The organism is Burkholderia sp. BCC0044 (assembly GCF_902832955.1).
In the GTDB taxonomy this organism is placed as follows: Bacteria; Pseudomonadota; Gammaproteobacteria; order Burkholderiales; family Burkholderiaceae; genus Burkholderia.
This window is the reverse complement of sequence record NZ_CADFDO010000003.1, coordinates 1245676-1287212: the sequence shown is the minus strand read 5'-3', so window position 1 is coordinate 1287212 and position 41537 is coordinate 1245676. Positions and strand designations below refer to the sequence as shown.

Genomic DNA, 41537 nt, shown 5'->3' with positions numbered 1-41537 from the left:
GATCAGCTCGCTGCCATCAAGCGCCCACACTTATCGGCTGTTAATTTTTAAAGAGCGTTTCTGCGAGGACCCGGAGGTTTCTCAGCAGCGCTGCGTTTTCAGCAGCAGAGAAGCGAGATTATGAACCGTGTTTCGCAGTTCGTCAACAACTTTCTGAACCACTTCGTTGCGACTGCGGGGCTCAACTTCTTGTACCGCCAAGGCTCGCTACCACCGAACCCCAACAGCACCGCTTCCCTTCCTTCCGCGCCGCGTTTCCGTTAGCGCGAAAGAGGCGTGATTCTAAGCAGCTCACGCAGTGAGCGCAAGGGGTTTCGCAAAAAATAAAGGCGCCGCACGCGGCCGCGTGCGACGCCTTATATAGAAGCGGCCGAACCGTCGTCAGGAAGCCGCGCGCACCTGACGCGCGACGATCTCCATATAGTGATCGAGATCCGGCGTCACCTTGCCCTCCTCCTTCGCCGTGTCGTCCCAGCGGCGCAGGCGCAGCGCGTCCTCCGCGAACGGGCGCTGCAGGAACGCTGCCGTTTCCTCTTCACTGAAAATGCCGCCCTGCAACGCCAGACTGCGCACCGAGTCCGGCGACAGACTCTCGAAGTAGCCGGCGTCCGTGCGGCACAGGCAACGCTTCGCGTCGACGTGCAGCCGGATCGGCTCCAGCACCGCATCGGCAAACAGCGGCCGCAGGAACGGCAACACGTAATACTGATGCAGATCGTCGATCCCGCGCGCGCTCGGCGTTTCGCCCTGACGATTCAGCAAGTGGCCGAGGTCGTGCAGGAACGCCGCCGCGACCAGCGCTTCGTCCGCCCCGGACTCCTCCGCCAGCAACCCGCTCTGCAATGCATGCTCGAGCTGCGTGACCGGTTCGCCGCTATAGGCCACATGGCCGTGCTCGCGATACAGCCCGTGGATCTCTTCCACCGTCAGCGCCATCCGCTCACTCCCAAGGCAGCGAAAACGTCTTCAGGTTCGTGAAGCTCTTCATCGCCTCCTGGACGCCTTCCTTGTAACCGAGCCCGGAATCCTTGATCCCGCCGAACGGCGACAGTTCGATCCGGTATCCGGGCACCTCCCACACGTTCACCGTGCCGACGTTCAGCTCGTTCACGAACCGCACGACGGCCGCCGTGCTGTCCGTACAGACGCCCGACGACAACCCGAATGCCGTGCCGTTGCTGATCCGGATCGCGTCGTCGATCGTGTCGAACGCGATGACGGGCGACACGGGCCCGAAGGTCTCCTCGCGCACGATCGTCATCGACGGATCGACGTTGTCGAGCACGGTCGGCGCATACAGCGCGCCGCGCCGCACGTTGCCGGTCAGCAGGCGCGCACCCTGCGCGACCGCCTCGTTCACGCGCGCCTCGAACAGCCGCGCCGCCGCTTCGTCGATCACCGTGCCCATTTCGTTTGCAGGATCGAACGGATCGCCGTATTTCCATGCGCGCGTCTTCTCGACGAGCAATTCGGTGAACGCGGGCGCGATCGAGCGCTGCACCAGCATCCGCTTGACGGCCGTGCAGCGCTGGCCCGAATTCCGGTACGAGCCGAGCACCGCCAGCGACGCCGCACGGTCGAGGTCGGCATCGGCGAGGACGATCAGCGGATCGTTGCCACCCAGCTCCAGCACGATGCGTCGATAACCGGCCCGCGCGGCGATCGCCTTGCCGATCGCGACGCCGCCCGTGAACGTGATCAGCGACGTATGCGGATGCGTGACGAGTTCGTCCGCGATTTCGCGCGGATCGCCGGTCAGCACCTGCAGCATCGGTTCCGGCAGGCCGGCTTCGTACAGCAGATCGGCCAGATAGAACGCCGACAGCGGCACCTTCTCCGACGGCTTCACGATCACGCGGTTGTTGGTCGCGATCGCCGGCGCGATCTTGTGCGCGACCTGGTTCATCGGATGATTGAACGGCGTGATCGCGACGATCACGCCGTCGAGCGGCTGGCGCTGCGAGAACACGCGCCGCGCCTTGCCGTGAGGCGTCAGGTCGCACGAGAAACTCTGCGCGTCGTCGCGCAGCGCCTCGACCGCCGCGAACTTCAGCACGTCGGCGACGCGGCCGATCTCGTAGCGCGAATCCTGTTTCGACAGCCCCGACTCGAGCGTGATCAGGTCGGACGCCTCCTCGGTGCGCTCGCGCAGCAATGCAGCCGCACGTTCGAGGATCTGCGAGCGCGCGTAGCGCGTGAGCGTCGGCCGGTAGGCCATCGCGTAATCGAACGCCGCGCGCACGTCGTCGACGCTGGCGAGCGGCGCGGTGCCGACACGGGTGCCCGTGTACGGATCCGTGACGTCGAGCGTGCGCTCGCGCATCGCGCGCGTGCCGCACCAGCGCAATGCTTCGGCACGAAACGACGGATGATCCTGCCGCGGATGAGCCATCATGTCGCGATCCGGTTCAACACGAAATCGAACACGTCGAAGTTGCGCGGGCGACGGGTGGGATCGTCGCGCTCGATACGGCGATTGAACAGCAGCGGCACTTCCTGCTCGGACACGCCGCCATGCGAACGCAACGGCACCGTGAGACCCGACAGGTCGTGTTCGCGCTCGCGCGTGCCGAGCGTCATGTCGCGGCGGCCGATCACGACGAGATCGCCGATCCGGTCGGCCGGCAGTTCGAAACGCGCGGCGGCTTCCGCGTTGTCGAGCACGAGCTCGACGCCGTCGAGTCCGCCGACGCGCCACATCGCCTCGGCCCGGTCGACGCCCGGCGCCAGGTAGATCGTCGCGAACGAACCGAGCGCACCGTGGTGCACGACGTACGGATCGGTGATCGGCAGAATCACGCGCGCAGCCTGCGTGCCGTACCAGCCGTCGAACGCATCCTGCAGATAGATCACGTTCGGCCGGCCCGTCGCCGGATCGTGCTTCGCGTTCATCCCGTGGTCGGCCGTGACGCCGATCGCCCAGCCAAGCGTGTCGAGCTGCGCGAGGTAACCGTCCATCATCGCGTAGAACGCGTTCGCGCCGGCACTGCCCGGCTCGCACTTGTGCTGCACGTAATCGGTGGTCGACAGGTACATCAGGTCGACCTGCCGCGTCTGCGCGAGCCGTACGCCGGCCGCGAACACGAATTCGGACAGCGCCGCGCTGTACACGTCCGGCGACGGCAGGCCGACCCAGTCGAGCACGTCGACGATCCCGTTTTCCGCGAGATTGGCCTGCGCGGCCTTCTCGGCCGAAAAGCAGATGCCCTTCAACTGCCAGCCGAGCAGCCGGCGCAGCTTGTCCTTCGCAGTCACGACGGCCACCCGCGCGCCGGCGTGGGCCGCCGCCGCGAGCAGCGTGCCGGCGCGCAGGTAGGCCGGGTCGTTCATCATGACTTCGGCGCCGCGCCCGCCGTCGGCAGCCGGATCCCAGAAATAGTTGCCGCAGATGCCGTGCACCGACGGCGGCACGCCGCAGACGATCGACAGGTTGTTCGGGTTGGTGAAGGTCGGCACGACGCAATCGGCGCGCCATGCGGTGCCTTGCTCGATCATCCGGCCGATGAACGGCGCGACGCCGGCTGCCACCGCGCGTTCGAGATAGTCGTATTCGCAGCCGTCGACACAGACGACGACGGTCGGCTCGACCGGCAGCCGGTAGGGCCGGCCGTTGACGTCGATCGAGCGTCCCGCGAGATTCGTCGAGCCCTTGCCGGCGGCCCATTGCTCGCCGGGGCGCCGCAATGCGAACGCGGCGTTCATGATGCCGCCCGCTTGCCGCGCGGCACGCGCGCGGCGATCAGCAGCAGCGCCGCGAGCGACGCGCCGAGCATCAGCAGCGACAGCGCCGATGCCGGCAGGTAATAGCCGCGCTCCACCTGACCGATCACGACGATCGGCACGGTCGCGAAGCCGGGCGGATACACCGTCAGTGTCGCGCCGAGTTCGCCGAGCGACAGCGCGAAGCCGAGCGCGAGGCTCGCGCGCAGCGCCGGCACGAGCTGCGGCAGCAGCACGCGGCGCAGCACCATCGCGGGCGGCGCACCGAGGCTCGCGGCGGCCTCGCGCAGCACGGTCAATTCCGGGCGCAGCGCGGCGGCCGCGCAGCGATAGCAGAACGGCAGAATCAACGCGAGCTGCACGAGCACGACGATCGCCGCGGAGCTCGACAGGTCGAGCGGCTTCTGGTGATACGCGATCAGCACCGCGAGCCCGAGCACGACGCTCGGCACGCCGTTCGGCACCATCACGAGCGCGTCGACGACCGCGCCGAGGCCGCGCCGGTCGCGCCCTTCGAGCGCGAGCGCCAGCCACAGCCCGAGGATCGTGCCGAGCGCCGATACGCCGAAGCCGATTTCGAGGCTCGTCAACAGCGCATCGTATTCCGGCGAGCCTAGCCGCTCGAACCAGCGCAGGCTGTAGCCGGCCGGCAGAATCGTGCCCGACCATTGCGTCGACACGCTCGACAGCGCGACGACCACCACCGGCAGCACGAACAGCCAGAAGCACGCGAACGCGGCCAGCGCGAGCGCGGCGCGCGACGCATGCTTGAGCAGCGCGTCGGTCCAGCCGATCTGGTGACGCGGCACGGCCTGCCCGATACGGAATTCAGCGGACATCGTTCCCTCCCGTCGCACGCCGGTTCACCCGGCGATAAACCGCATACAGCGCCAGCGACAGCGACAACATCACGACCGCGCCGGCCGACGCGGTCGGCAGGTCGAGATCGACGGTCGCGCTGCTGTAGATCGCGACCGGCAGCGTGACGAGCCGCGCGCTGCCGAGCACGAGCAGGATGCCGAACTCGTTCAGCGTCAGCAGGAAGCACAGCACGGTGCCGGCGGCGATGCCCGGCCACGCGATCGGCAGCACGACGCGGCGCGCGAGCATCCAGCCGGGCGCGCCGAGGCTGCGCGCGGCTTCGATCAGCCGCAGGTCGAGCGTCGCGAACGACGCGAGCGTCGGCCGCACGACGAACGGCGTGTAGAACACGGTCTGCGCGAGGATCACGCCGCCGATGCCGAACAGGAAATCGAGCGGCGGATGCTCGAGATGGAACAGATGCTGAAGCGCGATGCTGATCGACCCCTGCGAGCCGTACAGGAAGATCAGCGTGAACGCGACGAGGAACGACGGAAACGCGACGTACAGCTCGAGGAAGCGCGTGACGAGCGACGCCCCCGGGAACGGCCTGAAGAACAGCAGCGCGGCCAGCAGCACGCCAAGCACCGACGCCGTGCCGGCGCTCGCGAACAGCACGCCGAGCGTCGTCAGCAGCACGTTGCGCGTGTCGGGATTGCCGAAGAAGGTCCGGTATGCGGCGAAACTGAGCCCGTGATCGCCCGACACGCTCAGCAGCACGAGCCGCACCAGCGGATAGACGACGAGCGGGCCCAGCACGACGATCGCGAGCGCGGCCAGGTGCAGGTCGCCCATGCGCTTGCGGCGCCGCGCAGCGGCGGCATGCGCGGCGGCCGACGCGAGCACGTGCGGCGGCAGGCCGGCTTCAGGGCTCGATAAGGACGACATCGTCTGCCTCGTAATGCAGGGACACGCGCGCGCCGCGCTCGGGAGCCGCGCCGCGGCCGCGTTGCATCGTGACGCGCACGGGCTCGTCGGGCGCCGCGTCGATCACGACCGCGATCGACAGGTCCGCGCCCTGCCATTCGACGGACGACACGGTGCCGTGCAGGCCGCCGGCCGCGGGCGGCATCACGGTCAGGCGCTCGGGGCGCACGCACGCCACCTTGCCGCGTATCTCGTGACGCGGATCGCCGAGCGGGAAGATCACGTGCGGCGGCAGCAGGTTCGCCGGGCCGAGATAGCGCGCGACGTAGCCGTCCTGCGGCGCGTCGTACAGCTGCTGCGGCGTGCCGAGCTGCGCGATGCGGCCGTCGCGCATCAGCAGCGCGCGGTCGGACAGCACGAGCGCGTCGTCGCGATCGTGCGTCACGCAGACGACGGTCAGGTTCGGCAGGCGCTCGTGCAGCGCCTTCAGTTCGCTGCGCACCGATGCGCGCAGGTTGGCGTCGAGCGCCGACAGCGGCTCGTCGAGCAGCAGCACGTCGGGCTCGATCACCAGCGCGCGCGCCAGCGCGACGCGCTGCTGCATCCCGCCCGACAGTTGCGCGGGCAGATGATGGCCGGCATCGCCGAGCTGCACGAGCTTCAGCGCATCGGCGACGCGGCGCGTCACTTCCGACGACGCCATGCCGCGGGCGCGCAGCCCGAATGCGACGTTCTCGAACACCGACAGGTGCGGGAACAGCGCGTAATTCTGGAACAGCAGACCGAGGTTGCGCTTGTGCGGCGGCGCATGGGTCAGGTCGCGTCCGGCGACGGTCAGCGTGCCGGTCAGGCCGTCGGCCTTCACGAACCCGGCGATGAAGCGCAGCAGCGTGGTCTTGCCGCAACCGCTCTTGCCGAGCACGGTCAGAAATTCGCCGGCGCCGATCGACAGCGACAGATCTTCCAGCACCGTGCGTGCGCCGTAGCGCACGCTCAGATGCTCGATCTGCACGCCGCCCGGCGCGCCGGACCGCAGCGTCGCGTGCGGCTCGGCGGCGCCGAATGCGCCGGGATGGGTCAGGGCGGTGTCCACCGGGTTCATCCTCTTGCTCGCTGATACAGGCGGCGTGCGCCGATCACTTCGGCTTGACGACGTCGAGCTGCTTGCCCGAGCTGCCGATCACGTCCTTCTTCCAGCGCTCGATCCATTCCGGCTTCTTCGCCATCACCTGGGTCCAGTCGACCGGAATCAGCTTCACGCCCGCGATCGCCTTCTTCACCGCTTCGCCGTTCTTGCCGGCCAGCGGCACGTCGGTGCGGCCCGGGATGCCGTACATGTCCGGCACCTTCGACTGCACTTCCGTCGACATCAGGTAGTCGATCAGCTTCCTGCCGGCGTCCTGGTTCGGGCCGCTCTTGATCAGGCCGATGCCGTACGGCAGCTGGAACGTGGTCGGCTGGTCGCCGGCCTTCGCGGCCAGGAAGATCGGCTTGACGGACAGCGCGCCGTGTTCGGCGTCGTCGAGATCCATCTGCAGGTCGCCGTTCGCGACGCTGATCTCGTTGCGCGACAGCAGCACGTTCAGGTAGCCCGTGCCCTTCGTGTGGAACTTCACGCTCTGCGACAGCTTCGCGAGGTAGTCGAACGCCTTGTCCTCGCCCATCAGCGACGTCGTCAGGATCAGCACGGCCATCCCGTCGCCGGCCGTGGCCGGGTTCGAGTACGCGACCTTGCCGGCGTAGGTCGGCGCGAGCAGGTCGGCGAACGTCTTCGGCTGATTCTTCACGACGTCCGGGTTGATCGCGAACGAGAAGTAGTTGTTGACGAAGGTCGCCCACGTGCCGTCCTCGGCCTTCGCGATGGCCGGCACGTTCTTGTAGTTCACGCTCTGGTACGGCTGCAGCAGGCCCATCTGGCCGGCTTGCTGGATGAACGGCGGCAACGTGACGATCACGTCGGCCTTCGGGGAATTCTTCTCGATGTTCGCGCGGTTCACCACCTCGCCGCTGCCCGCCGTCACGATGTTGACCTTCACGCCTTCCTTCTTCTCGAAAGCCGGCAGCACATCGCGATAGAGGTTCTCGAGGCCGTCCGCCGTGTACAGCACGACCGCGTTCGCCGCGTGCGCCGGCATCGCGGCGCCTTGCAGCAGACCGGCGGCGCAGGCGGCCAGCGCGAGCTTGCGGAACGCGCCGGCGGCGGCGCGCGAGGGTTTCTGCAGTGTCATCTCACTTCTCCGTAGGCGGAACACCAAACGGCCGGGGCACGATCCGGCTCTCCTGTTGTCTCCGGGCAGACCGCTGGACGGCCCGCCTCGCTACCGCGGTCAGACTGGGTGTCGCGCGGCAACCGAAGGATCACAGCGTTCGATGACAAAGCCGTGACGAATGCCACAATTTCCAAAAAATGACACATTTTGCCACTATCATGCAAGTCATTCAGAAATGCCGTTCGGCGTTTCGTTCGCCCTTCGCTGGAGGAAAAACCCATGCCCGACCCGATCCTGCTCACACCCGGCCCGCTCACCACGTCCGCCACAACACGCCACGCAATGCAACATGACTGGGGGTCGTGGGACGCCGCTTTCAATCAACTGACGGCCAGCGTCTGCGCGGATCTCGTCGCCATCGCGGGTGGCGGCGACGCGTACGTGTGCGTGCCGATGCAGGGCAGCGGCACGTTCTCGGTCGAAGCGGCGCTCGGCACGCTGGTGCCGCGCGACGGCGTCGTGCTGGTGCCCGACAACGGCGCGTATTGCGCGCGCATCCTGAAGATCCTCGGCCGGCTCGGCATCGACGCGATCGCATTGCCGTTCGGCGAGGATGCGGCCGTCGACGCGGCGGCCGTCGAAGCCGCGTTCGTGCGCGAGCCGCGCATCACGCACGTCGCGCTCGTGCACCTGGAAACGAGCGCCGGAATCCTGAATCCGCTCGACGCGATCGCGGCCGCATGCCGGCGGCACGGCAAGCGGCTGATCGTCGATGCGATGAGTTCGTTCGGCGCGCTGCCGATCGCGCTGGCGGACAGCGGCATCGACGCGCTGATCTCGGCCAGCGGCAAATGCCTGGAAGGCGTGCCGGGAATGGGATTCGCGATCGTGCGGCGCGACGCGCTCGACGCAAGCGAAGGCAACTCGCCGTCACTCGCACTCGATCTCCACGATCAGTACGCGTATCTCCGCAAGACGGGGCAATGGCGCTTCACGCCGCCGACGCACGTGATCGCCGCGCTGCGTGCCGCGCTCGACCAGTACCTCGCCGAAGGCGGCCAGCCGGCGCGTGGCGCGCGCTATGCGGACAACTGCCGCACGCTGGTCGAATCGATGCGCGCGCTCGGCTTCGTGCCGTTCCTCGATGCGAGCGTGCAGGCGCCGGTGATCGTCACGTTTCACGCGCCCGACCATCCGGCCTACGATTTCCGCCGCTTCTACGACGCAGTGCGCGACGCGGGCTTCATCCTGTATCCGGGCAAGCTCACGCGGCTCGAGACGTTCCGCGTCGGCTGCATCGGCGCAATCGATGCGGGCGATATCCGGCGTGCGGTCGCCGCGATCGCGGCCGCGGTCGAATCGCTCGGCATCGCGATGCAGCACGCATGAAGTGGCGTGCATGCCGGCCCGCCCGCCGGCACGCGCAAACAAAAAAGCCCGGCGGCCGATTGGCCGCCGGGCGAACGCACCGACTGTGCGGGGAACAGGTGCTTACAGCTCGATCCGCTTGATGTCGCCGACGACGAAGATGTACGACAGCGCACCGACCAGCGCGATCACGCCGATGAACACGAGCGCGCCGACGAACGAGCCGGTCGACGCGACGATGAAGCCGACGACGAGCGGCGTGATGATGCCCGCGAGGTTCGCCGCGAAGTTGAAGATGCCGCCCGTCACGCCGAGCAAGCCGTCCGGTGCGATATCCGACACGAGCGTCCAGCCGAGTGCGGCCATGCCCTGCGCGAAGAACGCGACCGACATGATCGCGATCACCGCTTCGTTGCTTTGCACGTAGTTCGCGAGAATGATCGTCGACGCGAGCAGCAGGCCCGCGATGATCGGCAGCTTGCGTGCGAGGTTCGCGGACTTGCCGCGGCGCAGCAGCCAGTCGGAGAAGATGCCGCCGAACATCACGCCGACCGACGCGGCGATGAACGGCATCACCGCGAAGAAGCCGATCTTCAGCCAGCCCATGTGGCGCTCGGTTGCCAGATAGGTCGGGAACCAGGTCAGGAAGAACACGAGCGTCGAGTTGCCGGCGAACTGGCCGAGGCAGATGCCCGCGAGCTGGCGCTTCTTCACCAGCTTGCCGACCATCGACCAGCTGAACTTGGCCTGCTTGTCGCCCTTGTCGCCCTTGTCGCCGGCCTTGCGCGCACCGTGCACGAGGCCGCCGCCCGCTTCGATGTACGCGAGTTCCTCCGAGTTCGCGCCCGGATGGTTGCGCGGCTCGTGGTAGAACTTCCACCAGACGAGGCCGAACGCGATGCCGACCGCGCCGACGACCCAGAACAGCGAGCGCCAGCCGAATGCGCCCATCAGCGCGAACAGCACGGGGCTGAAGAACGCGAGGCCGATGTATTCGCCGACGGTATAGGTGCCCGTCGCCATCGCGCGTTCGTTCTGCGGGAACCACGTCGCGACGACGCGGCTGTTGGTCGGGAAGCATGGCGCTTCCGTCACGCCGAGGCCCAGCCGGCACGCGAGCAACGTCGCGATGCCCGGCACGAAGCCTTGCAGGAACGTGCACAGCGACCACAGCGTCATCGACCAGTAATAGGTGACCTTGCTGCCGAAGCGGTCGAGGAACAGGCCGCCGGGCACCTGCATCGCCACGTACGTCCACGAAAACGCGGAGAACATGATGCCCATCACGGCCGCGTTGATGCCGAGCTCCTTGGTGAGCTGCGGTGCAGCCACACCCAGCACGGTGCGGTCGAGATAGTTGATCATCGTGCCGATCGCGAGCAGCGCGAGGATCTTGTAGCGCGCCGATGTGCGCCGGACCGTGCCGGCCGCCTGCGCCGGCGCGGCGCTCGTGTGGGTGGTGTGCTGCATGGTCGTCTCCTGGTCTCTTTCTGTGTCTGTAAGGGGGTCAGCGCGCGACGAGCGACTGAAAATGACCGAACATTCGCTCGGCGTCGGGCGTGCGCCCGGTGAAGAGCTCGAACGCGTCGACGGCCTGGTACACGGCCATCCCGCCGCCCGGCAGCGTCGCGCAGCCGGCCGCGCGCGCGGCGTGGATCAGTTCGGTTTCGAGCGGAAAATACACGATGTCGGCCACCCACATGCCCGCATGCAGCAGCTCGGCCGGCAGCGGCAGGCCCGGATGCTTGGCCATGCCGGTCGGCGTGCAGTGGATCAGGCCGGTCGCGGCGCGCATCGCGGCCGCGAGATCGCTGCCCGGCGTGACGCGGGCGGCGGGAAAGCGCTGCTGCAATTCGCCCGCCAGCGCGGTGGCGCGCGTGCCGTCGACGTCGAAAATCGTCAGTTCGGCCGCGCCCATCTGCAGCGCCGCATGCGCGACGGCCGCGCCCGCGCCGCCCGCGCCGAGCAGGACGACGCGTTCGAGCGACGCGCCGGGCAGCCCGCGGCTGAACGATTTCGCGAAGCCCGACCAGTCGGTGTTGTGGCCGATCCGCTTGCCGTTCTTGAACAGCACGGTGTTCACCGCGCCGAGCGCACGCGCGTCGTCCGACAGCGCATCGAGGTGCTCGATTACGCGCTGCTTGCACGGATGCGTGATGTTCAACCCGTTGTAGCCCATCTGCTGCGCGGCCTCGAGCAGTTGCGGCAGCGCGTCGACGGTCACGCCGAGCACGTCGAGATCGATGCGCCGGTATACGTAGCCGAAGCCCTGGCGGAACCCCTCTTCCTCATGCATCGCGGGCGACAGCGAACCGCCGATGCCCTGGCCGATCAGGCCGATCAGAAACGACGGGCGGCTCATCGTGCCGCTCCCTGCGCGAACAGCGTCGCCAGGCGTTGCAGCGCGAACACGTAGCCTTCGGTGCCGCAGCCGCAGATCACGGCTTCGGCGATCGCCGATATATACGAATGGTGGCGGAACGCCTCGCGGCGATGGACGTTCGAGATATGCACTTCGATCACCGGCTTCGCGATCGCGGAAAGCGCGTCGGCCAGCGCCACCGACGTATGCGTATAGGCGGCCGGGTTGATCACGATGCCGTGCGTGTCGTGACGCGCGGCATGCAGCCAGTCGATCAACTGGTGCTCGGCGTTCGACTGGCGGAACTCGATTTCCAGCCCGAGCCCTTCCGCCGCCGTACGGCAGCGCTGCTCGAGATCGGCGAGCGTTTCCGCGCCGTAGATATGGGGCTCGCGGGTGCCCAACAGATTCAGGTTCGGGCCGTTCAGCACCAGTACCTTGTGCTTGCTCATCGTGTTTCTGCTCCTGAAACAGGGGCGGACCACGATCGGCGCCGCCCCGAAGACATCGGAATTTGGCGCTAGTGTGCGCCCGTGCAAGCGGGCTGTCTTTCCGGGTTTTCGCTAATTTGTACCATCTAGTTAGTTTGTACAATACGGATGACTAGCCCAGTAAATTCGGGATATGGCGCCCGCGGCGAACTCAACGACTGGTTCATTCAGGGTCGATTCGACCGGCGTCATGCCCCGCTCATCCGCAGGAATCGCCCCATGCAGCGCTCGATCGCCACCGTGTCCCTGTCCGGCACGCTCGCCGAGAAGCTCGCCGCCGTCCAGGCCGCGGGCTTCGACGGCGTCGAAATCTTCGAAAACGACCTCGTCTACTTCGACGGATCGCCGGCCGACGTCCGGCGCATGGCCGCCGATCTCGGCCTCGACATCGTGCTGTTCCAGCCGTTTCGCGACTTCGAGGGCGTGAGCGCGGCCCAGCTCGCGCGCAATCTCGACCGCATCAAGCGCAAGTTCGACGTGATGCATGCGCTCGGCACCGACCGCATCCTCGTCTGCAGCAGTGTGGCGGCCGACACGATCGCCGACGACGGGTTGCTCGTCGACCAGCTCGGCGTGCTCGCCGAAGCCGCGCGGCAGGCCGGCGTGGTGGCCGCGTACGAAGCGCTCGCGTGGGGCCGCGTCGTGAAGCGGTACGGCCACGCGTGGAAGCTCGTCAATGCGGTGAACAGCCCGCACCTCGGCCTCGCGCTCGACAGCTTCCACACGCTGTCGCTCGACGATTCGCCGGACGGGATCGCCGACATCCCCGGCGACCGGATCGCCTTCGTGCAGATCGCCGACGCGCCGAAGCTCGTGATGGACGTGCTCGAATGGAGCCGCCACTACCGCTCGTTCCCGGGCCAGGGCGACTTCGACCTGGCGCGCTTCACCGCGCGCGTGATCGAGTCGGGCTATACGGGGCCGCTGTCGCTCGAGATCTTCAACGACGGCTTCCGCGCGGCGCCGACCGCGCTCACGGCCGCCGACGGTCATCGCTCGCTGCTCTATCTGGAAGACCTGACGCGCGCGCGGCTCGCGCAGGCGGGCCGCGCGCCGGCCGCCAGCCAGCCGCTGTTCGCACCGCCCGCACCGCCCGCGCACGTCGGGTTCCAGTTCATCGAATTCGCGGTCGACGCGCAGGCGGCGGCGACCGTCGGCGAATGGCTCGGCCGGATGCGCTTCCGGCTCGCCGGCCGGCATCGCTCGAAGGACGTGACGCTGTTCCAGCACGGCGCCGCATCGATCGTGCTGAACGCCGAGCGCGACTCGTTCGCCGATGCGTTCTTCCAGCAGCACGGGCTGTCGCTGTGCGCGTCCGCGTTCCGCGTCGACGACGCCAAAGTGGCGTTCGAACGCGCGGCCGGCTTCGGCTATGCGCCGTTCTCCGGCCGGGTCGGGCCGAACGAGCGCGTGCTGCCGAGCGTGAAGGCGCCGGACGGCAGCCTCGAATATTTCGTCGACGAAGCGCCGGATGCGCCCACGCTGTATGAATCGGACTTCGTGCTGACCGACATCGACGGCCCGAGCGAAGTCGGCCCGCTGACGGGCATCGATCACGTGTGCCTCGCGCTGCCGGCCGACGCGCTCGACACGTGGATCCTGTTCTTCAAGACGGCGTTCGGCTTCGAGGCCGAGCGCAGCTGGCTGGTGCCCGACCCGTACGGGCTGATGCGCAGCCGCGCGGTGCGCAGCGCCGACGGCTCGGTGCGGATCGCGCTGAACGCATCGGTCGACCGTCACACGGCCGTCGCCGAATCGCTCGACCGCTACCACGGCACCGGGCTGAACCACGTCGCGTTCCGCACCGACGACATCGTGAAGACGGTTGCCGCGTTCGCGGCCGACGGCGTGCCGTTCCTGCGCATTCCGGCCAACTACTACGACGATCTCGCCGCGCGCTATGCGCTGCCGGACGAACTGATCGACACGCTGAGCGCGCATCACCTGCTCTACGATCGCGACGAGCAAGGCGGCGAATTCCTGCATGCGTATACGGAACTGGTCGACAACCGCTTCTCGCTCGAGATCGTCGAGCGGCGCGGCGGGTACGACGGCTACGGCGCGGCGAATGCGGCCGTGCGGCTCGCCGCGCAGGCGCAGCGCAGGAAATAAGGAAAGAGGGCGACTCGGAGTTTGGGGCCGGACCGCGCTCGCGATTCGGCGATCGATTGGAGCGGCCCCCTCTCGCCCCCGCGATCGTGGCGAATCAGGCAGCCAAGTACCGGCCCGTGCGGCCGGCCGCGGTCGTGCCGGAAGCCGCGCGTCGTCTGACGTTACATGCCGTAACCCATACCGCAGTGCAGCATTGCGTCGCCCGCCCCCGTTTTAAGAATCGCTTAAGTCTTCGACGGCACCATCCGCAACCAGTACCCGATGGTTATCTCGAAAAGGAGGAAAGCGATGAGCGCCGTAGAAGCACCCGCGGGCCGCCCGGCCGCGCCCCCTGCAAAGAAGACGATGCTGCGCCGCCTGCTCAGTCATCATGAAATCGCGACGTTGCTCGTGCTGCTGCATGCGCCGATCGGCGCGAACGCCAAACCCGAATTGCCCGCGCTGCAGGAAGCCGGCCTCGTCGAAATGGTCAAGCTCGACCCCGACACGGCGCCGAGCTTCCGGCTGACCGAAGACGGCACCGCCGTGCTGAAAGGGCTCGGCTACCGCTGAGCCGCCGTTTCACCGCTTTCCGCTTCCCCGCCCGTTTCCCGCCTTACCCCGATCCCTGCGACGCGCCGGCCACGCCGGCGAGTCGCGTCACCCTGCCCGCTCCTGCAGCATCAACCGGTATTCCGTCGGCGTCACGCCGACCGTCGCCTTGAACTGGCGCGTAAACGCGCTGTGATCGGTGTAGCCGCATAGCGCGGCGACGTCGGTCACCTTGTCGTGCGTGACGAGCAGCGCGGTGGCCGCGTCGAGCCGCGTCTTCAGCAGCACCTGGCGCGGCGTCAGGTGGAACACCTTGTGGAAGTAGCGTTCGAGCTGCGCGACCGACATCCCGGCCATCTGCGCGAGCTGCTTCAGGTTCAGCGGCTGCACGTAGTGATCCTGGATGTGCTGGACCACGTCGGCGAGCCGGCTGTACGCCGGGTGCGATCCTTCGTGCGCCTTCAGGTCGCGCGAGATGCCCGCGAGGCCGACCACCCGGCCCGCGGCGTCGCGCAGCGGTTCCTTGCAGGTCAGGCACCAGCCCGGCTGGCGGCCCGGATACAGGTGCAGCTCGAGCTGGTCCATCAGTTGCTGGCCGGCGTTGATCGTCGCCATGTCCTGCTCGAAATAGCTGCGGCCGAAGCGGCGCGGAAACACCTCGTCGGCCGTCTTGCCGAGCAGGTCGCGCTTGTCCTTGTAGCCGCAGCGCATCGCCAGCGTGCGATTGACGATCGCGTAGCGGCCGCTCTCATCCTTCACGAAGAACGCGACGTCCGGCAGCGCATCCAGCACCGGTTCGAGCAGACGGAAATGCGCGAGCATCGCGCCGAAATCGGCGTTGTCGGGCTGGTAGCACAACGTGTCGGACAGGCTCATGGGCGGTACGGCAAGCAAGGTCGTCATCCCGGCAACCGCGAAGCGAGTGGCAGATGGCGTCGATTATAGGAGCGCCCCTTCGATCGCGTCGCGCCGAACGCGGGGCGGGCAAGACGGCGGCCGGTTCCGTCGCGCGCCCGGCCGGTTCCATCGGTCGATGGAACAGGTTGCGCACGCAACCACTACGGCACGTGCGCGGCCGGCGACCGTTCCGCTTCCGCCGCAGCCGGCGCAGCGCATCGACACGCCGGCACCCCGCACCCGAATCTCGTCATCCTAAAAATGCCGGCGTCCCGCGTCTTGGCGGGTTTGCGCATTCGTCATGACGATTTCGGCATATATCAGGGTAATCGACGATATGCCGATATCGTCGCCGGCCGCGCATCGAACGCGCAAGACGCACGCATTTTCGCTATCTAGACTTCGCTTCACGGTCACGAGACGACATCCCGCCGCTGCCGCAATCGGCATGCACGGCTCGCCGCATCCGCCGTCGCGCACGCCGATTCCGGCACAGCGCGCGCAGCACGCGGCGAGCACGCATGGCCTGCGCATCGGCCTGCCGACCGATACGTCTCGCCCGGTTTACCGGCGCCGGCCCGCATGCCGGCGGCGGCCCAACCACGCCATCAAGGGGAAGTGAAAGTGAAGCTGAAGGTATCGCACGTCGCGCTGGCCGCTGCCTGCGCACTGTCGGGCGCGCACGCCGTCGCCGCCGACGTCGTCAAGATCGGTTTCGCCGCACCGCTGACCGGCCCGCAGTCGAATTACGGCACGGACATGCAGAAGGGCGTGCAGCTCGCGATCGCCGATTTCAACGCGACGCATCCGACGATCGGCGGCAAGCCCGTCACGTTCCAGCTCGACGCGCAGGACGACCAGGCCGACCCGCGCACCGGCACGACCGTCGCGCAGCGGCTGATCGACGACAACGTCCGCGGCGTCATCGGCCACTTCAACTCGGGCACCAGCATTCCCGCGTCCGACCTGTACGATCGCGCCGGGCTGCCGCAGATCTCGATGGCGACGTCGCCGCAATACACGGCGCGCGGCTACAAGACGACCTACCGGCTGCTGACGAGCGACGCGCAGGCCGGCCGCATCGTCGGCACGTACGCGGTGAAGACGCTGCGCTTCAAGCGCATCGCGATCATCGACGACCGCACGGCCTACGGCCAGGGCATCGCCGACGAATTCGCGAAGGCCGTGGAAGCGGCGGGCGGCACGATCGTCAAGCGCGACTTCACGAACGACAAGGCGCTCGATTTCTCCGCGATCCTGACCAACCTGAAGGGTGTGAATCCGGACGCGGTCTTCTACGGCGGCGGCGACGCGCAATCGTCGCCGATGATCCGCAAGATGCGTCAGCTCGGGATGAAGTCGGCGTTCGTGACAGGTGAGATGTCGCGCTCGCCGACGTTCCTGAAGGTCGGCGGCGACGCGGCCGAAGGCGCGATCGTCTACATGGGCGGGCTGCCGAAGGAAAAGATGCCGGGCTTCTCCGGCTACGCGGCCCGCTACAAGGCGCGCTTCAACGAAGACGTGATCACGTACTCGCCGTATTCGTACGACGGCACGATCGCGCTGCTCACCGCGATGAAGGACGCGAACTCGACCGATCCGAAGGTGTACACGCCGTATCTCGGCAAGGTGTCGATCAAGGGCGTGTCGGCCCCCAGCATCGCGTACGACGCGAAGGGCGACCTGAAGGATGCGCCGGTGACGATCTACAAGGTCGAGCGCGGCGCGTTCAAGCCGGTCGATACGATCGCCGGCAACTGATAACCGATACGCGCCCCTGCCCGGCGCGGCGCGCCAGCGGCTCACCGGCCGCCCGCGCCGCGCGCGCTTCGGCTGCATGGTCCGAAGCCGTCCTCGGCGCGCCCCGCGCGACGCATTTCGCGCTCCTGTAGAATCCCCCCACCCGCTTTGACGCTTCGTCTCCGCCGTGCCCCATCCCGGTGCGGCGGCGCGTGTTGCGTGCCTCACCCCGGCACGCGGCGCGCTTCGACGACGCAAGCCGCGCCTTGTCAGTCCATGCCGAAAAGCGGGCCCTGGAGACGCAGCACCGACAACTACATTCGAAAACCGATCGTCCTGACCATGCAAGCTTCCGAATTGAGCGGCGTGCCTCGCGCCGCCGAACGCGCGCTCACGCGCAGCGACTACAAGACCCTTGGCCTTGCCGCACTCGGCGGCGCCCTCGAGTTCTACGACTTCATCATCTTCGTGTTCTTCGCGCCGGCGATAGGACAACTCTTCTTCCCGCACGACATCCCCGACTGGCTGCGCCAGTTGCAGACGTTTGGCATCTTCGCGGCCGGTTATCTCGCGCGCCCGCTCGGCGGCGTGATCATGGCGCACTTCGGCGACCTGTTCGGCCGCAAGCGGATGTTCACGCTGAGCGTGCTGATGATGTCGGTGCCGACGCTGCTGATGGGCCTGCTGCCGACCTACGACACGATCGGCATCCTCGCGCCGGTGTTGCTGCTGCTGTTCCGCGTGCTGCAGGGCGCGGCGGTCGGCGGCGAAGTGCCGGGCGCATGGGTATTCGTGTCCGAACACGTGCCGTCGCGCCATATCGGCTACGCATGCGGCACGCTGACCGCGGGCCTCACGGCCGGCATCCTGCTCGGCTCGCTCGTCGCGGCCGGCATCAACAGCCGTTACTCGACGGCCGAAGTCGGCGCGTTCGCGTGGCGCATTCCGTTCCTGCTCGGCGGCGTGTTCGGGCTGTTCTCCGTGTACCTGCGCCGCTGGCTGCATGAAACGCCGGTGTTCGCCGAGATGAAGGCGAAGAAGGCGCTCGCGGCCGAGATTCCGCTGAAGGCGGTGCTGCGCGATCACGGCCGCGCGGTGATCGTGTCGATGCTGCTCACGTGGATGCTGTCGGCGGCGATCGTCGTCGTGATCCTGATGACGCCCGCGCTGCTGCAGAAGCAGTTCCACCTGACGCCCGCGACCACGCTGTTCGCGAACAGCGTCGCGACGCTGTGCCTGACGGCCGGCTGCATCACCGCAGGTTCGCTCGCGGGCTGGATCGGCGCGAAGCGCGTGCTCGGCATCGGCGGCATCGGGCTGGCCGCGTGCTACTACCTGCTGTTCGTGCAGGTCGCGGCCGATGCGTCGACGCTGCCGCTCTACTACGGGATCGCCGGCTTCATGGTCGGCACGATCGGCGCGGTGCCGTTCGTGATGGTCAAGAGCTTCCCGGCCGTCGTGCGCTTCTCGGGCATCTCGTTCTCGTACAACGTCGCGTATGCGATCTTCGGCGGCCTCACGCCGGTGATCGTGTCGCTGATGATGAAGTCGAACCCGCTCGCGCCGGTCGTGTACGTCGCGGCGATCTGCGTGCTCGGCGCGATCGCCGTGCAGTTCTCGAAGGATGCGAAGGACGTGAAGGGCACGCACTAAGGGGCGGCGCCCGCTTCATGAACGAAGGGCCGAATCCCGCAACGTGCGGGATTCGGCCCTTTTGTCTTGCGTCGGCGTAGCGGCGCGAATTTGCTTAGCTCAACGCAGCACGCCGTACGACGAACTCGGCCGGCGCAGCGCGTCGATGCTCGCGCCGCCGGCGCCCGTGACGAACAGCAGCAGGAAACCGCCGGCGATCGCGACGTTCTTCCAGAAGTGAATCACCATGTCGTGCTGGACCGCGGCGTTCGTCGCGTCCCAGAAGTTGTGCCCGACCATCGCGGTCGCGATCGTGTAGACCGCCATCAGCAACGCGAGCGGCCGGACCTTGTAGCCGACGATCAGCAGCAGACCGCCGAGCCCCTCGATCGCGACGACGATCGGCGCGACCACCTGTTGATAGGGCACGTTCATCCCGTGCAAATACGCGACGAAATCGCTGTAGCCGAGCAGCTTCATGATGCCGCCCCACAAGAACAACGCCGCCAGCGCCAGGCGTGCGAAAAAAATGACGCCGGAATCGACGGTACGCGTCATGCCTCTCTCCTCGTATGCAATTCGGCCGCCCGCCGCGGGCGCGCCCGGGCGGTTCGGCGCCGCGCGGCCCGGGAGGGCGCGCGGCAAATGGGCCAGCATAGAGGGTCTTTCCGCGGTGTCCAAGGGCTTGTAGCAAATCTTTACAACGCGGCGATCGCGCCGGTAGCCCGGCTCGATGAAAAACGCGTTTAGCCCGCGTCGCTCAACAGCACGCCTTTCTTGAAGATGAAGCAGCCGTAGCCGCGCGTTTCGCCGGTGACGATCACCGCATACGCCTGCTGCGCACGCTCGTAGAACGCGAAACGTTCGACGCCGGTCAGCGGCACCGCACGCCCTTCCGCGCGGTCGATCTCGGCTTGCACTTCGCGCTGCACGGGCGGCACCGCGGCCGCGTCGCCGACGACTTCCATCCGCCACGCGGGCGTGTCGACGTACGTGTCGAGCGGCAGCACGGACAGCACCGCGCGCACGACACGCGCCGAATCGGCGCCGTCGACGCGCAGTGCGCGGCCGACCACCGTGTGCTCCGCGACGGATTCCGCCGGGAAATTCGCATCGCAGATCGCGATTTCGTCACCGTGGCCCATCGCGCGCAGCGTGTGCAGGATGTCGGCGTGCAGCAGCGGGTCGAGATTCTTCAGCATGTCGGTTGTCTCCGGGATCAGGAACGAATCGCATAACGTTACCCGATCCCGGCGGCCATGGTGCATGCATCGTTCGCGTCACGCCGCCGCGGCCGGCATTTCATCGATGAAACCCGTGACCGACGCGAGGCGACCCGACGCGTCGACGGTGCCGAAGTCCGAGCCCTTCACGATCGCCGCGCCGTCGGGCGACACGAGCGCCCACGAAAATCGCAGGTGCTGGCCGAACGCGTCGACGTCGGTCGTGCGGCGAAAGCGGAAGGCGGGGAAACGCTGCTGCACGGCGGCGATCATCGTGTCGATGCCCGCGTGGCCGTCGCCGGCCATCAGCGGATCGCGATAGGCTGCGTCGCTTGCGTACGTCGCGTCGATCAGCGCGCGGCGGCGCGCGGCATCGGGTTCGTTCCAGGCGTCGAAGTAGCGGTCGATCAGGTCGGCGTGAACGGACGATGCGGTTTGAGCGGTGTTCATGGCGAGGCTCCTTGTGTCGGTGGACGATGTCGCGGACGTTTCGGGTCCGCGTGCCGCCATCGTCGCCGGGCTCGCGCGGGCGGTCGATTACGTACGAGGTAAGGAAATCGCGCCCGCGCCGGCCGCCGTGCTCAGCCGTCCGCGTAGTCGACCGCCAGGCTCCACGCCGGATCGCCGTGCTTCGCCCAGTACGCGTCGAACAGCCGGCGCGTCACCGGCCCCGGCCGGCCGTCGCCGATCGTCGCGTCGTTCAGCCGCGTGACCGGCATGATGCCGCCGGCCGTCGACGTGATGAACACTTCGTCCGCGTCGCGCAACTGTGCATCGTCGATGCGCGCAGCCTGGGCGTCGATGCCCATCGCCGTCGCCAGCTCGAACACGGTCTGCCGCGTGATGCCGTGCAGCACGCCGCGCTCGGGCGTCCGCAGCCGGCCGTCGCGCACGACGAACACGTTGAACCCGGGACCTTCGGCGATGCTGCCATCCGTGCACTTCAGCAGGACCGACTCCGCGCCCGCGTCATAGCCCTTCAGCAGCCCGGCGACGAGGTCCAGCCAGTGATAGTTCTTGATCTGCGGATCAACCGATTCGGGCGGAATGCGCCGCACGTCGTCGATCACGTGGAGGTGCAGCCCTTCGCGCAACTGCCGCTCGTTCGCGACCGATCCGTACGGCACCGCGAACGCGATGAACTGGTTCACCGCATCGCGCGGGTCGCGGCTGAAGGTCGGCGACACGCCGCGCGTGCACAGCATCTCGACGTAGGCGTGGCGCAGCCCCGAGCGGCGCACGCATTCGACGAGGATGTCGCGCAGCGCATCGTCGGTCAACGGCACGTTCAGCCGCAACCGCGCAAGCGAGCGCCTGAATCGCTCGATATGCTTGTCGAGGCGGAAGAAGCGGCCGTTCCAAACATGCACGGTGTCGTACGTGACGTCGGAGTGCAGAAAGCCCCAGTCGAGCACCGATACGCGCGCGTCGGCGATCGGAATGAAGCGGCCGTTCATGTAGGCGGCGCCCTGCGGAAACGCGGGCGCTTCGACGGACGGAATGCCATGATGGGCCATGCGTGTCTCCCGCGGCACGTTCGGCGTGTAGTCGACCTGCGCCGCGAACGACGCACGGTCGGCGTCGAACACGCTGCGATGCACGACCGCGTTCGGCCCCACCGCGCGATCGAACGACAGCTTGCCGTCGAGGTGATCGATCTCGTGCTGCATCAGCTCCGACACGTCGGGCGACAACGCGTCGCGCTGATGCGGCTCGCCGTCGAGCGTCGTGTAGCGCACGCTCACCGACGCATGGCGCTCGACGCGCACGAACAGGTCCGGAAAGCACATGCAGTCATCCCACAGCGTCATCCGCGCGTCGCTGCGCCACACGATCTCGGGATTCACGATCACGTCGGGCCAGCCGTCCAGCGCGAGTGCGATCATCCGCTGCCCGATGCCGATCTGCGGCGCGGCGACCGCGCGTCCGAAGCCGTGTTCGTCGCGAAACGCGCGCAGCGCGGCGCCCAGTGCGCTTGCCGCTTCGCGTACCGCGGGCGTGCCCACGTCGTCGACCGGCCGAGCGACGTCGCGCAGCGACGCCGTGCCCACGGGAAGAATCCGCGTATTCATTTGACCACCTCCGACAAAGTCACCTTGTTGCCTCCTTTGAACGTCGAAATCGTTGCCGCCGGATTGCGCAATTCGCCGCGTGCGTCGAATGCGATCCGACCGGTCACGCCCTGGAAGTCGACGCGATGCAGCGCATCGACAATCTTCGCGGGATCGGTGGACTGCGCGAGCATCACCGCGTGGTAGACGGCCATCATCGCGTCGTACGCATACGGCGCGTAGAGCTGCACGGGCGCGCCGTATTTCTGCGTGAAGCGTGCAGCGAACGCCGGACCGCCTGGCATCTTCGCCAGGCTCCTGCCGCCGTCCGCGCACACGAGATTGCCGTCGAGCGCGTCGCCGGCCAGCTTCAGGATTTCGTGCGTGCACAGGCCGTCACCGCCCAGCAGCGGCGCGGCAATCCGCAACTTCCTCATCTGCTTGAGCATCGGGCCGCCCTGCGTGTCCATGCCGCCGAAGAAGATCGCATCGGGCGCCTTGCCCTTGAGCAACGTCAGCGGTGCGCCAAAGTCGAAGGCCTTGTCCGTCGTGTATTCGCGTGCGACGACGGTCGCGCCCGACGCCCCGAGCCCGCCGACGAACACGTCTGCGATGCCCTGCCCGTATGCCGTGCGATCGTCGACGACGCCGATACGGCGCGCGTGCAGCTGCTCGACCGCATAGCGGGCGACGGCCTGACCGAGGAAGTCGTCATTCGCGAGCAACCGAAACGTGGTGCGATAGCCCAGGCGCGTGAACTCGGGATTGGTCGCCGACGGTGTCAGCTCCGCGATGTTGGCCGTCGCGTAGAGCCTCGCGACGGCGATCGACGTCCCCGAATTCTGGTGACCGATCACGGCGCTGACATGCGTATCGACGAAGCGCTGAGCGACCGTCGTCGCGACCTTCGGGTCGGCCTGGTCGTCCTGTGCGTCGAGCGCGAACGTGACCGGATGCCCGGCGACGCTCGGATGGCCGGCATTGATTTCGTCGATCGCGAGCCGGATGCCGCGCGCGCTGTCCTCGCCGAAATGCGCCTGCGCGCCGGTGAGCGCGCCGGCGAAACCTACGACGACCGTGTCCGCGCCGAACGCGGAAACGGCCAGCACGAGCGGCGCAAGCGCCAGCAGCAGATGTCGGGAACGCATGATGATTTCCTCGCAGCTTCGTGGTTGACGGATGCTACGATTATCGGCAGCCGTCGCGAAATCCGATAAACATCACGCCGCCCGATTCGTGAATTTGTTTCGTTTTTTCCTCCACAAGGAAATCCGATGAATTCCCTCGCCGCACCGCTCGACGACTTCGATCTGCGGATCCTCGCCCGTCTCCAGCACGACAACCAGGTCACCAACCAGGCGCTCGCCGCCGAGATCGGCCTGAGCCCGCCCGCCTGCCTGCGCCGCGTCAAGCGGCTGCGCGACGAGCGCTATATCCAGCAGGATGTCGCCGTCGTCGATCCGAACAAGGTCGGCCTCCCGTTGACGATGCTCGTGCTCGTGCAGGTCGAGCGCGAACGGGTCGACCTGCTCGACGAATTCAAGCGGTTCCTGAAATCGCTGCCGGAAGTCATGCAGTGCTACGTGGTGACAGGCCGCGCCGATTTCGTGCTGATGATCGCGATGCGCGACATCGATCACTACGAGGAATTTTCCACGCGCGTATTCCGCCAGCACCACAACATCCGCCACTTCGAAACGATGGTCGTGATGTCGCGCGTGAAGGTGGGGCTGTCGCTGCCGATCGGCATCGAGTGACGGTCGCCTGTTGCCGGCACGCGCTCCGCAACGAAAACGGGCGCCCGAAGGCGCCCGCATCGTCTTGCCGTCACCACCTTGCGCGTCAGGTCACCGGCGCCGGGTTGAATAGCGTCAGCGCATTCGCGAGCTTCCATTGCTCGGCCCACGTGCGGCGCTTGCCGCTCGCGACGTCGAGCATCAGCCGGAACAGTTCCCAGCCCGTGTCCTCGATCGTCGCCGCGCCGGTCGCGATCTGCCCCGCGTCGAGATCCATCAGGTCGTGCCAGCGGCGCGCGAGATCGCTGCGCGTCGCGACCTTGATCACCGGCACCTGCGCGAGGCCGTACGGCGTGCCGCGGCCGGTCGTGAAAATATGCAGATTCATCCCCGCCGCGAGCTGCAGCGTGCCGCAGATGAAATCGCTCGCGGGCGTCGCCGCGTACAGCAGCCCCTTCTGCCGCGCGCGATCGCCGGGGCGCACGACGCCGGCGATCGGCGCGCTGCCCGACTTCACGATCGACCCCATCGCCTTCTCGACGATGTTCGACAGCCCGCCCTTCTTGTTGCCGGGCGTCGTGTTCGCGCTGCGGTCGACGCGGCCGCGCTGCAGATAGCGGTCGTACCAATCCATCTCGCGGATGATCTCGCGGGCCACCGCTTCGTTCGCCGCACGCGACGTGAGCTGCGCGACGCCGTCGCGCACTTCGGTCACTTCGGAGAACATGATCGTCGCGCCCGCCCGCACGAGCAGGTCGGCCGCGAAGCCGACGGCCGGGTTCGCGGTGAGCCCCGAGAACGCGTCGCTGCCGCCGCACTGCACGCCGACGACGAGATCCGACGCCGGGCAGGTTTCGCGGCGGCGGCGGTTCAACCGCTCGAGATGCGATTCGGCCATCTTCATGATCGAGTCGATCATCGAATGGAAGCCGACGTGCGCGGCGTCCTGCAGGCACACGACGCCGCCGTTGTCGGCCGCGCCGTCGGCGGTCACCGGAATCGCGCCCGGCGGCAGCAGGCGCTCGGGCTGCAGCTTCTCGCAGCCGAGGCTCACGGTCATCACCTCGCCGCCGAAGTTCGGGTTCAGGCTGATGTTGCGCAGCGTGCGGATCGGGATGTCGGCGTCGGGCGCATCGATCGCGACGCCGCAGCCGTACGTATGTTCGAGCCCGACGACGTCGTCGACGTTCGGGTAGCGCGGCAGCAGTTCGTCCTTGATCCGCTTCACCGCGTGCTCGACGACGCCCGACACGCACTGCACGGTCGTCGTGATCGCGAGGATGTTGCGCGTGCCGACCGAGCCGTCCGCATTGCGGAAGCCCTCGAACGTATAGCCTTCGAGCGGCTCGAGCGGCGGCGCGGCGCGCGTGGCGAGCGGCAGGTCGTCGAGGCCCGGCGGCTCGGGCATGCGCATCGTGCGCTCGTTGACCCAGCTGCCGCGCCGCAGGTCGGTCAGCGCATAGCCGATCACCACGTTGTAGCGAATGACCGGGTCGCCGGCCGCGAGGTCGACCAGCGCGACCTTGTGACCTTGCGGCACGCCTTCGCACAGCGTGAGCCCGTCGGCGAAGGTCGCGCCTTCGGGCAAACCGCCGTCGTTGACGACGATCGCCACGTTGTCGTCCGGATGCACGCGGATGTAGAGAGGGGAAGCAGTCATCGGAATTCCTGGAAGCCTATCTGCGATATCGTTAGTCATCATACGACATTCAACCTCAGTTGATGATGCTGCGTAAACCCTTATCCGGAAAGACCCTAACCTTGACCCGCCAGCAAACCGCTTGCGCCGCTCTTTCTTGCGTTGTACGATGACATACAACGACATCGCCAATTCGGCTCGTATGCCGTTCCCGACGAACCAGCACTCGCGCTAGACGGACGACCCAACCATGACTTCACCGCAAGAACTCAAACAGATCATCTCCCACGGCCTGCTGTCGTTTCCGCTGACGGATTTCGACGCAGACGGCAGCTTCCGCCCGACCACCTATGCCGAACGCCTCGAATGGCTGGCGCCGTACGGCGCGAGCGCGCTGTTCGCGGCCGGCGGCACCGGCGAGTTCTTCTCGCTCACGCAGCGCGAGTATTCGGACGTGATCCGCGTCGCGACGGAAACCTGCAAGGGCAAGGTGCCGATCCTCGCCGGCGCGGGCGGCGCGACGCGCGTCGCGATCGAATATGCGCAGGAAGCCGAGCGCCTCGGCGCGAGCGGCGTGCTGCTGATGCCGCACTACCTGACCGAAGCGAGCCAGGAAGGGATCGCCGAGCACGTCGAGCAGGTGTGCCGCGCGCTGAAGATCGGCGTCGTGGTGTACAACCGCGCGAATTCGAAGCTGAATGCGGACATGCTCGAGCGCCTCGCCGACCGTTGCCCGAACCTGATCGGCTTCAAGGACGGCGTCGGCGAAATCGAGAGCATGGTGACGATCCGCCGCCGCCTCGGCGATCGTTTCGCGTACCTCGGCGGCCTGCCGACGGCCGAAGTCTATGCGGCCGCGTACAAGGCGCTCGGCGTGCCGGTGTACTCGTCGGCCGTGTTCAACTTCATCCCGAAGACGGCGATGGCATTCTACGAAGCGATCGCGAAGGACGACCACGCAACCGTCGGCCGCCTGATCGACGAGTTCTTCCTGCCGTACCTGAAAATCCGCAATCGCCGCGCCGGCTACGCGGTCAGCATCGTGAAGGCGGGCGCGAAGCTCGTCGGCCACGACGCGGGCCCGGTGCGCGCGCCGCTCATCGACCTGACCGACGAAGAAGCGGCCGAGCTCGATGTGCTGATCAAGAAGATGGGCCCGCAGTAAGCGAGGTTCGGCGGCGGCGCGGGGGCCTTCATCGGCACGGCGCGCCGGCTTCCCCACTCATCCGTATCCGTATCACGCGATGGCCGCGCGGCTCGACGAGCCGGCGCGGCCATTGCATTACATCTGCGCAATCGCGCCGATGATCCGCTGGCGCACGCCGGTGAGCGTGCGCTGCGTCTCGTCGATCCCCTTGCGCGCCGCGAGCGGCCGGCCGCGCGCCGGCGACTCGGCGCCGACGATCTGTTCCAGCACGTCGCGGTCGACGACCGCATCGAAGAAGCGCCCGACCGTGAACATCGCGTACTGCTTCGCGGTCGCGAGATGCGTGTTGGCCTGCGTGAGCGCTTCGGCGCGCTGCTCACCGTTGGGCCCGTCGATGCTGCGGCGATGCTTCAGCGCGAACACCACCGCCTCCATGTCGTACCTGAAGCGCTCGACGGCCCTGCCGAAGATCAACGAATGCGGATCGGAGCCCGCGACGGGCCGCCCCTGGTTGATCGTCACGTCGAATTCGCTGCCGCCCAGCTCGCGCTGCAGCGCGAACAGCGCGTCGGCCAGCACGCGCCCTTCGCTGGTTTCGCCGATCTGGGTACGGACCGATTTCGCGACGTCGCCGATCGCTTTCCACAACCCGGCCGCGAACAGGTGGTCGCCACGCTTGCTGATATTCATCGGATGGTTCCTTGTTGGTCTTGTGATCTCTCAGGCTCGCCTGCGGGCCGGACGGCCCGAGGCTTCGCTACTGTAGGAGAAAATCGGGGCGCCGTGAAGGCTAGGACGACGCTGCGCGTCACCAACATCGGCACGGGCCGGAGAGGCGCAGCATGCGATGGTTGCGCGCGAAAGTGCGCGGCGACTCTTGCCACAAGAGTTCGTCACACGATTCAGTGCACGTCGCTTACCGCCCCACTTCAAACGCGCATGCCACGCGTGTCGAATGACCGCACCGGGACGGTAAAAGCACCTACGCATGCAGGCACGTCCCGCGCGCCGATGCTGACATAGAATAAAAAGATACTTCCGTCGGAATGCGTTGACGGCAGAAAGGAGGCTGGCATGAGACGCCTTTATTTCCTCGTACCCGATACCGTGATGGCGAAGGCGATCGTCGATGACTTGCTACGCGCGCGCATCATCTGGCGCCATATCCACGTCCTCGCCGATCACAGCGTCACACTTGATCAGTTGCCCGAAGCGTCACTGCTGCAAAGCAGCGATGTCGTGCACGCGCTCGAGCGCGGCGTCGCACTCGGCGGAGCGACGGGCGCGCTTATCGGCCTCGTCGCGCTTGTGTACCCCCCTGCGGAGCTCGTGATCGCGGGCGGCGCCGTCGTCGCATTGACGGTGGCGGGAGCGGGCTTCGGCGCGTGGACGGCCGGGATGATCGGCATCGCCGAGCCGAACGCGCGACTCCAGCGATTTCGAGAAGCGATAAAGGAAGGCCAGATTCTGATCATGGCCGACGTGCCGGCATTGCGAGAGCAGGAAATCGAGCAGATGATCGCCGAGCATTTTCCGAAGGCGGATCTGGAAGGCGCCGATCCGACGACACCGGCCTTCCCCTGACACCTGAAACCGGCATGCACTGCCCCTGAGGCTGTCTCGACATCGAGCGTGCTGCGTCGGGCCACTGTGAAATTGGCACCCGTCCACGCGGGAGAGGAGGTCGTATGGAACTGCACATTCAATCACACCATTGGGAGCGGCGCACACCGGACTGGCTCGCGGCTGCCGTGGCCGGTCTCGCGGGTGGCGCGCTGGTCATCGTGCTCGAATTCTTCTGGTCGACCCTGGTGCTCGACGAAAGCCCGTGGCAACCGACCCACAAGATCGCGGCCATGGTGATGGGCCGCAGCGCACTCGAAAACATGTCGGTTTTCAGCTATGGCATCGTCGGAACGGCGCTGGTATTGCACTACGTGTTCGGCGCCATCATGGGGATGATTCTCGCTGCGATCATGGCCCCGTTCCGGTTCGATTCGAGCGTGGGCATGGAGGCCGTCATCGGGTTCGCCTTCGGGATCGTCGCGTATGTGTGGAACTTCCATGTGATGACTGCCGTGTTCCCATGGTTCGTCTCGGAGCGCGGTTCCGGGCCGTTGTTGGCCAACCTGCTGTTCGGTGTGGTCACCGCCGTCGTCTACGGCATCCTCGAGCGACGCAAGCAACGCGAGATGCACTGACACGCCGCTTCTTCCCGCCGCGCGAGACGGCCGTCTCGTGCCGGCGGCCCCGGCGAGTGACATGCGGCGAGGCAGCTTATGGTGCTTGCGATTGCCCTGGTCCTGATCATCCTGTTGGCGGTGGTGTTCCACTTTGCCAGTCCCTGGTGGATCACGCCAATCGCATCGAACTGGGTGCGCATGGACGACATGCTGACGATCACGATCGTCATTACCGGTGCACTCTTCATCGCGATCAACCTGTTCGTCGCGATCGCCCTGCTGCGCTACCGCCACCGCGGCGGGCATCGCGCGGCCTACGAGCCCCACAACCGACGGCTGGAATGGTGGCTGATCGGCCTGACCACCGTCGGCGTGGCCGCGTTGCTGGCGCCGGGCCTCTTCGTCTATGCGGACTACATCCAGCCGCCGCGCAACGTGCTGCGGATGGAGGTGGTCGGCCAGCAATGGCAATGGCGCTTCCGCTTCGCCGGCCCCGGCGGCAAGCTGGGCACGACGGACGTGCGCTACGTCAGCAACGACAACCCCTTCGGCCTGAACCCCGCCGACCCCGACGGCCGTGACAATTACCTGATCGAGACGCCCGAGGTACACCTGCCGCTGAACCGGCCGATCCAGGTCCTCGCACGCTCGCGCGACGTGCTGCACGACTTCTACGTGCCGCCGTTCCGTGCGCGCATGAACATGGTGCCCGGCATGGTGACCACCTTCTGGTTCACGCCGACCAAGGCGGGGCGTTACGACATCCTGTGCGCGCAGCTGTGCGGGATCGGGCATTCCAACATGCGCGGCGTGGTGGTGGTGGAAGACGAGGCAGCGTTCTCGCGCTGGCTGGCGCAGCAGAGCACGTTCGCGCAGCGGCAGCAGGCCAGGGTGCAGGCCGCGGCGGCCACGGCAGGCGGCAGCGCGCAGGCGCTGGCTGACCAGGGCAAGGCGCTCGCGGCGGCCAAGGGCTGTTTCGCTTGCCATACCGTGGACGGCAGCCCGCGCGTCGGCCCGACCTGGAAGGGCCTGTACGGCAAGACCGAAACGATGGCCGACGGCAGCACCGCGAAGGTGGACGAAGCTTATCTGCGCGCCTTCATCCGCAACCCGACGGCCCGCGTCGTGAAGGGCTACGCACCGATCATGCCGCATTTCGACCTGAGCGAGCCGGAGCTGACCGCGCTGGTGACCTACATCGAATCGCAAGGCGGCCCGGCCGCCAGCAGCGCGGCCAATCCCCGGCCCTAGCGGAGCAGACGCCATGACCTACGCGCACACCGATCACGCCCCGCACAGCTTCTGGACCCGCTATGTCTGGAGCCAGGACCACAAGGTCATCGCCGTGCAGTATGCGCTGACGGCCATCGCCATCGGCCTGGTCGGCCTCGTGTTGTCGGACCTGATGCGGTTGCAGCTCGGCTTTCCCGGCAAGTTCAGTTTCATCGACGCCAACCATTACTACCAGTTCGTCACCATGCACGGGATGATCATGGTGATCTACCTGCTGACGGCGCTGTTCCTGGGCGGCTTCGGCAACTACCTGATCCCGCTGATGCTGGGCGCGCGCGACATGGTGTTCCCGTTTCTGAACATGTTGAGCTTCTGGGTCTACCTGCTGGCCGTGCTGGTGCTGGTGGCGAGCTTCTTCGTGCCGGGCGGGCCGACCGGCGCGGGCTGGACGCTGTATCCGCCGCAGGCCATCCTGCCGGGCACGCCGGGCGTGGAATGGGGCATCGTGCTGATGCTGGTGTCGCTGGCGATCTTCATCGTCGCGGCCACGATGGGCGGCCTGAATTACGTCACCACCACGCTGCAGGCGCGCACGCGCGGCATGACGCTCATGCGCATGCCGCTCACGGTGTGGGGCATCTTCGTCGCGACCATCCTGGCGCTGCTCGCGTTTCCGGCACTGTTCGTGTCGGCGGTGATGATGCTGCTCGACAGGACGCTCGGCACCAGCTTCTTCATGCCGGCCGTGGTGTCGATGGGGCAGACGCTCAAGCATGCCGGCGGCAGCCCGCTGCTGTTCCAGCACCTGTTCTGGTTCTTCGGGCATCCGGAGGTCTACATCGTCGCGCTGCCGGCCTTCGGGATCGTGTCGGATCTGATCAGCACGCACGCGCGCAAGAATATCTTCGGCTACCGGATGATGGTGTGGGCGATCGTCATCATCGGCGTGCTGAGCTTCGTGGTCTGGGCCCACCACATGTTCATCTCCGGCATGAACCCGTACTTCGGCTTCTTCTTCGCCACCACCACGCTCATCATCGCGGTCCCGACCGCCCTCAAGGTCTACAACTGGGTGCTGACGCTGTGGCGCGGCGATATCCACCTGACCGTGCCGATGCTGTTCGCGATCGGCTTCATCAGCACCTTCGTGCTGGGCGGGCTGACCGGCCTCTACCTCGGCAACGTGAGCGTGGACATTCCGCTGTCGAATACGTACTTCGTGGTCGCGCACTTCCATATGGTGATGGCCGTGTCGCCGATCCTGGTGGTGTTCGGCGGCATCTACCACTGGTATCCGAAGGTAACGGGCCGCATGCTCGACGACAGGCTCGGGCGCGCGCACTTCTGGATCACCTTCGTCGGCACCTATGCGATCTACTTCCCGATGCACTATCTCGGCCTCATGGGCATGCCGCGGCGGTATTACGCGTATGACGGCTACAGCTTCATTCCCCATTCGGCGCAGACCCTCAACGCATTCATCACCGTCGTTGCGCTGATCGTCGCGGTCGCGCAGTTGCTGTTCCTCTACAACCTGGCGTGGAGCCTCGTGCGCGGCAAGCGTGCCGACGGCAATCCGTGGCGGGCCACCACGCTGGAATGGCAGACGCCGCAAACGCCGCCCGCGCACGGCAACTGGGGCGCCGAGCTGCCCGTCGTCTATCGCTGGGCATACGAATACAGCCCGCCGGGGCGCGCGGAAGACTTCGTCCCGCAAAACCAGCCGCCCGAGGCGGCGCCTGAACCGGCCCGTCCGACGCTGCAACCCGGCGAGGTGCGCGAATGACCACGCTGCCACGCCCCTTCGTTCCCGACTCGCGCCCGGTCTTGCCGAATGCGAGCCGCATCGGCCTGTTCGTCTTCATGGCGGTGGCGACGGCGTTGTTTTCATTGCTGCTGCTCGCCTATGGCATGCGCATGCGCGAGCCCGACTGGCAGCCGATCCCGCATCCGGCGTTGCTGTGGTGGAACACCGGCGCGCTGGTGCTGGCAAGCGTCGCCATGCAGCGTGCGCGGCAGATGGCGTTGCACCGCGCGGCGTGGCTGGCGGCCGGCGGCGTGCTGGCAGCCGTGTTCGTGATCGGGCAACTGCTCGCATGGCGCGTGCTGGCGGCGGCCGGGCAGACCGTCGCCGTCAATCCGTCCAACAGCTTTCTCTACCTGCTCACCGGCCTGCACGGCGTGCACGTGCTGGGCGGGCTCGCGGCGTGCGCGTCGACGATCGCGCATCTGCGGCGCGCGGACCCGTTCCAGGCCCAGCGGGCCATCACGCTGTGCGCGATGTACTGGCATTTCCTGCTGGCGATCTGGCTCGCGCTGATGGCGGCGATGTCGTGGCTCACCCCCGGGATCGTCGCCGCCCTCTGCGGGCCATTGTATGGAGCCGCGCCATGACCTCGCCCACGCTCCCGCCCGAGTCCGCCGCGCCCGCGGCCACCGATGCCGGGCCCGACGGCTGGCGCGGCATCGTCACCGACTGGTCGGCCGATCGCGCCGCCTTCAAGGTGCCGTGGGGCAAGGCGATGATGTGGATCTTCCTGCTGTCGGACACCTTCGTCTTCAGCAGTTTCCTGATCGGCTACATGACGGTGCGCATGTCGACCACGGTGCCGTGGCCCGATCCTTCCAGGGTGTTCGGGCTCACCGTGGGCGGCGTGGAAGTGCCGCTGCTGCTGATCGCGATCATGACGTTCACGCTGATCACCAGCAGCGGCACCATGGCGATGGCCGTCAATTTCGGCTACCGGCGCGACGCCACGCGCGCCGCGGCCCTGTTGCTGGCGACCGCGCTGCTGGGCGCGACCTTCGTGTCGATGCAGGCCTTCGAATGGACCAAGCTGATCGCCCATGAAGGCATCCGCCCGTGGGGCAACCCGCTCGGCGCCGCGCAGTTCGGCGCGTGCTTCTTCATGATCACCGGGTTCCACGGCTTTCACGTGACCTGCGGCGTGATCTACCTGCTGCTGATCGCGCGCAAGATCCTTCGGCCGGGGTTCATCGAGCACGGCAACTTCCAGATCGTCGAGATTGCCGGCTTGTACTGGCACTTCGTCGACCTGGTGTGGGTGTTCATCTTCGCGCTGTTCTATTTGTGGTGAGGCAGATCATGGACCACACCGATTCCGCCCGTCGACCCGACGCCACCCACGGCCAGCAGCATCCGATCGGTCTCTACCTGAAGATCTGGGGCCTGCTGTTCGTGCTGAGCACGATGTCGTACCTGGTGGATTACTTCCATGTGCACGGCCTGCTGCGCTGGACGCTGATCGTCGTGTTCATGATCGCGAAGGCCGGGCTGATCGTGTCGATTTTCATGCACATGATGTGGGAGCGGCTGGCGCTGGTGTACGCGATCCTGATACCGCCTCTGTGCCTGCTGGTGCTCATGGTACTGATGGCCGCCGAAGCGCATCACACCTTCGGCATGCGGACGCTCTTCTTCCACTGATCGCTGCGCCGCCCGCTTCCTCCGGCGACCCATGCGTCGCATCACGATGGGCCGGATGACGTCGGGTAATCCATTCACGCCAACATGAAGGAGAACGCCATGAAGTTTTCACGCCGACGTTTTATTGCGGCCACCACCGCGCTGGTATCCGGGCTGTCGCTGGGGCGCCGCGCGGCGTCGGCAGAGGCCGGTGCCGGGGTCGTGCAGGAATCCGATGCAAATGCGCAGGCCCTCGGCTACAAGACCGACGCAAGCCGGGTCGACCATGCGAAGTTCCCGCAATTTCAGGCGGGCCAGGCCTGTGCGAGCTGCCAGTTCTTCCAGGGCAAGCCCGGCGTCGCGATGGCGCCGTGCGCCATTTTCAGCGGCAAGCAGGTCAATGCAAAAGGCTGGTGCAGCGCCTATGCGAAAAAGGCGTAGCGGGGACGGCGTGGCGGCGGCACCTGCAGCCGCCGGAACGGAAACGATCCGTTCAGCCGCCCCGCCCCATCGTCACTCCGCCTTGCCGTCCCGCAGCCGCGGAATCGCGAGCGGATTGCCTTCCTGCAGCCCTTCGGGCAGCAGGTCGTCCGGGAAGTCCTGATAGCACACCGGCCGCAGGAAACGCTCGATCGCGGTCGCGCCGACCGACGTGACGGCCGGGTTCGACGTCGCGGGGAACGGGCCGCCGTGCACCATCGCATCGCACACCTCGACGCCGGTCGGGTAACCGTTGACCAGCAGGCGGCCGGCCTTGCGTTCGAGGATCGGCAGCAGCCGGCGCGCGAGCGGCTTGTCGTCGGCATCGATCTGCAGCGTGGCCGTCAACTGGCCTTCGAGCGCGTCGAGCACGCGCGCGACTTCGTCGAGATCGCGGCAGCGCACGATCAGCGACGCCGGCCCGAACATCTCGTGGCCGAACGCCGGTTCGGCCAGGAACGCCTGCGCGCCGACTTCGTACAGCGCGCCGCCCGCCTGGCAGTCGGTCTGCGCGGCCTCGCCCGCGCCGATTTCGCGCACGCCCGGCAGTTCGGCCAGCTTGCCGCGGCCGTTGCGGTACGCATCGGCGATGCCGCGCGTGAGCATCACGCCAGCCGGCTTCTTCGCGAGCGCCTGCGCGGCGACCGTCTCGAAGCGGTCGAGATCGGGGCCGTCGATCGCGAGCACGAGGCCCGGGTTCGTACAGAACTGGCCGACGCCGAGCGTCAGCGAATCGACGAAGCCCGTCGCGATCGCGTCGCCGCGCGCGGCCAGCGCGGCCGGGAACAGCACGACCGGGTTGATGCTGCTCATTTCCGCGTAGACGGGAATCGGCTGCGGGCGCGCGTTCGCGAGCTGCACGAGCGCCATCCCGCCTTGCCGCGAACCGGTGAAACCGACGGCCTGGATCGCCGGATGGCTGACCAGCGCCGCGCCGATCAACCGGCCGGGGCCAACCAGCAGCGAGAACACGCCGGCCGGCATGCCGGTTTTCGCGACCGCGGCGCGAATCGCGCGGCCGACCAGCTCGGACGTGCCGAGGTGCGCCTCGTGCGCCTTCACGATCACCGGGCAGCCGGCCGCGAGTGCCGACGCGGTATCGCCGCCGGCCACCGAGAACGCCAGCGGGAAATTGCTCGCGCCGAACACGGCGACGGGCCCGAGCGCGACTTTCTGCAGCCGCAGGTCCGAGCGCGGCAGCGGCGTGCGCGCGGGCTGCGCGGGATCGATCGACGCGGCGAGGAAGCGCCCGTCGCGCACGACGCGTGCGAACAGCCGAAGCTGGCCGACGGTCCGGCCGCGCTCGCCCTGCAGCCGTGCGACGGGCAGGCCCGTTTCGGCATGCGCGCGTTCGATCAGCGCATCGCCGAGCGCGACGATTTCATCGGCGATCGCTTCGAGAAACGCCGCGCGGGCCGCGAGCGGCTGCGTGCGGTACGCATCGAACGCGTCGCGTGCGAGTTCGCACGCGCGTTCGACGTCGGCCTGGGTCGCGACGCCGAACGCCGGGGCCTCGATCGGCGCGCCCTTCGTCGGGTCGAACGCCAGCAAGGTGCCTGCCGAGCCGGCCACCGCTTCGGCGCCGATCAGCATCTCTCCTGTCAGTTGCATAGGGTGTGCTCCGTGGTTCGGGAATGGATTGCTCATTGTAGCTCAACAGATACGATGTCTGCCGACGGCATCGCGGCATTTTCGCCGCCTGCGAGGGCGCCGACGATACATCCGAAAGCCTTGTCCAGCCAGTAAATCACAACCTTCCCACACTGTGACGACTACCTTCAAAGGGAAAACCCGAGGTTTCTGAATTCGAGCATTCTCAATAAACTTTCGCTCATGTCATACGACGACGTACATTTAAAGTGACCCATCAGACCTCCCCTCGCGATCTTCCGCTCGACCTCGCGCGCACCGCGCGCCGAACCGCCGTGCGCTACTGGATCCTGGCGATGCTGTTCGTCGTCACGACGCTCAACTACGCGGACCGCGCGACGCTGTCGATCACCGGCACGCCGATCCGCCAGGCGTTCGGCATCGATCCGGTGACGATGGGCTACATCTTCTCGGCGTTCAGCTGGGCGTACGTGCTCGCGCAACTGCCGAGCGGCTGGCTGCTCGACCGCTTCGGCGCGCGGCGCGTGTATGCGGCGAGCATCTTCCTGTGGTCGGCGTTCACGCTGCTGCAGAGCACGATCGGCCTCGGCGGCAGCGCCGCGTTCGCGGTCGCCGCGCTGTTCGCGATGCGCTTCGCGGTCGGCATCGCGGAAGCGCCCGCGTTTCCGGCAAACGCGAAGGTCGTCGCGAGCTGGTTCCCGACCGCCGAGCGCGGCACCGCGTCGGCAATCTTCAACGCCGCGCAGTACTTCGCGGCCGTGGTGTTCTCGCCGCTGATGGCGTGGCTCACGCATGCGTACGGCTGGCACCATGTGTACCTGTGGCTCGGCCTGGCCGGCATCGCGCTCGCGTTCCTGTGGTTGCGCGTGATGAAGGACCCGGCCGACCATCCGGCCGTGAACCGCGCGGAACTCGACCACATCGAGCAGGGTGGCGGCCTCGTGCAGTCGACGGGCGGGGCGACCGGCGCGCGCGGTAGCGGCGGTGGCGCTGCCGAAGGCAGCCGCGTGGCGGGCTGGTACTACGTGCGCCAGTTGCTGTCGAACCGCATGCTGATCGGCGTGTACCTCGGCCAGTATTGCGTGAACGTGCTCACGTACTTCTTCCTCACGTGGTTCCCGATCTACCTCGTTCAGGCGCGCGGCATGTCGCTGCTGAAGGCCGGCTTCATGACGTCGCTGCCGGCGATCTGCGGGTTCCTCGGCGGCGTGCTCGGCGGGATGCTGTCGGACATGCTGATCCGCCGCGGCGTATCGCTGACGCTCGCACGCAAGATCCCGATCGTCGGCGGGATGCTGCTGTCGATGGTCATCATCGGCTGCAACTACGTCGACAGCGAAGCGCTCGTCATCATGCTGATGGCCGTGTCGTTCTTCGGCAAGGGGATCGGCTCGCTCGGCTGGGCCGTCGTCGCGGACACCGCGCCGAAGGAAGCGATCGGCCTGTCGGGCAGCCTGTTCAACATGTTCGGCAACACGGCCGGCATCGTCGCGCCGATCGCGATCGGCTACCTCGTCGGCGCGAGCGGCTCGTTCAACGGCGCGCTGGTGTTCGTCGGGTTGAACGCGCTCGTCACCGTGTTCAGCTATCTCGTGATCGTGAAGGACATCAAGCGCGTCGAACTGCGTCATCGCGACGCGTGAGGTTCTGCCTTTAAAAAACGGCGGCCGCTTTTTACGCGGCCGCCGTTTTTTGCATCGGATCGACGTCAGGTCGACGCATGCACGACGCGCAGCATGTCGTGCACACCGGACGTCATCAGCGCAAGGAACGCGAGCAGGCCGACGTAGCAAAGCGCGTAGGTCGTCTTCGTCTCGATCGACGTCGCGTAGTACACGCGGTTCTCAGGCGCGTCGGGATCGTAGCGCCACGCGCGCTTCAACTGCGGCAGCGCGAGGATCGCCATCACGATCAGCAGCGGGCTCGGTCGATACGCGAACAGCGCGATCAGCACCGGCACGCCCGCGAACCAGATGCGCGGCGACAGCACCGCGGTGATCCGCCCGCCGTCGAACGGCGACAGCGGAATCATGTTGAACAGGTTCAGGAAGAAACCCGTGTACGACAGCGCGAGCAGCAGGTTGCTGTCGTAGTGGCGCGCGGCCGCATAGCAGGCCAGCGCGCCGAGCGTGCCGACGAACGGCCCGGCGAGCCCGACGTAGGCTTCCGTTTCCGCGTCGTGCGGCATCTCCTTCAACTGGATCCACGCGCCGACGAACGGGATGAAGGTCGGCAGCCCGACGTCGAGCCCGCGCCGCTGCGCGGCGACGTAATGGCCAGCCTCGTGCGCCAGCAGCAGCGCGACGAACCCGGCCGCGAAGCGCCAGCCGTAGAACAGCGCGTAGACCGCGATCGACGCGAGCATCGTGCCGGCCGAGACGAGCACCTTGCCGAGCTTCAGGCCGCCGAAGATCAGCAGCAACAGCTTCGTCATTCCTTGCGCTCCGTGGCGACTGCATCGGCTGCATCGGCTGCATCGGCTGCGCCGGCGACGGCCGGCACCGCGGCCGCCTTCGGCTTGCGCCCGAAGAAGCGCTTGAGCGCCGCGCCGCCGGCCAGCAGCGCGACCGCGCCGATCTTGAAGAACTTCACCGCGAACGCGCCGATCAGCGCGAGCAGGCCGAGCTTCTTCGCGCCGACGCCGACGATCAGCGCCGCGAGCCCGTACTCGGCGACGTGGTCGGTCGACTGGTTGAAATCGGCATAGCGCTTGCCGTCGTTGAAGCGGATGTTCGACAGCAGTTCGTCGGCCGAGGCCTTGTACTTCGGCAGGTCGGCGAGCGTCGACGCCATCGTCAGCGACAGGTAGCCGTCGCGGCCGAGCACGAGCGTCCGGTAGTTCACGCCGTCGTTCGCGGCATTCGGCGCCGCGCCCTTGTCGCGGATGATCGCGGACCACACGAGCCGGTGCATGGCCGCGTCGTACGCGGGCGCCTTCGCCCAGCCGACCACCTCGGTTTCGGGCAGGCCGCGCTCCTTGCGCGCCGGGTTGTTTTCCTCGGTGCCGGCCTGCAGGCTTTTCAGCAGCTCGTCGGGCTTCCAGTCCTTCGCGTCGTCGTCGCGGATGTAGCCGCTCGGCTCGAACGACACGACCGAGATCCAGTCGGCGTCCGGATCGTCGGGCAGCACGAGGCCGACCAGCTTCGATTCGTCGATCGAGTTGCCCATCGAGCGCAGGTAGCGGCCGGCTTCGGCGGCCGGCACGAACGATTCGCCGGCCTTCAGCTTCAGCACGGCTTCGTGTTTGACGTCGATGTCGGTCGGCCCCTTCACGACCGCTTCGTTGGCGGCCGCGGCGGCGGCCCTCATTTCCACCTGCGCGGCTTCGGTCTGCGCGTGGCCGCGGGTCGCGGCGAGTGCGAGCATCGCCACGCAGGCGAGCCGGACGGCAAGTTTTTTCATTGTTGGATTCCCCTGGAATGCCTTGTTGTCGATGTGCGCGGCGGCCGGCCCATGCGTTGTGGTCGCGGGTCCGGCGCCGCCTCTCAGGTGGCACGGGGGCTATGGTAACGCAGCGGCTGCGCACGCCCGGGGCGGCGCGCGCGCTTACCTCACAGGTAATGCCGAAGCGGCGCGGGATTGCCTATCATCTGGGCCATGAACCCGACCGCCGCCCTCCATTCGCTCCCTCCGTCCGCCGGCCGCGCGTCCGGCATCGGCCCGCTGCTGCGCACGTGGCGGCAACGCCGGCGCCTGAGCCAGATGGCGCTCGCGCTCGATGCGGAAGTCTCCGCGCGCCACCTGAGCTTCGTCGAATCGGGTCGCGCGCAGCCGAGCCGCGAGATGGTGCTGCATCTCGCCGAGCGCCTCGACGTGCCGCTGCGCGAACGCAATGCGCTGCTCGTCGCGGCCGGCTTCGCGCCGCTGTTTCGCGAACGGCCGTTTTCGGACCCGCAACTGGATGCCGCGCGTCACGCGGTCGAAGCCGTGCTGCGCGGGCACGAGCCTTATCCGGCGCTCGCGGTGGACCGCCACTGGACGCTGCTCGCGGCGAACCGGATGCTCGGCACGCTGGTCGCGCAGGCCGATCCGGCGCTGCTGCAGCCGCCCGTCAACGTGCTGCGGCTGAGCCTGCATCCGGACGGTCTCGCATCGCAGATCGTCAACTGGCACGAATGGCGCGCGCATATCCTGCATCGGCTGCAGCGGCAGATCGACGCGAGCGGCGACCGCACGCTGCATGCGCTGCGCGACGAACTCGCCGCGTACCCGGCGCCGGCCGGCCAGCCCGACGATTCGCACGCGCGCACCGATTTCGCGGATATCGCCGTGCCACTGCGGCTACGCACGGCGAGCGGCGAGCTGACGTTCTTCAGCACGACGACGGTGTTCGGCACGCCGGTCGACGTGACGCTGTCGGAACTCGCGATCGAGGCGTTCTTTCCGGCGAACCCGGAAACGGTGGACGCGATGCGGGCGCTGGCGGATGCGTTGCCGGCGCAGTAACGCCGGCGAGTGTGCCGACGCCGGGGTCGCGATCAGCGGCGTTCGAGCGCGAGCTTCACGCCCAGCGCCAGCAAGACCACGCCGCTGACGCGATGCATGCGCGTCAGGATGCGCGGGTTGCGGCGAATCGACGCCGACAGCAGGCCCGCGAACAGCGCGACCGGCCCCTTGACGAGAAACGTCAGCCCCGCAAACGTCGCGCCCAGCACGAACAGCGACAGCATCGGATGCGGGGCGCCCGCCGGAACGAATTGCGGCAGGAACGCCAGGTAGAAAAGCGCGACCTTCGGATTCGACACGTTGGACAGCGCGCCTTGCGCGAACGTCCGCAGCCGCGATGCCGGCGCGGCGCCGCTGGCCGCGAGCGTCAATTCGCCCGACGAACGCAACAGCGTGATGCCGAGATACAGCAGGTACAAGGCGCCGATTACCTTCAGCGCCGTGAACAGCCATTCGGATGCCTGAAGAAGGGCGCCCAGCCCGAGCGTCGCGAGCATCGTGTGCACGAGCAACCCGACGCTGACGCCCGCGGCGGTCACGATGCCCGCGCGCGTGCCGCCGGACAGCGTGCGCGACATCACGAGAATCATGTCCTGGCCGGGCGTCAGGATGATCAGAAGGGAGGTGGCCATGAACGGCAACCAGGCGACGTGCGGCATCGGGAATCTCCTGAAAGGGGCGCCGCGGCGGGCGCAAATCGCGCGCTTGCGGGCCGTGGCAGTCGTCAGATTATCGGCAACTTCCCGTGGAGATTGGATGCAAACTCGGCTACCGATGGCGTCACGATTGGCGTTATTCTCCAATATCAACTTCATTGGTAGCCAGAAATGCCAATCAAACTGGACGCGATCGACCGACGCATCCTGCGTGCGTTGCAGCAGAATTCGAACCAGACGAACGCCGACGTCGCGCAACAGGCCGGACTGTCGCCCACGCCGTGCCTGCGCCGCGTTCACCTGCTCGAGGAACAGGGCGTGATCGACGCGTACGTCGCGTTGCTGAACCCGGCAGCCGTCGAGCTGCGCTTCACGGCATTCGTACGCGTCACGCTGGAGCGCCAGGACAAGACGACGGTCGAGCGCTTTGCGCGCGAGATGGAGCACGCGCCCGAAGTGCTCGAATGTCATCTGATGGCCGGCAGCTACGACTATCTGCTGCGCGTGATCGCGAAGGATCTCGACGACTATCAGCGCTTCCAGATGGAGACGCTCACGCAGATCGAAGGCGTACGCAACGTCGAAACCGAGATCCCGCTGAAGCGCATCAAGCAGACGGTGCGGCTGCCGATCTAGGTGTCGAGAAACTAGGTGTCGAGAAACGCCATCCGGATCGATGCAGGCAGCGCGCGGTCAGGTCAGGCCCAGTCGCGAAACGGGTTGTCCCACGTGATCCAGTGTTCGGGGCCGGTCGCCATCTCGGCGTCGGTCAGCAGACACGCGTCGAAGCGCGCGCGCAGCGCCGGCTCGTCCATGTCCATGCCGATCAGCACGAGTTCCTGGCGTGCATCGCCGACGTGCTCGTCCCAGCGCGCGCGGATCTGCGCGACGGCTTCGGCGTCCCGCGGCCAGCG

At 67.2% G+C, this 41537-nt stretch carries 42 protein-coding genes (1 of these 42 running past the window's edge); 19 read left to right on the top strand and 23 right to left on the bottom strand.

Features of this window, described 5'->3' with window-relative positions:
- Positions 1-381: 381 nt before the first annotated feature.
- The 7 genes from HWX14_RS22815 to phnS are packed head-to-tail and all read right to left on the bottom strand — an operon-like array spanning position 382 to position 7676.
- A complete protein-coding gene (locus HWX14_RS22815; RefSeq protein WP_175884606.1) occupies positions 382-936 on the bottom strand; it encodes a phosphonate degradation HD-domain oxygenase in 555 nt (184 codons plus the stop codon).
- A 4-nt stretch (positions 937-940) separates the two neighbouring features.
- Complete coding sequence (phnY, locus tag HWX14_RS22810) at positions 941-2395, bottom strand: phosphonoacetaldehyde dehydrogenase (RefSeq protein ID WP_175884605.1); 1455 nt, start codon at positions 2393-2395, stop codon at positions 941-943.
- Positions 2392-3702, bottom strand: coding sequence for a phosphonoacetate hydrolase (gene phnA, locus HWX14_RS22805; protein ID WP_175884604.1), 1311 nt, complete (start codon positions 3700-3702; stop codon positions 2392-2394). The genes phnY and phnA overlap by 4 nt, the downstream gene beginning before the upstream one ends.
- Positions 3699-4559 (bottom strand): 2-aminoethylphosphonate ABC transport system, membrane component PhnV, encoded by an 861-nt coding sequence (gene phnV, locus HWX14_RS22800; protein ID WP_175884603.1) that lies wholly within the window; start codon positions 4557-4559, stop codon positions 3699-3701. Before phnV ends, phnA begins: the two co-directional genes overlap by 4 nt.
- Complete coding sequence (gene phnU, locus HWX14_RS22795) at positions 4549-5469, bottom strand: 2-aminoethylphosphonate ABC transporter permease subunit (RefSeq protein ID WP_175884602.1); 921 nt, start codon at positions 5467-5469, stop codon at positions 4549-4551. The genes phnV and phnU overlap by 11 nt, the downstream gene beginning before the upstream one ends.
- Positions 5447-6550 (bottom strand): 2-aminoethylphosphonate ABC transport system ATP-binding subunit PhnT, encoded by a 1104-nt coding sequence (gene phnT, locus HWX14_RS22790; protein ID WP_175884601.1) that lies wholly within the window; start codon positions 6548-6550, stop codon positions 5447-5449. The genes phnU and phnT overlap by 23 nt, the downstream gene beginning before the upstream one ends.
- 34 nt (positions 6551-6584) lie before the next feature.
- Positions 6585-7676, bottom strand: a complete 1092-nt coding sequence (gene phnS, locus HWX14_RS22785) for a 2-aminoethylphosphonate ABC transporter substrate-binding protein (RefSeq protein ID WP_175884600.1) — start codon at positions 7674-7676, stop codon at positions 6585-6587.
- Positions 7677-7937: 261 nt separating this feature from the next.
- Here phnS and HWX14_RS22780 point away from each other — a divergent pair, with 261 nt between their 5' ends.
- Entirely contained in the window at positions 7938-9047 is a 1110-nt protein-coding gene (locus tag HWX14_RS22780; protein ID WP_175884599.1) for a 2-aminoethylphosphonate--pyruvate transaminase, read from the top strand.
- A gap of 102 nt (positions 9048-9149) precedes the next feature.
- Here the strand turns inward: HWX14_RS22780 and HWX14_RS22775 are convergent, their stop codons facing one another.
- From HWX14_RS22775 to aroQ, 3 genes are read right to left on the bottom strand one after another with little or no spacing between them, the layout of a single operon-like run.
- Positions 9150-10496 (bottom strand): MFS transporter, encoded by a 1347-nt coding sequence (locus HWX14_RS22775; protein ID WP_175884598.1) that lies wholly within the window; start codon positions 10494-10496, stop codon positions 9150-9152.
- A gap of 37 nt (positions 10497-10533) precedes the next feature.
- The gene (locus tag HWX14_RS22770; RefSeq protein ID WP_175884597.1) at positions 10534-11388 is read right to left on the bottom strand and encodes a shikimate dehydrogenase; all 855 of its coding nucleotides are present in this window, start codon (positions 11386-11388) and stop codon (positions 10534-10536) included.
- A complete protein-coding gene (gene aroQ, locus HWX14_RS22765) occupies positions 11385-11840 on the bottom strand; it encodes a type II 3-dehydroquinate dehydratase (RefSeq protein WP_006489476.1) in 456 nt (151 codons plus the stop codon). The genes HWX14_RS22770 and aroQ overlap by 4 nt, the downstream gene beginning before the upstream one ends.
- A gap of 258 nt (positions 11841-12098) precedes the next feature.
- Here aroQ and HWX14_RS22760 point away from each other — a divergent pair, with 258 nt between their 5' ends.
- Positions 12099-13991: a sugar phosphate isomerase/epimerase and 4-hydroxyphenylpyruvate domain-containing protein gene (locus tag HWX14_RS22760; RefSeq protein WP_175884596.1), complete on the top strand. Its 1893-nt coding sequence runs from the start codon at positions 12099-12101 to the stop codon at positions 13989-13991.
- A 288-nt stretch (positions 13992-14279) separates the two neighbouring features.
- Entirely contained in the window at positions 14280-14543 is a 264-nt protein-coding gene (locus HWX14_RS22755) for a hypothetical protein (RefSeq protein ID WP_006489463.1), read from the top strand.
- 87 nt (positions 14544-14630) lie between these two features.
- Here the strand turns inward: HWX14_RS22755 and HWX14_RS22750 are convergent, their stop codons facing one another.
- Positions 14631-15425, bottom strand: coding sequence for an AraC family transcriptional regulator (locus tag HWX14_RS22750; protein WP_126368659.1), 795 nt, complete (start codon positions 15423-15425; stop codon positions 14631-14633).
- Positions 15426-15720: 295 nt separating this feature from the next.
- On the opposite strand from HWX14_RS22750, the gene HWX14_RS22745 reads away from it, so the two are divergent.
- The 3 genes from HWX14_RS22745 to HWX14_RS22735 all read left to right on the top strand — a co-directional run bounded on the left by HWX14_RS22745 (position 15721) and on the right by HWX14_RS22735 (position 18812).
- Positions 15721-16041 (top strand): hypothetical protein, encoded by a 321-nt coding sequence (locus HWX14_RS22745; protein ID WP_175884595.1) that lies wholly within the window; start codon positions 15721-15723, stop codon positions 16039-16041.
- Positions 16042-16043: 2 nt separating this feature from the next.
- Entirely contained in the window at positions 16044-17180 is a 1137-nt protein-coding gene (locus tag HWX14_RS22740) for a branched-chain amino acid ABC transporter substrate-binding protein (RefSeq protein WP_175884594.1), read from the top strand.
- A gap of 321 nt (positions 17181-17501) precedes the next feature.
- Positions 17502-18812 carry an MFS transporter gene (locus tag HWX14_RS22735; protein ID WP_175884593.1) on the top strand — a complete coding sequence of 437 codons (1311 nt, stop codon included), beginning with the start codon at positions 17502-17504 and terminating at the stop codon, positions 18810-18812.
- Positions 18813-18911: 99 nt separating this feature from the next.
- Here HWX14_RS22735 and HWX14_RS22730 read toward each other — a convergent pair whose 3' ends face one another.
- The 5 genes from HWX14_RS22730 to HWX14_RS22710 form a co-directional block, all read right to left on the bottom strand.
- Complete coding sequence (locus HWX14_RS22730; protein ID WP_006491342.1) at positions 18912-19349, bottom strand: DoxX family protein; 438 nt, start codon at positions 19347-19349, stop codon at positions 18912-18914.
- 188 nt (positions 19350-19537) lie between these two features.
- Positions 19538-19993 carry an RbsD/FucU family protein gene (locus HWX14_RS22725; RefSeq protein ID WP_089470660.1) on the bottom strand — a complete coding sequence of 152 codons (456 nt, stop codon included), beginning with the start codon at positions 19991-19993 and terminating at the stop codon, positions 19538-19540.
- Between the two features lie 78 nt (positions 19994-20071).
- Positions 20072-20464: a nuclear transport factor 2 family protein gene (locus HWX14_RS22720; RefSeq protein WP_175884592.1), complete on the bottom strand. Its 393-nt coding sequence runs from the start codon at positions 20462-20464 to the stop codon at positions 20072-20074.
- A gap of 131 nt (positions 20465-20595) precedes the next feature.
- Complete coding sequence (locus tag HWX14_RS22715; protein WP_175884591.1) at positions 20596-22086, bottom strand: aminotransferase class IV; 1491 nt, start codon at positions 22084-22086, stop codon at positions 20596-20598.
- The gene (locus tag HWX14_RS22710; protein WP_011546884.1) at positions 22083-23213 is read right to left on the bottom strand and encodes a branched-chain amino acid ABC transporter substrate-binding protein; all 1131 of its coding nucleotides are present in this window, start codon (positions 23211-23213) and stop codon (positions 22083-22085) included. Before HWX14_RS22710 ends, HWX14_RS22715 begins: the two co-directional genes overlap by 4 nt.
- 126 nt (positions 23214-23339) lie before the next feature.
- On the opposite strand from HWX14_RS22710, the gene HWX14_RS22705 reads away from it, so the two are divergent.
- Positions 23340-23822, top strand: coding sequence for an Lrp/AsnC family transcriptional regulator (locus tag HWX14_RS22705; RefSeq protein WP_175884590.1), 483 nt, complete (start codon positions 23340-23342; stop codon positions 23820-23822).
- An 85-nt stretch (positions 23823-23907) separates the two neighbouring features.
- On the opposite strand, the gene garD is transcribed toward HWX14_RS22705, so the two are convergent.
- On the bottom strand, positions 23908-25461 hold the full coding sequence (garD, locus tag HWX14_RS22700; protein ID WP_175884589.1) for a galactarate dehydratase: 1554 nt from the start codon (positions 25459-25461) through the stop codon (positions 23908-23910).
- A 229-nt stretch (positions 25462-25690) separates the two neighbouring features.
- On the opposite strand from garD, the gene kdgD reads away from it, so the two are divergent.
- Positions 25691-26605 (top strand): 5-dehydro-4-deoxyglucarate dehydratase, encoded by a 915-nt coding sequence (kdgD, locus tag HWX14_RS22695; RefSeq protein ID WP_175884588.1) that lies wholly within the window; start codon positions 25691-25693, stop codon positions 26603-26605.
- A gap of 117 nt (positions 26606-26722) precedes the next feature.
- Here the strand turns inward: kdgD and HWX14_RS22690 are convergent, their stop codons facing one another.
- Positions 26723-27277, bottom strand: a complete 555-nt coding sequence (locus HWX14_RS22690) for a hypothetical protein (protein ID WP_175884587.1) — start codon at positions 27275-27277, stop codon at positions 26723-26725.
- A 384-nt stretch (positions 27278-27661) separates the two neighbouring features.
- Between HWX14_RS22690 and HWX14_RS22685 the strand changes: the two genes are divergently transcribed.
- The 8 genes from HWX14_RS22685 (at position 27662) to HWX14_RS22650 (ending at position 33871) form a co-directional block, all read left to right on the top strand.
- On the top strand, positions 27662-28171 hold the full coding sequence (locus HWX14_RS22685; RefSeq protein ID WP_175884586.1) for a DUF1269 domain-containing protein: 510 nt from the start codon (positions 27662-27664) through the stop codon (positions 28169-28171).
- A 104-nt stretch (positions 28172-28275) separates the two neighbouring features.
- Positions 28276-28788 (top strand): hypothetical protein, encoded by a 513-nt coding sequence (locus tag HWX14_RS22680; protein ID WP_175884585.1) that lies wholly within the window; start codon positions 28276-28278, stop codon positions 28786-28788.
- Positions 28789-28866: 78 nt separating this feature from the next.
- Positions 28867-30021 (top strand): c-type cytochrome, encoded by a 1155-nt coding sequence (locus tag HWX14_RS22675; RefSeq protein WP_175884584.1) that lies wholly within the window; start codon positions 28867-28869, stop codon positions 30019-30021.
- A 13-nt stretch (positions 30022-30034) separates the two neighbouring features.
- Complete coding sequence (gene ctaD / locus HWX14_RS22670) at positions 30035-31789, top strand: cytochrome c oxidase subunit I (RefSeq protein WP_175884583.1); 1755 nt, start codon at positions 30035-30037, stop codon at positions 31787-31789.
- Positions 31786-32397, top strand: a complete 612-nt coding sequence (locus HWX14_RS22665; protein WP_175884582.1) for a cytochrome c oxidase subunit 3 — start codon at positions 31786-31788, stop codon at positions 32395-32397. The genes ctaD and HWX14_RS22665 overlap by 4 nt, the downstream gene beginning before the upstream one ends.
- Entirely contained in the window at positions 32394-33101 is a 708-nt protein-coding gene (locus tag HWX14_RS22660; RefSeq protein WP_175884581.1) for a heme-copper oxidase subunit III family protein, read from the top strand. The genes HWX14_RS22665 and HWX14_RS22660 overlap by 4 nt, the downstream gene beginning before the upstream one ends.
- A gap of 8 nt (positions 33102-33109) precedes the next feature.
- Positions 33110-33451, top strand: a complete 342-nt coding sequence (locus HWX14_RS22655; protein ID WP_175884580.1) for a cytochrome C oxidase subunit IV family protein — start codon at positions 33110-33112, stop codon at positions 33449-33451.
- Positions 33452-33550: 99 nt separating this feature from the next.
- Entirely contained in the window at positions 33551-33871 is a 321-nt protein-coding gene (locus tag HWX14_RS22650; protein WP_175884579.1) for a high-potential iron-sulfur protein, read from the top strand.
- Positions 33872-33943: 72 nt separating this feature from the next.
- Here HWX14_RS22650 and HWX14_RS22645 read toward each other — a convergent pair whose 3' ends face one another.
- Positions 33944-35521 (bottom strand): aldehyde dehydrogenase (NADP(+)), encoded by a 1578-nt coding sequence (locus tag HWX14_RS22645; protein WP_175884578.1) that lies wholly within the window; start codon positions 35519-35521, stop codon positions 33944-33946.
- Positions 35522-35769: 248 nt separating this feature from the next.
- Between HWX14_RS22645 and HWX14_RS22640 the strand changes: the two genes are divergently transcribed.
- Positions 35770-37164 (top strand): MFS transporter, encoded by a 1395-nt coding sequence (locus tag HWX14_RS22640; protein WP_175884577.1) that lies wholly within the window; start codon positions 35770-35772, stop codon positions 37162-37164.
- A 65-nt stretch (positions 37165-37229) separates the two neighbouring features.
- Here HWX14_RS22640 and HWX14_RS22635 read toward each other — a convergent pair whose 3' ends face one another.
- Both HWX14_RS22635 and HWX14_RS22630 read right to left on the bottom strand, forming a co-directional pair.
- The gene (locus HWX14_RS22635) at positions 37230-37955 is read right to left on the bottom strand and encodes a site-2 protease family protein (RefSeq protein ID WP_175884576.1); all 726 of its coding nucleotides are present in this window, start codon (positions 37953-37955) and stop codon (positions 37230-37232) included.
- Positions 37952-38923 (bottom strand): DUF2167 domain-containing protein, encoded by a 972-nt coding sequence (locus tag HWX14_RS22630; RefSeq protein WP_175884575.1) that lies wholly within the window; start codon positions 38921-38923, stop codon positions 37952-37954. The genes HWX14_RS22635 and HWX14_RS22630 overlap by 4 nt, the downstream gene beginning before the upstream one ends.
- Positions 38924-39118: 195 nt before the next feature.
- On the opposite strand from HWX14_RS22630, the gene HWX14_RS22625 reads away from it, so the two are divergent.
- A complete protein-coding gene (locus HWX14_RS22625; RefSeq protein ID WP_175884574.1) occupies positions 39119-39967 on the top strand; it encodes a helix-turn-helix transcriptional regulator in 849 nt (282 codons plus the stop codon).
- A gap of 32 nt (positions 39968-39999) precedes the next feature.
- Here the strand turns inward: HWX14_RS22625 and HWX14_RS22620 are convergent, their stop codons facing one another.
- Entirely contained in the window at positions 40000-40626 is a 627-nt protein-coding gene (locus HWX14_RS22620; protein WP_175884573.1) for a LysE family translocator, read from the bottom strand.
- Between the two features lie 168 nt (positions 40627-40794).
- On the opposite strand from HWX14_RS22620, the gene HWX14_RS22615 reads away from it, so the two are divergent.
- On the top strand, positions 40795-41259 hold the full coding sequence (locus tag HWX14_RS22615; RefSeq protein WP_175884572.1) for an Lrp/AsnC family transcriptional regulator: 465 nt from the start codon (positions 40795-40797) through the stop codon (positions 41257-41259).
- 62 nt (positions 41260-41321) lie between these two features.
- Here HWX14_RS22615 and zigA read toward each other — a convergent pair whose 3' ends face one another.
- Positions 41322-41537, bottom strand: partial view of a zinc metallochaperone GTPase ZigA gene (gene zigA / locus HWX14_RS22610; RefSeq protein WP_208456188.1) — the end only. 993 nt of this gene lie beyond the right edge of the window; 216 of the gene's 1209 nt are visible here — the last part of the coding sequence; its start codon lies beyond the right edge, outside the window; the stop codon is at positions 41322-41324.

Excerpts from the sequence above, each read along its gene's own strand:
- HWX14_RS22815 (WP_175884606.1), bottom strand. The coding sequence starts at position 936 with ATGGCGCTGACGGTGGAAGAGATCCACGGGCTGTATCGCGAGCACGGC.
- phnY (WP_175884605.1), bottom strand. The coding sequence starts at position 2,395 with ATGATGGCTCATCCGCGGCAGGATCATCCGTCGTTTCGTGCCGAAGCA.
- phnA (WP_175884604.1), bottom strand. The coding sequence starts at position 3,702 with ATGAACGCCGCGTTCGCATTGCGGCGCCCCGGCGAGCAATGGGCCGCC.
- phnV (WP_175884603.1), bottom strand. The coding sequence starts at position 4,559 with ATGTCCGCTGAATTCCGTATCGGGCAGGCCGTGCCGCGTCACCAGATC.
- phnU (WP_175884602.1), bottom strand. The coding sequence starts at position 5,469 with ATGTCGTCCTTATCGAGCCCTGAAGCCGGCCTGCCGCCGCACGTGCTC.
- phnT (WP_175884601.1), bottom strand. The coding sequence starts at position 6,550 with ATGAACCCGGTGGACACCGCCCTGACCCATCCCGGCGCATTCGGCGCC.
- phnS (WP_175884600.1), bottom strand. The coding sequence starts at position 7,676 with ATGACACTGCAGAAACCCTCGCGCGCCGCCGCCGGCGCGTTCCGCAAG.
- HWX14_RS22780 (WP_175884599.1), top strand. The coding sequence starts at position 7,938 with ATGCCCGACCCGATCCTGCTCACACCCGGCCCGCTCACCACGTCCGCC.
- HWX14_RS22775 (WP_175884598.1), bottom strand. The coding sequence starts at position 10,496 with ATGCAGCACACCACCCACACGAGCGCCGCGCCGGCGCAGGCGGCCGGC.
- HWX14_RS22770 (WP_175884597.1), bottom strand. The coding sequence starts at position 11,388 with ATGAGCCGCCCGTCGTTTCTGATCGGCCTGATCGGCCAGGGCATCGGC.
- aroQ (WP_006489476.1), bottom strand. The coding sequence starts at position 11,840 with ATGAGCAAGCACAAGGTACTGGTGCTGAACGGCCCGAACCTGAATCTG.
- HWX14_RS22760 (WP_175884596.1), top strand. The coding sequence starts at position 12,099 with ATGCAGCGCTCGATCGCCACCGTGTCCCTGTCCGGCACGCTCGCCGAG.
- HWX14_RS22755 (WP_006489463.1), top strand. The coding sequence starts at position 14,280 with ATGAGCGCCGTAGAAGCACCCGCGGGCCGCCCGGCCGCGCCCCCTGCA.
- HWX14_RS22750 (WP_126368659.1), bottom strand. The coding sequence starts at position 15,425 with ATGACGACCTTGCTTGCCGTACCGCCCATGAGCCTGTCCGACACGTTG.
- HWX14_RS22745 (WP_175884595.1), top strand. The coding sequence starts at position 15,721 with ATGACGATTTCGGCATATATCAGGGTAATCGACGATATGCCGATATCG.
- HWX14_RS22735 (WP_175884593.1), top strand. The coding sequence starts at position 17,502 with ATGCAAGCTTCCGAATTGAGCGGCGTGCCTCGCGCCGCCGAACGCGCG.
- HWX14_RS22730 (WP_006491342.1), bottom strand. The coding sequence starts at position 19,349 with ATGACGCGTACCGTCGATTCCGGCGTCATTTTTTTCGCACGCCTGGCG.
- HWX14_RS22725 (WP_089470660.1), bottom strand. The coding sequence starts at position 19,993 with ATGCTGAAGAATCTCGACCCGCTGCTGCACGCCGACATCCTGCACACG.
- HWX14_RS22720 (WP_175884592.1), bottom strand. The coding sequence starts at position 20,464 with ATGAACACCGCTCAAACCGCATCGTCCGTTCACGCCGACCTGATCGAC.
- HWX14_RS22715 (WP_175884591.1), bottom strand. The coding sequence starts at position 22,086 with ATGAATACGCGGATTCTTCCCGTGGGCACGGCGTCGCTGCGCGACGTC.
- HWX14_RS22710 (WP_011546884.1), bottom strand. The coding sequence starts at position 23,213 with ATGCGTTCCCGACATCTGCTGCTGGCGCTTGCGCCGCTCGTGCTGGCC.
- HWX14_RS22705 (WP_175884590.1), top strand. The coding sequence starts at position 23,340 with ATGAATTCCCTCGCCGCACCGCTCGACGACTTCGATCTGCGGATCCTC.
- garD (WP_175884589.1), bottom strand. The coding sequence starts at position 25,461 with ATGACTGCTTCCCCTCTCTACATCCGCGTGCATCCGGACGACAACGTG.
- kdgD (WP_175884588.1), top strand. The coding sequence starts at position 25,691 with ATGACTTCACCGCAAGAACTCAAACAGATCATCTCCCACGGCCTGCTG.
- HWX14_RS22690 (WP_175884587.1), bottom strand. The coding sequence starts at position 27,277 with ATGAATATCAGCAAGCGTGGCGACCACCTGTTCGCGGCCGGGTTGTGG.
- HWX14_RS22685 (WP_175884586.1), top strand. The coding sequence starts at position 27,662 with ATGAGACGCCTTTATTTCCTCGTACCCGATACCGTGATGGCGAAGGCG.
- HWX14_RS22680 (WP_175884585.1), top strand. The coding sequence starts at position 28,276 with ATGGAACTGCACATTCAATCACACCATTGGGAGCGGCGCACACCGGAC.
- HWX14_RS22675 (WP_175884584.1), top strand. The coding sequence starts at position 28,867 with ATGGTGCTTGCGATTGCCCTGGTCCTGATCATCCTGTTGGCGGTGGTG.
- ctaD (WP_175884583.1), top strand. The coding sequence starts at position 30,035 with ATGACCTACGCGCACACCGATCACGCCCCGCACAGCTTCTGGACCCGC.
- HWX14_RS22665 (WP_175884582.1), top strand. The coding sequence starts at position 31,786 with ATGACCACGCTGCCACGCCCCTTCGTTCCCGACTCGCGCCCGGTCTTG.
- HWX14_RS22660 (WP_175884581.1), top strand. The coding sequence starts at position 32,394 with ATGACCTCGCCCACGCTCCCGCCCGAGTCCGCCGCGCCCGCGGCCACC.
- HWX14_RS22655 (WP_175884580.1), top strand. The coding sequence starts at position 33,110 with ATGGACCACACCGATTCCGCCCGTCGACCCGACGCCACCCACGGCCAG.
- HWX14_RS22650 (WP_175884579.1), top strand. The coding sequence starts at position 33,551 with ATGAAGTTTTCACGCCGACGTTTTATTGCGGCCACCACCGCGCTGGTA.
- HWX14_RS22645 (WP_175884578.1), bottom strand. The coding sequence starts at position 35,521 with ATGCAACTGACAGGAGAGATGCTGATCGGCGCCGAAGCGGTGGCCGGC.
- HWX14_RS22635 (WP_175884576.1), bottom strand. The coding sequence starts at position 37,955 with ATGACGAAGCTGTTGCTGCTGATCTTCGGCGGCCTGAAGCTCGGCAAG.
- HWX14_RS22630 (WP_175884575.1), bottom strand. The coding sequence starts at position 38,923 with ATGAAAAAACTTGCCGTCCGGCTCGCCTGCGTGGCGATGCTCGCACTC.
- HWX14_RS22625 (WP_175884574.1), top strand. The coding sequence starts at position 39,119 with ATGAACCCGACCGCCGCCCTCCATTCGCTCCCTCCGTCCGCCGGCCGC.
- HWX14_RS22620 (WP_175884573.1), bottom strand. The coding sequence starts at position 40,626 with ATGCCGCACGTCGCCTGGTTGCCGTTCATGGCCACCTCCCTTCTGATC.
- HWX14_RS22615 (WP_175884572.1), top strand. The coding sequence starts at position 40,795 with ATGCCAATCAAACTGGACGCGATCGACCGACGCATCCTGCGTGCGTTG.